Origin of the sequence: Rothia sp. HMSC058E10, assembly GCF_001809415.1 — a bacterium.
Taxonomy (GTDB): domain Bacteria; phylum Actinomycetota; class Actinomycetes; order Actinomycetales; family Micrococcaceae; genus Rothia; species Rothia dentocariosa.
On the sequence record NZ_KV797632.1, the window covers coordinates 117,021 to 174,691 of the forward strand.

A 57,671-nucleotide genomic window follows, 5' to 3' on the forward strand; every position below is an offset into this window, starting at 1 on the left:
AACCTTGTCGGTGGAAACCTCAACCAGGGGTGCGTCAACCTCAATGGTGTCGCCGACCTCAACGAGCCAGCGGGTAACGGTACCCTCGGTCACGGACTCGCCCAGTGCGGGCAGTACTACGGTGTGGGACATAATCTTTCCCGTTCTCCTTGTGAATGCTTGAACTAGAAAAATGTGAGCGGCGACCCGGATGCGCGCCGTATGCGTCGAAGCACATCGACGCGCATCCGGATAGGGGCGTTGTTCAGCGGATACGCCCGGCAGCCGCTAACGACCAACGGTCGTCAATACTAAGCTGACGCGCTAACGCCAGTCAGCAAAACTTACGCGCTGTGCAGCGGGGTGCCGTTCAGGACCATTGCAGCCTCACCCAGAGACTCATTTTGAGTCGGATGAGCGTGGATAAACTTAGCAACATCCTCGGGGAATGCTTCCCAATCAACCCACATCTGAGCTTCGCCGATCTGCTCGCCCATACGCTTACCGATAGCATGAACGCCTACGATCGGACCGTCCTTTTCACGCACGACCTTGACGATGCCGGAAGCGCCCAAAATTGAGGACTTGCCATTACCAGCTAGGTTGTATTCGGCAACTTCAACATTGTCCTCACCGAATTTCTCCTTCGCTTTCGGCTCGGAGTAACCCACGGAAGCAATCTCAGGATCGCAGAAAGTCACCTTCGGAATATTAACATCGGGAACAACGGTGGGGTTCAAACCAGCAATTTCTTCGGCAACAAAGATGCCCTGCTGGTAACCACGGTGTGCAAGCTGAACGCCAGGAACAATGTCACCCACAGCATAGATATTTCCAACACCGGTGTGCAGGCGCTCGTTAGCAAGCACGAAGCCACGATCCATGGGGATACCTTGCTCTTCGTAACCCATATTTGCAGTGTTGGGGCCACGGCCAACAGCAACGAGCACGATGTCGGCCTCAAATACCTTACCGTCTGCCAGGGTTACCTTTGCACCGTTAGCGTCCTGCTCAACCTTCTCAAAGAAAGTACCAGTATTGAACTTGATGCCGCGCTTCTTAAAGGCACGCTCAAGAACCTTGATGATGGCGGGATCTTCGTTCGGAACGAGGTTGGGTAAACCCTCGATAATAGTGACGTCTACGCCCATAGCTTTCCACATGGAGGCAAACTCACAGCCAATGACGCCGCCTCCGAGAACGATAGCGCTCTTCGGCAGGTAGTCCATTTCAAGAGCCTCGGTGGAGGTCAGAACTCGACCTTCAATAGGCAGGCCAAAAGTCTTAGAGATAGAGCCGGAAGCAAGAATAATATTCTTGCCCTTGTAATCCGTACCGTTGACAGTCACGGTATCTTGAGCGGTCAGCTTGCCTTCACCAGCGATAACCTCTACGCCCTTCATCTTCAAAAGACCGGAGAGACCCTTGAATTTACCCGCGACAATACCATCTTTGTAATCGCGTACCTTACCCATTTCGATGGACTCTAGGGTGGCGTTTACGCCTACTTTAGAGGCTTCACGAGCGTCCTCCGCCAATTCTGCGGCGTGTAGGTACGCCTTCGTCGGAATACAACCGGTGTGCAGGCAGGTGCCGCCTACTTTTTCCTTTTCAACGAGGCCAACGGTAAAACCCAGCTGGCGCGCGCGCAGAGCGGCAGAGTAACCAGCGGAACCGCCGCCAAGGATGAGGATGTCGAATTCTTGAGCCACGATGTTGCTCCCTTGCATAGATTGTGGGGCTGTAACCCCGGTGCAATGCGTTCTTTATCTATATTGCTTTTCTGTCAAACAGCAGACCCGCACCTTCCGGTTTGCGTGAGGGCACGCATCTATGAGAGAGCAGAAAAACACTCACTACAACAATACCCCTGTTTTAGACCCTTTAAGTTCACCTGACGCTAATTTGGGGCAATAATCGCACAAACTGTGCAAATTTTTTGAAGAGCGTAACCATACTGGAATTTATGATGTGAGATTTTGCACGTAGAAGAAGAGCAGTATCGGGGCCCTGAGACCGTCAGTCTAGGGACCCCGATATAAGGCGGATGTTTCCTTTACTGTGCGTACGATTCGATGAAATTCACCAGGGTCGCGGTGCCAAAACCGGTACCTTCCTTAGGGGTGAACCCATAAGCACCTTCTTCGTTAAAGGCAGGACCAGCAATATCGAGATGTGCCCAGGGAATGCCTTCACCCACAAACTCTTGAAGGAACAACCCTGCGATCATCATGGAACCGTAGCGCGAACCCATATTTTTAATATCTGCCACTGGGGAATTCATAGAGGCACGCAAGTAGGACTCAAGCGGGATTTGCCAGTAGGCCTCACCGGATTTTGCCCCTGCCTGTTGTACACGGTCGCGAATATCCTCATCACCCATAAGTGCGGCGGTACGCAATCCCAGCGCCGCCATGGCTGCGCCGGTGAGCGTCGCAATATCAAGGATTACGGTAGGGTTTGATTCGGAGGCAAGAGCAATACCATCCGCCATGACTAGGCGACCTTCAGCGTCTGTATTGAGAACTTCAACCGTGCGACCGTCACGAATCGTGATAATGTCTTCGGGGCGCAGGGAGGCGCCACCGGGCATATTCTCGGCAAGGCAAAGGTATCCGGTGACCTCAACCGGAATTTCCAGCTCGGACGCCGCAAGAACTGCGTGCAGAACCGATGCTGCACCGGCCATGTCGCATTTCATCGTCATCATAGATGCCGCAGGTTTTAGGGAGTTTCCGCCGGTATCAAAAGTAATCCCTTTGCCAACGAGAGCCACATGTGCAGAAGGACTCTCGGGGGTGTACTTAACAACGGCGAGTGCGGGCTTCCGCGGGGAGCCTTGACCGACTCCTGCGATGCCTCCAAAACCTTCCTTGAGCAAACGGTCATAGGGGTAGACTTCAATGCTGACATCTGAATAATCTTTGACAAGCTCTGCGGCGAGATTTGCAAAAGATTCCGGGTACAGGTGTGAAGGGGGCATATTGACGAGGCGGCGCGCATCTTTGGCAGCTTCGCCCAGAATAACTGCGCGAACGAGGGCGGGCTCGGCTTCGCTGGCATCGGCTTTTGCCACAATGGTGATGGACTCCGCTTCGTCTCGAACGGAATCTGCAGTTTTGCTGCGTACTCCTTCTTCGGAGAATGATCCGAGGACGGCACCGTGAGCTACAGCTTCAATTTCGTCGCGTGAGGTAATACCGAAGTCGAGCGCGATATGTGCAGTTCCTAAAAGCTGACGGGTTGCCGAGCCAGCAGCGAAGCGAAGGGCATCTAGGCGCTCCTGGTCAATTGTGGTGTCTGAGCCTAAACCGATGAGAGCGATGATGTCGGACGATGCCCCTTCTACGCCGGGGAGGCGAAGTATTTGGTCGAGAGCACCTGTGGCACCTAGAGACTCCAGAAGTTTATTGATGCTCTGCGCCGAATCATCAGGAAGTGAATTTGAGGCTAGGTAAGGTCCGTCTTCTCCCGAAAAGACGCCGAGAACAAGTACCTCAGCATTCAGCGATTGCAGGTCGTTGGTGTGAAGAGAAAGTGCTGTCGACATGGTTCCTCCGCGAATGGGTTGGAATATTGATATTGGGTAATGTGTTTCTACTGTACACTGCGGGTATCGGAAATCTTGACGAACAGGTACGGTGAAAAGACCCTTCTAACGCTTTTACGAGTGTTCGCCTCGCGCGAGAGACTAGGAAATAGTACTGTTGCGGTTAGACACATACATTAAAATAAAAAGTTCAGAGACTAAACCTGGCGAGGGAAAGGAGTGAAGATGTTAAACCCTGAAGATTTATATTTGGCGAATAATAAAATTCTTCATGATGCACGGTTGAAAAATCTCACTCTGGTTATTGCTCTCTCAAGCCCACAGGATGCAGGATCCACAGCGGGGCAGCTGGGGCATTTTCTTCTCAAGGAACTTAAGAATATTGAGGTTGTGGAGTTTGATACGGATCAGCTTCATGATTACCGTAGCCGCAGACCACATATTTTCTTCAATAAAGACCATTTTGAGCAGCCAATTATGCCTGCTCTGAAGCTTTATGCGGTCGAAGATACCCTTGATAAGCCTTTCTTGCTTTTGACCGGTTCAGAACCTGATTATCAATGGCAGCGTTTTCAGCAGGCGTTGTTGTCTATTGTGCGGACGCTGGATCCTTCACTTGTGGTGCTGGTGTCGGCGTTTCCGATGCCTGTGCCGCATACACGTCCTATGCCGGTGACGGCGCATGGCTCTCGGAAAGATCTCATTGAAGGTATTTCGCCGTGGCGTCCTAAGGCTGATTTGCATGCTAATATGACGAATCTTTTAGAGGTTCTTTTCACCGAGAATGGCTTTGACACCGTAGGATTCGGCATTAATATTCCCCAGTATGTTTCTGATGCTGATTTACCGCAGGGAACGCTAACTGCGCTTGAACATGTGAGTATGGCAACTCGATTGGCTTTTCCGAGTGATGAGCTTAGGGAGGCTGCGAGGGCTGTTCATGGGCAAATTAATGAGCAGGTCAAGGAGAACCCAGAGATTGGGCGTATGATTTCGACGATGGAAGCGAATTACGATGAAAACTTCCGTACCTCAAACGTCGCTATTCCGCTCTCGCAGCGCGACGCCCATAAGATTCCTGGACGTGATGAAATCGGTGCCATGTTTGAGCGATTCCTTGAGGAGCATGAAGAATAAGTAAGGCTCAAAAGATCCCATGGTTTAACTCAGGGGTGCACGCAACATAGAAAATTCAAGCTATGGTGGGTGCATCCCTAAACTTTTAGGGGTCACATATGCCTTGTGCTGTTCGTGTGAGTATGGATCGTAATATTTGGATAGAAAACAGCTAATTCTTATCCACAGAAGCGAAATATGTGTCCTAACGAAGTGAATGCACCTGGGTTATCCACAGGTTAGTTGGTCTGCGAACTTTTAAGGTGAGCAATCTTGCCATAGTAAAGATATGACAACAACGAGTAACCTAACGACAACCTATAGCTTACATACCGAAGAAGACTTGATAGCTCTCGTGCTGCATCAGTTTGGATACTGGCCGCAAGAATCGCTGGTGCTTTTAAGCGTGACGAAGCATGCCGTAGGGCCGTGTATACGCGTTAATCTTCCTGATGAGCAACAAGATCTAGAACAATATTTTGATACGTTAGCGAATCTGGTACCCGCCACCGTTGACGGGTTCGAGCCCATTACTGGGGTCTTTGCTTTGATCTTTAGCGGCAATGCGGCAACTCGAGAGCGGCAACTTTCACCTGCTACACGCACTGTCTTACACAATACGGATTTGTATATCGATAATCGCGCCGGAATCTCATTCAACCAGTGGCTGCCCACACTCTACGCAGCTTGCAACAATGTTCATCTTGATCTTTACGATGTGCTGTACTGCGGGTCCGTATCCCGATGGTCACTTGATCAAAACCAGCTTGCGCTCACTTACCGTGGCCCTATTGAAGACATTATGCATAGCTCGTACTATCTCGATCGGGTGTATGAGGGACGCCGAGTATCCGCAGAACCCCTGTCTGCATATACGCAATGCCTCTGGGATACTGCAACCAGTGCCTCCACGAATGAGGTGACAGAATGGGAACAAGCAAGTCTGTTGTGGATGCATACCTTTGAAGAAGAACTTAACCAAGCTACGGGTCGGCATACTGTTTTAGAACATCCTGGTTACTACCGTCAGAAAAGTATTGAACTCTGCTACTGGGAAAGCGCCCTTGAGGCTGTACGCTGGGTAATGCGTACCTATCCTCCTGAAAACGCCGAAGAGCACGATAACGCCATAAGTTTTGGGGATCGTTTACGTTCGCTGATATCGCCCGAAATAGCCGGCTATCTGCTGTGCAGCATGAATACCCAGGCAACCCCAGAATTTATACTGTACCAAGCAGCTAAAGACCTGCCGGAAGCATTGGGGGTACTAGACGGATATGACTGTATGCATGCCGCATGCGGTGAAGGATCATACGAACCGGTGGAGCCGCTATGTTACGGCAAACCAACAACTCGTCGGCGCACGACGCTGCCGGAGACCTTTTATCAAACTCTTCGGGGCGAAAGCCCCCGTATCGGAGGTATCGGGCACGGTCGCGTGAGCTGGCACGACTGGATACGGCGTACGCATCGTATACTTCAACAGCAGATTTTAGACGACACATACGACTCGTCTGAGACCAGACCGGAAGAACACATAACGAAGATAGACCGGATGGTGGAACTTCTGAGCGGTCTAACAAAGGACTATAAACCGGCCTGGAGCCGTCTTAACGCTCTCGAAGTTCTCTGTAATCTGTTGGTGCATGCGGTTCAATCGGGTGAACAGTATGGTCGACTGAGGCTTCTTCAAGCCTGGATAAATTGGCTACGTGGCGGAAACACCTATGCAGGTATTCTCGCCGATATCGCCAGGCTTCACTGCGATGAAGATATGCCTCTTTTTCAGGCCCTATCAGAATCTGTATTTCCGCTCTGGATTACGGATCCCGTGCGGTGTTGGCGCGGTGACCTTTACTTCAGTACTCTATTGCCTCACGAGGCAGCCGACGCCAAGGTAGAGACGATTGAGCCAAAGGCAGGGTAGCGAACGTTGTGTTTGCAGGGAATAAAACAGGGTTGTCTAGGCGAGCCTTATTTGAAAGAAAATAAGATTCTGCCATACTTGATGATGACCCCGTAAAGTCTGTGCTTTTGCGCGCGCCTTCATGAGGTGAAAACGCAGGGAATAATCCCCAGTATCTAGCGGTTATATTTATTCCGCTAACCCTGTTTTCACCAATAATGTGAGGAGCAAGACTTGACAGGGTCTTAGGTGTTTTGCAGACAAAGCACCCCAACACGAGTTAGAAAGGGTTCTTGTGGCACCTGCAACCAGCAAGAAGACCGCGACCGGTGAAACCTCTGAAGAGACTGTAGCCGAAACCCCCAAAAAGACAACCCGCACTAAAAAAACTGCAGCCACATCCAAACCTGCAAAAAAAGCGCCTGCTAAGAAACGCGCAGCAGCCAAAACTCAAGAAGACGCAAAATCTGATGCAGAGGACTCGGTCGAAACTACTGCCGAGGCCGTGCCTGAAGAGAAGTCTAAGCGCGCGCGTAAAACAACCACTAAACGTAAAACCGGTGGACGTAAGAAGAAGACCGACGAGGACGAGTTTGATCTTGACCTTGACGACGAACTAGATCCCGAGAACGTTGACGGCGAAGAGCACGAAGACGCTGACGAAGATGAAGAAGCCGTCGCCAAAAAAGAAGAGAAGAAAGCTGCCGAAGAAGTGGCGGCTAAAGGCTCTGGCTTCGTGCTGACCGCCAGCGATGATGACGATGCACCTGCCCAACGCGTCGTTACCCCCGGAGCAACAGCTGACCCCGTGAAAGACTACCTGAAGCAGATCGGTAAAGTCTCGCTCCTGAACGCGCAGCAGGAAGTCGATCTTGCGATGCGCATTGAAGCTGGCTTGTATGCGGAGCACAAACTCGCCGACAACCCCGACATGGATCCGAAGCTCAAGAAGGAACTGCGCTGGGTGATCCATGACGGTAAGCGTGCGAAGAACCACCTGCTGGAAGCGAACCTGCGCCTCGTGGTCTCACTCGCTAAACGCTATACGGGCCGCGGAATGCTATTCCTTGACCTTATTCAGGAAGGTAACCTTGGTCTGATTCGCGCGGTCGAGAAGTTCGACTACTCGAAGGGCTTTAAATTCTCCACCTACGCCACCTGGTGGATTCGCCAGGCGATTACCCGTGCAATGGCGGACCAGGCGCGTACTATTCGTATTCCTGTGCACATGGTTGAGGTCATTAATAAGCTCGCCCGTGTGCAGCGTCAGATGCTTCAGGATTTGGGGCGTGAACCCACCCCCGAGGAGCTCGGTAAAGAGCTGGACATGGCTCCCGAAAAGGTTATTGAGGTGCAGAAGTACGGGCGCGAACCTATTTCTCTGCACACGCCGCTGGGTGAGGACGGCGATTCCGAGTTCGGCGACCTGATTGAGGATTCGGAGGCTGTCGTTCCGGCTGACGCGGTGTCATTCACTCTTCTCCAAGAGCAGCTGCACTCGGTGCTCGATACGCTCTCCGAACGTGAAGCGGGCGTGGTTGCTATGCGATTCGGCATGACCGACGGGCAGCCGAAGACTTTAGACGAAATTGGCAAGGTATATGGCGTGACGCGTGAGCGCATTCGTCAGATCGAATCAAAGACCATGTCGAAACTGCGTCACCCCTCGCGTTCGCAGGTTTTACGTGACTATCTAGACTAGAGACAATACCCCTAGTCGTAACGTGTTGAGTGCGCCCATCAGACCTTTCTGATGGGCGCACTTACGTATAACACTTAATACAATTAAGCAGTATGCGAATAGAAAACACCCCTACTGAAATCTATCTTGAGGGTGAAAGAGCGTAACTCGCAGCCTTGAATACCGCGCTGTTGCGGCTTGGGAGGGCCCGCTAACAAGGCGGTGGTAAACAACGCAAATCTAAGGCATGTTCGTGCGTATAAAGTCGACCCTGCAAGTACACGACACGGAACGCAAGGTATGGCATAGCGTGTTTATCTGTGATTACCTAGAAGTAGTGGTTACCACAAGATAACGAACCCGCATTTTTCCGGAAATGCAGCTAACAACCGCATCCCACATCCACATCACCGATAGGGGACGATACTGTGAGTATTCTTGAAAAGACCGCTCTTGAACAACAAGCCCTGAACGTTATTGACCGCATCAATGCACAGCAGATATCGCCTGTTATTTTCTTTGACACTCAGCAGACATCAGAACCTCTGCCAGTGACCACCTCTAAAGTTGGAGGCGTTCCCTACGTTCCGGTTGGTACTGCGGCGCCGACCAACGGCAGTGGACAGAATTTGGGGCTTATTGCCCAGATTAATTGTTCTGAGCTTCCCACAAACGATATTTACCCCGAAACCGGAATCCTACAGTTCTGGCTTGATCCACACGAAGACTTGTGGGGGCTAAACTTAGACGATCCCACCAGCCAACAAAAAACTCGAGTTGTCTATTATCCGACTCTGGATGCGCCAGACTCCGGGGTCGGTACCGCCGTAACGGAACTTATAGTTAATAATCCTCATGATGACTTATATTGGCCGGTCAGCGGACGTCATGGGTATGGTCTTATCGCTAAAACCCAGAGTAATGAAGAATGGATTTTTGACGGACGCCCACATTCGGAATTCACTCGAATCTGGAACGATATGTACCCCGAGCAGCTTATAGCGAGTATTTGGGACCTTCGAAAGTTCGACGGCGGTGCTGATACCATCAAGACTTTACGCGATATGACGGGCACCCCCGAAAGCTATACCCATCACAAAATTGGTGGTTACCCCCTCTTCGAGCAACGCGATCCGCGTGATGGTGATGCGGCTCTTACTCGGTACACTGTGAATCTGCTGACGCTTATATCACGGGTGGAGTCAGGGAGCCATGAGGGCATTATGTGGGGCGATATGGGAACCGCAAACTGGATGGTGACCTCGCACCAGCTTAAGAACCGAGACTTCTCGAAGGTTCTCTTCGAATGGTCATAAGGTCCAATACTTAGGTTCAGCTGGCTGTACGCATAAATTTCTCTGGCGTGTATCTTCTCCGACTGGGTATAAAGTTAATGCTTCATGCTAAGGTGTGAGTCATCTTTATATAACATTGGGCATCCAACTCCACGAGGAGAACGCGTGACGGATAAGCAGACAGAAATACTAGAACGGGCTCGCACTTTACTGGCTGAGATGAACGTGGGACATCAAGTTCCCACGATGCGTATCAACACACGATTCGCTAAGTACAAGACGCTGCCAGTCACCGCCTCCAAAATCGGGGGAATACCGTACCTACCCAAGGGACAGGATGGTCCCGTAGATGTTAACGGTGAACCTTTGCACATGATTGCGCAGATTAACTGCGCCGACCTGCCGCCGAATAGTATTTACCCGGCGGAGGGGCTGCTGCAGTTCTGGATTAGCCCGACCGAGACCGATACGGAAGATTACACCTCATCACAATATGATCGCGTGATCTACTATCCCAAGCTGGGAAAAGCGAACAGGAAGGCTCATAAACTAGTCATTACCGAGGATAATGGCTTTATATGGCCTCTTTTGGGCGGAGAATACGCCCTAAGCTTCGAGCCTGAAAATCTAGAGTCCGGGCTAAAACTCAAACAATACAGTACCGGGCAGTTATTTACGCGGTTGTGGAATGAACGCTACCCGCAGGAGCAGATTGAAAGTCCTTGGGATCTTGATGAACTTGCAGGGCTTGAAGGCGATGACCTTGCGAGCACCTTTTATGAAGATCTTGATCACCACCAGCTGGGCGGTGTTCCCGAGTATATCGACTGGGACCCCCGCGATGACAAGGAGGAATGGAAAGACTACACGATTAATCTGCTCACTCTTGTCTCTGCGGATGAAGGTGACACCATAACCATCATGTGGGGCGATGCCGGAGCGGCAAACTGGCTGATTACCCCAGAGCAGCTGGAGAATTTAGATTTCTCGAAGGTCTTTTATTCGTGGGATAGCTGCTAAAGAAAATACACCATGAGCACTATTTTTGAGCGGGTCAAGCACCTTAATCATCTGCTGAGCCAGCAGGATCGTAAACCCACTGTGCGCATCATTCCTCGCGCAGTTCAGGGAACTGTGCCGGTGACCGCCTCTAAATTTGGGGGAGTGCCGTACCTGCCCGCCGGGGCTCAGGCCCCCACTAACCAGAACGGTAGGCCGCTGGGTATGGTCGTGCAGATTAACTGTGCTGAGTTACCCCAAAATGAGCTTTACCCCAAGATCGGTATACTTCAGTTCTGGCTGGATCCGTATGATGAGCTGGGACTGGGCATCGACCTGAAGAACCCGGTGTCGCAGGTCAATGCTCGCGTGATCTATTATCCTAATCTTGAGGAAACAAACCCATGTGCCCACACTCTTGTTATGCCAGATCAAGAGAAACAAACCGAGGTGGAATTTATGGCCTGGCCAGTACACATGGATCAGGGATGGGAAATCGGACTCAGCTTTGAAGAAACCTCAGAAGGAATAACCCCACAGAATTGGTGGGTCTACCAGAGCCGGTTTGTAGAGTTGTGGAATGAACTATACCCCCAGCAGCCTATCGGCGATTTCGCGGGTATTGATGCATACGCGCCCGCAGATGAGGAACGCCCGAGCGTGATGTTCTACCGCGACATAGATCAGGGAAGTTACCACAAACTTGGCGGGCACCCAGAGTTTACCCAGCAGGACCCGCGTCAAGAGCATGATGGGTTCGATAACTACACAATCACCCTGCTCACCATGTTCTCTGAGGACGCCGAAAAATTTGTTACTGTTTGGGGAGATCAGGGCACTGCAAACTGGCTAATAACCCCGGAACAGCTGAAGAACCGAGACTTCTCGAAAGTCCTTTTTGAATGGTCCTGCGGTTAGCTGCAACTATCAATAAGACTGGTGAAAACGAAAGTCAGGTATTGGGAGGAAAATATTATGGGCCGTACAGTAGCTAAAGAGGCACGGAAAATCGCGGCAGAAATCACTGCCGCCACACGGCAGCCAGTTATCCGTATTAAAACAGCCGGTACCAAGGCACCGCTGCCAGTGACTGCCTCGAAGTTTGGCGGCGCCCCGTACCTGCCTGCCGGAGCTCAGGCACCCACCAATGAGAGCGGGAAGCCCTTAGGGATGATCGCGCAGATTAACTGTGCTGAGTTACCTAAAAATGAGCTTTATCCCAAGACCGGGATACTTCAGTTCTGGATTGATTCCGGGGAAGAAGAAGGCGATGAAAACTGGGGCTTCAACGCCAATGATATAGCCAACCAGGCGAATATTCGGGTTATTTACTACCCCCAGGTGGGTGAAGCCGCCCCTGCGGGGCACCCCGCAGTCACCGCAGCACGGAGCGAAGATTGGCCTATCTACCCGCCAGAGGCTGAGCTTGCGCTCACTTTCAAGAAAAAACATGAGAGCCTGAGCGACACAAGCCGTGAATTTGAGGCCCGGTTCGTACACCGGTGGAACGAGAAACACCCAGAGCAGACTATTAACGAGGTCTACGAGATAGACCGCCTGCACGATGGGGAGAATATTGCCTACGACCTGACCGATAGCACTGAGTACCATAAGCTTGGCGGGTACCCCAGCTTTGTGCAGAGCGACCCGCGCGAGAACAACCCAGAACTGCAAGAATATACGGTTAACCTGCTTACCATCGCCTCCGAGGAAGCAAAAAATGATGGTGACGGTGACATTATGTGGGGTGATATGGGTACCGCAAACTGGCTGATTACTCCGCAACAATTAGCAGACCGCGACTTCTCACAAGTCCTTTTTGAATGGTCCTGTGGCTAGCTGCTTCGCGCCGATTGTTTGCGTGAAATATAGTCTATAGTCCAAGTTGAGCAAGAAACCGCTCAGCAACGGCCTGCACTTCATCAAGACCCCGAACACGTTTTATCTGCAGTCTCGCCAAGTCGCCGAACTGAAAACAGAGCGCTACGAGAGAACCCATCACAGACCCGATGGAATCCGAATCGGAATCTACCGATATGGCCTGCGTGTAAGCATCGAGCAAAATATGCCGGGTTAGACCGGAGGATGCGCGGGCGCGCGACTCCGCGTAAAGCGCCACCCACACGGCGATCCCCAACACCGTCGTAGCCATCCAATCAGTGCCGAACTCTTGTGCTACTGTCTTCGCAGAGGGCTCTACAGGATATTCCCCACCCCCGAGACGAAGCGCCTGCTCTAGAACATCGCGGGTAAGCGAACCGTCACCGGGAAACACACCATCTGCATTTACCGTGCCGCACCACTCGATAATTGTCTTTACTGATGCGGCGAGTATGCCTGAAGATCGTGAAGGTTGGTCGGAAGTTACCCGACCCAGAGCATCACGAACCAGCAGAGCATATGCTGCTGCAGAAACTAGCGCCTCCGGATGCCCATGCGTGAGCGCAGCACCACGTACCGCCAACGATACGACTGTACGTTCCTGCTCCACCGGTAAAAACCCGAATGCAACCGACCGTACAAGAGCACCAGAACCTAGCCCCTCAGGATTAATGTTCTGCGTAGCGGTCTGCATCTCTCCGCTTGCTAAAGCACGCAGAGTTGCTTTCCCTGGACCTTCCTTCCGGGTCATATACGTACCATGATCGATGGTACGAGGCAGAGCATAAGGAGCGTTCTCGGGTAAAACGAAACCCATACTTCGGTACCAGCGCAGATAGGCGAGCCACAGACATGCCGCTTCATCGGCAGCTGCCCCCTGGTTGTTCCATTCCAAAACCTCGGTTAGGGCATCAACGGTATAGCAGGTCAGCTGGGTATCATCGCTAAAGATCAGCGGGGTATTTTCCGTTACGATGTTCTGCGAGCGTTCCGCGATCTCGGTGGCGCTCAGAAGCTCTAAAGGATACCCGAGCGCATCGCCTAGTGTACCCGCAATCAGTGCAGACCGAAGGCGTTCGACATACATTGGAGAGGAAATATGAGGCACCCGAGTAAAATCACCCATAACGCACATTATCCCATACCCCCATAACGCCAAAGCACGGGCGTAAGTTACGTACATGATGAAATCAGGGTGCATGTTCCAGCACCCAATGTAATACTAAAAACTATGAAGATTCTGCACACCTCCGACTGGCATTTAGGGCGTACCTTCCACCGGCACAGCCTGCACGAATGGCATCAACGGTTCATCGATGAACTTATCGACTATGCGACTGCCGAAAAGATTGATGTGCTCCTTATCAGCGGAGACGTGTATGATAGCGCCCACCCCAGCGCCGAAACCACCGAGCTTCTTGGCAAGACTTTAGACCGTCTGGCGCTCGCGGGAATTCAGGTAGTTCTGAGTGCGGGCAATCATGATTCCGCTCGTAGGTTAGGGTATGGGGCAGGTACTTTAGCGCGGCAGGGTATATACCCTGTGACGACTTTGAAGGAAACATTTGAACCGGTAGAACTTATCCGAGACGATATACGAGTGCGTATTTACGCCATACCTTACCTAAACCCACGTTATTATGGGCGTCAGCTTGATGTTGAGCCCACCCATGCAGCCGTGCTGGGAGAGGTCTGCACACGAATTCGAGAAGACAATGAGAAACGGAACGCAGGGGAGAACCCCGCAGATTTCACCATTGTCATGGCCCATGCCACCGTGAGCGAGCACGGTGACTTCAATGAATCTGTGCGTTCCTCTTCGGAACGAAATATCAGCGTAGGCGGTGTGGACTGGGTGCCAGCTGCGCTCTTCGAGGGATTCGATTACATGGCATTAGGACATATTCACCGCCGCTACCCGGTGACGGATCGTGTACGATACAGCGGCTCGCCGCTACCTTTTTCTTTCAGCGAAGAAGCTAATAAGAACGGAGCCTATTTGCTGAACCTCACAGCACGCGAAGGGTGCGTGAAGGTGCAGATTGAATCCCATGAATGGCGCACTCGGCTGCCCCTCAAGACCCTGACGGGAACTTTCGATGAACTGATGGAAAGCGACGAATTCTCGCCCTACGAAACCGAGTATTTTTGCCGTATTATCCTGCGCGATGATAAGCAGCCGGTAGGTACTCTTGACGAGCTCCGTAAACGATATGAGAATATTGCCTCATTCGTTTTTGAGCCTCTGCATCAACAACCGCGCGCGAACGCCCGCCCGCGCATCACCGAAACCACTAACCCGGCGCATGTGTGCGAGGAATTCTACGCTACTGTGCGGGCGCATCCGCTGGAGGCGGCAGAAACCCGAGCCCTTGAACATATTGTTGATGAGGTTATCAGCAGCGGGAGGTCAGCATGATTTTTCATCGCCTAGAATTTGAAGCATTCATGGCCTACCCCAAGCGAGAGGTCATAGACTTTGATGCCCTCAACGAAGCCGGTATTTTTCTTCTTAATGGTCCCACCGGGTCGGGAAAAACGACCGTACTCGACGCTATCTGTTATGCGCTGTATGGAATGCCCTCTTCCGAGCGTGATATAGGCTCTTTGTACTCTACCCATGTGCCCCCTGGAGAAATAAAACCCCATATTTTTCTGGAGTTGAGCATACAGAATCGTCGTCTGAGGATCGACCGAACCCCAGCGTATCGTCGGCTCATCACACGCGGGAAAAATAAAGGAACACCCACCCTCGAAAATCCGCAGGCATTAGTTTCTGAACTTATCCCGGGCAGAGACCCGCAGGATGAACAATCCTGGCGTAAAGCCGCGGAGGGCATGGCAGACTCGGCGGACTACCTGACAAAACTTATAGGACTCAACCGAGAACAGTTTTTGAAAGTTATGCTCTTACCGCAGGGGCAATTCGCCGATTTTCTTAAAGCTCGCAGTAAAGACCGAATTCCGTTGCTTAAACAGCTTTTTCCGGTTGATACCTATGAACAGGTAATGAATAGGCTTCGAGAGGAAGAACAGATTAGTGAGCGTGCTGTACAGGATATTAAACATGCTTTAGACAGGACTCTTGAGCAGACCGTCACGACGTACACAAAACTATGTGAACGACTTTCGCGTAGCGGCACAGACCTTGACGACAACAAAAATATCGTTGATGCGCAGGAGCGTGAAGTTTCTGAAGCATATACCAAACTTGACCTAGCGACCGATCTTGAGACTGCACGGCATGATTTCGAGGGGTGGTTCACGGAGCATCTTCACGCTGTACGCCGGCAAGAACAGCAGGATGAGCACGCCCTGACCGACCTCAAAGATAAACGTGAAAAACTTGCCGCGCAACAGCAGGACATAGCCCAGCGAATACAGGATTGGGCGGAATATAAGAAACTGCAGTCGGCATGGGTGCGACACGAATCCCAGGAAGAGGAACATAAGAAACAGTGCCGAACGCTCAGTAACTCTCGGGCAGCAGCCCCTGTGGAGGCTGAACTGGAACGTTCTCGTCGTGATGAGGAACGCCGGATGCACGCCGCCGAGCACGCACAGGATACGCTGAACATGGCTCGGAGCAGCGCCTCACAAGCTCTAGAAGCCCTAGGGGACTGTACCGAGCACCTTGAGGCTTCACTGTACCGGATAGACACGGCGCAGGATCTTCAACGGGTTCTCAATCAAGCTCCAAGCGTGATGGCGCAGCTTCGGGTATACCAGTACGATGAACAAGCTTTAGAAGAGGCAAAAGCAGCCCTTACAGCGCTCAAGCGGGACTCCGAGAAAGCGCAACGGACGGTGGAAGGAATTGCGAAACGCGAGCTCCAGAGCCAGCAAAAACTCAGTGATATTAGCAAGCGGCTAAGCTCCCTGCACGATGTTGAACAGAACTACGCTCGGGCCCAACTTGCCCTAGAAACTGCGAAAAAGACCCAGCAAGAAGTCGCTGCCCATGCAGAAAAATTAGAGCAGGCGCAAACTGCTCACGACCAGGCCGTGCAGGCGTATGAGCTAATTCAGCGAGTATCTATCACCGCTTCAGAAGAGTACACGAGGCTTCAAAAACGGCGCTTAGAACAGGTTGCTTTCACTCTTGCAGAGGAGTTGGACGAGGGGCAGCCCTGCATGGTGTGCGGCTCTCGGGAGCATCCGCAACCGGCCCAGCCTAGTGTCAACGGCATTACCTTAGTGGAACAATCTGAGATTGATGCCGCCGAGAAGCGTGCCCACCGGGAGCAGCAGAAAGCATCGGCAGCAGCTACTTCCGTGGCGCAAACCCAGACCGTTTTGGACCAACTTAACGAGTCTCACATGCCTGATTCTCAAGAAGCGCAGCGTCAAGTTGCAGAGGCACAAAACGTCTATAACCAAACTCAAGAAAGCCTAGAGAACAAGCGTGAAGCGCAGCATCAACAGGAAAAAGAGACGCTTGAACTTCAGAAAATTTTGGAAGAGCAGACCCGTGCACGTACATCTTTAACCCAACTGCAGACTCAGCAGGCGAGTGAGCAGCAAACCCTGACAAAGCTTGAGAAAAAACTTTGTCAGGTGGCGGCTACCATAAGTTTTGCCGACCGGGTATGCAAGCTTGAAAGCTACGTGGAGCAGGCGCATCGTGCCGTTGATGCAAGCCGTCGTCTTGACGATGCCACAATTAGCGCCGCAGAGAGCGCCCATCAGGCACAGCAAAGTCTGGAACGGTCGGTTTTCGAGACTTTCGAGGCGGTTCAGCAGGCGGTTCTCACGGAGGTACAGCAACAGCATCTTGAGCAGGCTATTTCGGCTTATCGAGAAGAACATGCCACTCTTCAAGCCTCTCTTGACCGACCATCCATGCGTACCGTTGCCACGCTTATTGAGCATGGACAGAAGGCTCCTTCCCAGGAAGAACTTACCCGCATACGTCAAGAACGCGATAATGTTGAGCAACAGTATGAAACTTTGATGACACGCGAGGGTATTCGTACAAATGGTATTGAAACTTTAGAAGCTCTATTTCAGGACTACCAAGAACGGCAAGGGGAATCAGCCCACGCCGTGGAGCAGGCCAATCTTTACGCTGGACTGGCGCGCATCGCTCGGGGTGACAATCCTGATAAAAACCATCAGATAGATCTTGTGAGCTATGTGCTCGGCGGTGAATTTGAGCAAGTCTTGCAAGTGGCTTCTGAGCATCTGCAGCGTATGAGCGATAATCGTTACCGTTTGGTACTCAGCGACAAGCGAGAGAAACGAGCGCGTATTGGCGGTGGTCTGAGTATTAGCGTTGAGGATAACTGGAATAACGACCAGCGTGAGGTGAATTCTCTTTCCGGCGGCGAGTCTTTCCTCGCATCGCTTTCATTAGCCTTGGGTCTTGCCGAAGTTGTTCAAGCATGTAACGGCGGTATAGAGATTGAAACACTTTTCATTGATGAAGGTTTTGGAACTCTCGATGCGCAGACTCTGGAGCTTGTAATGGAAACGCTGGAGAATATTCGAGAGAACGGTCGTGTTATTGGACTTATATCACACGTTGAAGATATGAAAGAGCGTATTTCTGCCCAAGTCAGTATAGAAAAGCGACAAAATGGCTCGACTCTTCGAGTTAACGTTTAGGTTTGGACGAATGCGGGGGTAAACTATCCAAAGAGATATCACTTAGACGGTTGAGAAGACCGGCCTCAAACACCCCCAAGGAGAACAGGATGCGCCCCACCACATCCGGAAGAGACGGCGGTGAGAGAACCTCACCTACACCGTTAGGTTCTGGTGCGTCTGGTACGCGCATTACTAACAAGCCCTCGCAACAGCGGCATAGCTCTTTAGGGACCGGGGTACCCCGCTGGAGCTCTGGGCTTCAGACAAACACCGTGGTTCCCTATGAAGAATACGATCTGCGAGAAGCGACCCGTGCACACGGTCGCAGCTTCTTGGGAATGTTGAGGCTTCGCTTAGGATACCTTATCCGCACACGGCGTGAAGAAGGATTTCTTTACAGCGCATTTGACGTTATGATGCATATGCCTGTTGCTCTGATCGGTATGACCCTTTTTCTGGTAATTGCGCGAAATCTGCATACAGTGCATGATGGCGGCTACGCTGTAGGGGCTCTTGCCTTTGCCTATACCCTCAAGATATCGACAACCCCGATTTTGGAGCGTTACTGCGGGCTTAGACTCGTATTAGGAGGCAGTGCGGTTCTGCATATTCCTGCGGTACTGTACCTCATGCATCTGTCAAATATGCTGGCTACGGAGGCCGCAGCCTCAGTCACGACTTTTGAGTATGCGGCGGCATGTATGCTGGCAGGCTACACCCTTCCGCCATGGCCTGTGATTGTGCATGAAGCTCGGTATAATCCCACAAAAACTTCTGATCCTGAGTGGCTTTTTGCCATGGTTGCATGGACGAATGTCGAAAAGCTGGCGCTGTATCCTCTGGCTGCATTTGTCTTGGTGCTTCTGAACAGCCTTATGGGTATTAACGCTGGGTTCTGGGCGGCTATTTTATTGGCTGGTTTGTTAATATTTGTTGTCGTTCTTATCCCCAACGTACTTCCTAGAACTCCAAAGTCGCTCCCCTCAGATTCAGATGTGGCGCGAGCAGATGGAACCGCACAACTGCATGTACAGGAGACACCCTCAGATTCTATAAGTATGGTTCTGATCTTGGGACTCATGGTTATCAGCGGATGCATCGGATCTGTCGGTTCAGCTCTGCTGGGATTCGCTCTCAATCACAATGCATTATCGCTCTACCCCTTGATGATTACAATATGCTTGGGGACAGCTGTTATCACTATGCTTCCGGTGCTTTTAGGCGCAGATAAAATTGTTCCTTGGCACGGTTGGCTTTCGAGCGGCGTTGTGCTCACACTGTCTGCCCTTTTACTGCCTACTGTCGATCGAATATCAATGATGATGGTAGGCCTAGCAATCTACGGCGTGGCGTTAGGAATTGTTGTTGGGGGCCATAAATTAGCTTTGGCGCATGTGCTGGTACGCACTCCTGATACCCAGATGAGCTTCTATATTAGTGGTGCTATGGCACTAGGGCTTACCTTTGGTGCTACCTGGGGAGGGTACCTGGGAAGTGGACCCTACTACCGTAACGCCTTTATCGTTCCGATCGTTGCCGCTTGCCTGTACTTCTGCATGGGGCATCTTTACGGGTATCTCTGGCGCCGCCGCTACGAGGAACAACTGGCGCCATTAGACGGCTGATCAGCAAGTAGGACTTACCCATATGAATAATAATGAGGTGGTACAGGTCTTCGAGAGGAAGACCTGTACCACCTCATATATGAGCAAAAGAGTCGTGAGGTTCTTAGTGCCCGCGTTTCTTCCAAGCGTCTAGATCGGGTGCCTCTACACCGATGCCTGTGGAGTCTCCGTGACCCGTGAGAACCGCAGTGGATTCGGGCAGGGTGAGCAGCTTCGACTCGATGGAGTCGATAATAGTGTCGAAGTCGCTGTAGGAACGCCCAGTCGCTCCGGGACCGCCCTTGAAGAGCGTATCGCCCGAAAAGAGTACGCCTTCGCTGTTCTCCCAGCTGAGTTCGGGCGCGTAGAAACAGACCGACCCGGGAGAGTGTCCGGGGGTAGCGATCACATGTAGCTCGGTATTACCAGCACTGATTTTCTGCCCGTCATGCAGGGGCTCGTCGAAGTCCCAAGATGGGTACACCATTTCCCAGAGCACCCGATCCTCAGGGTTTAGGTAGACAGATGCTTTAAAACGCTCGGAGGCTTCTTGCGCAGAGCGAATATGATCATCGTGAGCGTGGGTAAGTAGAATCCTCTCGACCGTGCGCCCGGCAACCTTTTTTGCGATTTTATCGACGTCATGCGCGGGGTCAATGATTGTTACACGCTGGTCATTCCCAATAATCCACACGTTGTTATCGACTTCCCAGGTGCCGCCGTCGAGCGAGAACGTTCCGTGAGTAACAACCCGTTCAATAATTTCAGTCATATGAGAGTTCCTTTCCCGGTTTTAAAGCTCCACCACGGAACGCAGCACGCGACCGGTTTTCATGGTTTCAAAGGCATCATTGACGTCTTCCAGCTTAATACGCTCGGAGACAAAGCCGTCTAGATCGAGGCGGCCGAGCAGGTACTGGTCCACGAACTCGGGGAAGTCGCGTGAAGGTAGCGTATCACCATACCAGGCGCTCTTAATAGAGCCGCCGCGCCCGAAGACCTCATCCAGGGGAATATCCCAGGTGGTGCCAGGCTCAGGAACTCCCACAAGTACCACGCGCCCGGCAAGATCGCGTGCCTCGAAAGCCTGCTTGAAGGTGGGGGCGATACCTACCGCATCTATTACCAGATCCGCACCAAACCCGCCGGTCAGTTCCCGAATAGCCTCGACCGGGTCTACCTTGGCGGAGTTCACGGTGTGTGTTGCACCTTGCTGACGTGCGCGTTCGAGCTTATCGTCATCAACGTCAACGGCGATAATGGTAGTTGCTCCGCCCAGCTGCGCGCCAGCGATTGCTGCGGTGCCTACACCGCCGCATCCAATAACGGCCACGGATTCTCCGCGTTTGAGCGCACCCGTATTGAGAACGGCACCCAGGCCTGCGGTCACACCGCACCCGAGCAGTCCAATAGCGGCGTACTGCTCGGGCGAAATATCGGCGGTAATCTTCGTGCACTGACCCGCTGCGACAAGGGATTTCTCAGCAAAAGAGCCAATGCCTAAAGCAGGAGTGAGCTCGGTGCCATCCTCTAGAGTCATTTTCTGGGTAGCGTTATGGGTAGCAAAGCAATACTGTGACTCGCCCTTACGACATGCACGGCATTCACCGCAGACCGCACGCCAGTTGAGGATCACAAGATCTCCGGGGACAATATCGGTCACGTCATCGCCAACTGCCTCCACTACGGCTGCTGATTCGTGCCCCAACAGGTAGGGGAAATCATCGCCCACACCGCCTGCAACATAGTGGTGATCTGTCTGGCAAACACCGCAGGTAAGAACCTTCACGAGAGCCTCGCCCGGACCGGGATCGGGTACGTGAATAGTCGTTACGGTAACGGGCTCGTTCTTAGCGAGCGCTACAACAGCTTTAACCTTGTGCATACTTTGGTTTATTCCCTTCGGGATCGTTGAAGAAGTTTTCGGGACCTCGTGCGGCTTTACCCGTCGCATAGAGCATGTATGACCACATGTTCTGACGCATCAAGATTTCTTGATACGTCTTTCCATTCTAGGGCTATCACTAGGGTCTGTACATATGAATAGCTATAAGCTAAGCGTGTTGGTGCGCAGAAAGTTTATACTGCTTGCCGGTTACTTCCCTGAGAATCGCGCGCAAAGGCTAAAGCGTTGCGCCTAAAAACGCCTGAGGTTAAGGCACTCACATGATCCCGCCCCGGAATATCAAGAAATTTTAGATACGGATGTACCCTCTGGAGCAGGGGATATAGCCTACGCCCGTCGGCAGCGATGGAGTCTTCGGAACCGATTGCGATCAGCAGAGGAACACGAGGGTACGGGAAAGGCGGGTTAGCAGCGTGAATAACGGGAATGCGCGTAGAGTCTGCAAGTGCAGACGGCAGTGAGAAGAACTCGCCGAAGGGTATATGCACAAAATCAAGAAGAGCATTGGCGCGTAGCGGTGACGATTCAATAATGCTGGTAAAGGCTTCTTCTGTCGCAGGATCTTGGGTAATGGCATTATCAGCACACGAGGCAGAAAGCATAGAGCGCAGGGCTTCGAGGTGATTGTGCAGGGGCATACCGCCCAGAATAAGCGATGCAACGCGAGATGGGTGCCTCAGAGCGAGCTCCCACCCTACCCTAGATCCGAAGGAAAAACCCACACCATGTACTTGCTGGATAGCAAGTTCGTCAAGGAGAGCAGAAAGCGTATCAGCGAAAAGAGCCATGCCGTTCTGCGGTGAACCATCTTCTGACACTGTGGTCTGGACGACCGGAAAAATACCGTGTTCTTCGATTGTTCCCACCGGGAGTTTGGCATGTACTGTAAAGTTGGAGTCTTTGAGGTATTTTCGCCCGTGAAAAGGTAAATCGACGGTTAGCACGGGTATACCCGCCCGAATGTACTGGCGAATCCAGCCGGTACCGCCCCAGAGCTGGTCGCTACGGGTTGCAAAGCCGTGTAGAAACAGAACGGGAGTTGTACCTTTTTCCGCGTCTGCAGGTGTGTAGCGGGTATATTCAAAAGGCGGTATGGGAGTCTCACACATATGTATATTTTTGCATCTGCGCGCGCTGATTGTGTAGACGAAAATATATATGACGTGTGGGGCGAAAAATCACGTTTATGACAAACACAATCGTGGTGGGTGCGGTATATTTCCGCCAACTACCACAGGTCTATCCGGTAGTGTATGTGCCGCTCATGCTGCACTTAAAAAAGCGTGTCTCGCGAAGAGTCTTGACGTTTGGAGCTGCCGTTTTGAGGATTATCGCTGTGTGGCATGGAATCGCGGGTATGTTTTTGAGAGGACTCCGAAGCCTTCTCCTTCACGTCCCCAGAATCCTCAGAGGATTGTGCCTCCGTCGCCCCTGCACGGGTATCGGAAACAGCTTGTCGAAGCATCTCAGTGTTGGTAGAAACAGCAGTCTGCACCCGTTCGAGGATTGAGGGCTCGGGCGGTTTGGGCAGCGTCTGCTGACCGCTTGCAAGGTCTTGGATCTCTTGGGCACTTGAGCTTAGGGCCTCTAACTTTTCCTGGTACTTGGTAATGGCTCGGGTGTCGCGGGGTTCCACACGCAGTTTTCCGTCGATATCCTCACCCGCTACAATTTGGCGCATCCGTTCAAATTCAGCATCGACATGAGCGCCAAAGACCAGCATATTGTTCATGATCCAGAGGAACACCAGCATGACGATGACACCACCGATAAGTCCGTAGGTAGCGTTATATTTGCTGAAATTATTGGTGTAGATGGTAAAGCCTAGTCCGCCTAACCCCATGCCAAACAAGGCGATAACGGCTCCTGGCGAGGTCCACCGAATTTTAAGACGCCGCACATTGGGTGTTGCAGTGTAGAGCATCGCAATGAGAAATACCGCAAGAATGAGAATTAAAACCCAACGTCCATTGAGCCACAGGACCTTGATGAGTTCTATATCTACTCCAGGCATATAGGGCGCAACCCAATCGAGAACTGATGCTCCCAAGAGGAACATCAGCATCATGAGAACCACAAGCACTATCACCCCGGTAGTGATGAGTACGTTATAGGGTTTGAGGAACCACCCGGGTCGTCCTTCGCGTACTCCGTATACGTTATTGAGCGCACGCCCGAAAGAACCTACATATCCGGAGGCAGACCAGAGCGCACTGAGAATACCAATGATTAATGCAAACCCGGCGCCTTGTCCATTGGTTAGCTGATGAATAGGTCCTTCCAGAATCGAGTACATTTGCTGAGGTGCACGCTCTTGGAGGAACCCTAAGATTACCTTGGCGCTATCTTCTCCCTGCCCAAAAATTCCTAGGAGTGACAGGATCGCGAGCAGAGCAGGAAAAGCAGAGAGCACAGTGAAATAGGTGAGCGCTGCGGCTAGATCTGTTCCCCCGTGCGCTCCAAAGGAAAAACCCGCGCGTCGAAAAATATAGGCGATACTGCCCTGAGGAAATTCGCGTATTTTTACATATTCTGAATGAGGAAGTGATTTTTTGCGGCGTCGTGCCATAGGAGCGTTCCTTGTCTTGGTGTTTGCGTGCGGCGCTTAGAAGTACCAAATACTTGTGGCAATAATACAGGAAATAGTTTTTCTCATGAGGAGGAACGATAGAGCGCGGCACGTATGAGTTCTCTCCACTGAAGAGTTTTACTATTACTTAACAGCGAAAACCTCCATCCAAAAACCTGTGTATGGCAGGGAACAGGATGAAGGTTTTCGAGTCAGCACCTCAAGTGTATCTTAGTTGGCGATATCTAATGTATGTGCAGTGTGAGCCATAATTTCGTCAGCGAGATCCGGATTATCGTTGAGTTTAACCCCACACCCCGGAACCAGAGCACGGATACGCGACTCCCAACCCGCGAACTGAGAGGGAAAGCACCTCTTGAGTAGGTTCAGCATAATGGGTGCTGCGGTTGAAGCCCCCGGTGATGCGCCAAGCAGAGCCGCGATAGAACCATCGGCCGAAGAAACAACCTCGGTGCCAAACTGCAGAATTCCGCCTTTCTTCGCATCCTTCTTCATAATTTGCACACGCTGACCCGCTTCAATGAGTTCCCACTCGTCGCCGTTAGCCTCAGGGTAGTAGCGGTGCAGGGACTCCAGACGCGCATTCTTATCTTTAACCAACTCGGTGAGCAGATATTTGACGAGCGACAGGTTATCGAGACCCGCACGAGTCATGGGATAGATATTGTGCAGACGAAGTGAGAGGGGCAGGTCAAGGAGAGACCCTTGCTTCAGGAAATTGGTCTTGAACCCAGCATAAGGCCCGAAAAGCAGAGAGCGCTTGCCGTTAACATACCGAGTATCCAAATGTGGAACAGACATGGGAGGAGCGCCTACGGACGCCTGACCATACACCTTTGCATTGTGCTTAGCGGCGGTAATTTCATTGGTGTTGCGCAGGAACAGACCCGAAACCGGGAAGCCGCCGTATCCCTTACCTTCCTCAATCCCAGACTTTTGGAGCAGATGCAAAGCACCGCCTCCAGCGCCGAGAAAAACAAATTTAGCGTGGATTTTCAGGGGCTCTTCGGTATTAATGCGGTTAATGGCAGAGACAGTCCACGTACCGTCAGATTCACGATCAAGGTTCTTAACCTCGTAGCCGTAGCGTACTTCGACTCCCTGAGATTGTAAATAATCGATCATGCCAGTGGTAAGCGCACCAAAATCAACGTCTGTACCTTCTGGAGCCCAAGTAGCTGCAACCGATTCTCCTTCGGAGCGTCCCTTGATTGCCAAAGGCGCCCATTGAGCGATCTGGTCGCGTTCCTTGGAGAACTGCATTCGCTCAAAGAGCTTCTGCTGGCGGAAGGAATCGTAACGTGCCGCAAGGTACTTGGAATGATCTTCGCCGAATACAAGGGACATATGGGGTACAGGGTGGATGAAATCGTTATTGGGCAGAATACCTTCATTCACGAGGGAAGCCCAGAACTGACGTGAAATCTGGAACTGCTCATTAATACCTAAGGCTTTATCGGCACTTACTTTTCCGTCGGGACCAGCGGGGGCGTAATTCAACTCGCACAGTGCAGAGTGACCGGTGCCAGCGTTATTCCACGGGTTCGAGGACTCCTGTGCGGGCTTATCAAGGCGTTCCAGAAGAGTAATATTCCAGGTGGGTTCCAATTCCTTCAAAAAGACACCAAGCGTTGCGCTCATAATACCGCCGCCCACAAGGACGACATCGGTCTGTTCAGTACGTGCTACCACTGATACTCCCAGGGGTTTGGTGCCCAGCTTTGGGCACGGTCATATGACAGTTATATGACTCTAGCGTACTCCCTGAGGGTCTGTAGGTACACATTCCACTGAGAAAAATCCAGAATCAGTAATGTAGTTCACAAAAGAGTGAGGAAATTCTGCAAAATACATTAAATTCCACAACAGAAGCCTTAGGAAATTCGCACTTTAGCAAAGAGCTCGATAGCGCTTTGTTCGGTTTCGTAGCCAATAATACGTCGATTAATGCCTATGTTAGACGTAACGTTCAAAAGTGGGACCGCAGGCATAAATGCCGCTAAATCCTGGTTGATGGAACGATATTTTTCACGTTGTTCGTCTAAAGAAGTGGCGCTGTCGGCTTCGCGGATCTTACTCATAATCTGTTCCAGCGTAGGCGCAGGTTCTACCTTTGCAGGAGTAATGCTGGGAGACGGGGTAGGCGATGTCTCGGCTTCGGAACTGTCCTTCGGGGCAGCGCTTGCTGACGGTGATGGAATCGGAGAATCGGCGGGATGAGCCTTCGCCTCGGGGGTATCGTGCGATACGGGGTTTAATCCCATAGCATCGATCCACTGCGCCACCAGAAGAGGTGCAAGAACCGGCCCAAGAAAAGCGTAAGGATCACGATAGGTTCCGTAGAAACCACCGAGGAGAATGCCGCGAGTAGTATTTATTTCCGTAGCGCGGGCATGATAATCGGACCAGTTCAGTGGAATAGGTTTAATATTGAGCCCAATATCGAGAAGAGCTCCGATCATCTCAGAATAGACTTTTTGGGGTGACATAATCCACGGAAGCGAAACATCAATAGGGTAGTAGCATTCGATAGTTTCGCCTGTGTAACCTGAGGCTGCGAGCAACGATTTTGCTTGGTCAACATCTCGCTTATACAGACGTTCCAGAGAGTCATCCGAGGTACGAAAAAGCCTAGGCATAAGGTGCAGTGCTTCAGAAGTTCCAGAAAGGTAATATCGGATGAGGGCACCGCGATCGACAGCTCGCGCGATAGCTCGGCGCACCGAAATATCTTTGAGAACCGGATGCGCAAGGTTGAACCCCAGATAAAGAAGCGAGAAGGGATCACGCAGCGGGTACAGGAACCCTTCACGCCCTAGAGGCCCTAAGTCATTGCCGCTTACTTGATCGCAGGCATCAACTTTATTGTCTACGAGAGCATAGTAACGCTTGTCGGAAGAATTGAGAGTCGAGAAATGTATTTCGTCGAGTTCAATCTTTTCCTGCTTGATACTCACAAATTTATCGTTGCGTATGAGAACGATATCGGTATTTTGCGAAGCGGGCGTTGAGATTTTAAAGGGCCCAGTACCGATGGGCATCTCTTTGATACGGTGGTTCTCGGTAAGTGCCTCGGGTGAAACGACGCCGAAAGCCGGTTGGGTCAGAATCCGCAAGAACGCTTGTGAAGGACGTACAAGCGTAAACACAAGTTTGGAGTCGGTGACGCGTACATCGGAAACGAGGGGAGCATAACGTAAAGGTATCTGCTCGGTGTGTTCATCAGTCTTTGGTGTATCGGCCTTGGGTGTATCTGTGTCTTCCTGAGCCGAAGGGGTTTGCGTTGCGGCGGCAGACGGTGAAGAGCTTGCCTCCTGTGATGCTTTACCTGCGTGTGGCGAGTTAGAGTGCACAATATTACCAAAACCCCAGCCGTAGAGTGGCTGAAAGGGAACGCAGCGTGCCGCCGTTTCTGGGGATGTTGCTAACGCCTGCCACCGCTGTACATTACGCAGTACGGCTTCTGCCGTAAGGGGAGTGCCATCGCTAAATGAGACCCCTTCCCGGAGCGTAAACGTATAGGTCAGACCATCTGGGCTAATCGTCCACGAGGAGGCAAGCGCCTCCTGCGGAACGCCCGTGTAATGGTCGGCACTCACGAGAGTTTCAAGAATCTGTGCTGTTACACGGTACGTCGGAGAGACCGGGTCAAAGGCGGGATCAAGAGAGTAAGGTGCCGCGCCTTGAGCAAATCTAAAGATCCTGCGGGTCTCTCCTGAACCGTTGTCGGGCGCCGAATCACCGCAGGCCGTCAAAGTATAACCCGCTGCCAGAAGAGACCCTAACCGCAGCGCAGTGCGGCGGCTGATACCGCTGTAGCTGATACCGGGGGCATCGGTTGGGGAGAGATGATTCACGGACAAGCCCTTTCATGGTGATTACTGAACCGTGATAGGTAATGCGTGGTTGATAAGGCGTTTATGTCTGGGCGAAAACACTATTCTTTTAGAATACAACGTCACGATTTAATGTCGCGATACTCAAAGAGGGTTTTAGGCACGACTCACAGCGAATTATAGGCTTAGGGATATAGCGCCAGGGTACTCTGCTGTGCGGTATATAACAAAAAGCCCGCAACTTCTTCGATAAGAAGACGTTGCGGACCCAAGGTTGGTGCGCGAGGGGGGACTTGAACCCCCACGCCGTAAGGCACAGGAACCTAAATCCTGCGTGTCTGCCAATTTCACCACTCGCGCGGGGAGCAAAGCTACCTAGGAAAGTCTACACGAGGATATAAGACTATACAAACGGAAAAATCCGACTATTTGGGGTCAATGCCAAGGTCACGGCGCAGCTTAGCAACATGGCCGGTGGCGCGTACGTTATATTGCGCCAGCTCTATGATGCCCTGCTCATTGATGACGAATGTGGAGCGGATAAGTCCTTCGTAGACTTTGCCGTAGTTTTTCTTTTCGCCCCATGCACCGTAGGCGAGTGCGACAGCGTGATCGGCATCGGAGAGAAGGGGGAAGGTGAGAGACTCTTTGGTGGTGAACTTCTCTAGGGCTGCGGGTTTGTCGGGAGAAACGCCTAAGACAACGTATCCGAGCGATTTCAAAGAGGCAAGGTTATCTCGAAAGTCGCAAGCTTCTTTGGTGCATCCGGGTGTTGATGCTTTGGGATAGAAGTAGAGAATGACCTTATGCCCCGCGTAATCCGCTAGGGAATATTGCTGACCGGTGTAATCTTCCAGGGTAAAACTTGGGGCTTTTGTGCCGGGCTCTAGTCGGGTGCTCATGGTTTCTCCTTAAAAGTAGATGTTCTCGGTATTGCATGTGTTGCCGTAAACGTTCTATTTAGTGTACGGGGTTTATAGGATCTCTGGGAGGTTTTTTCGCGAGGGTGTGCCATGAGATGAGGTACTGCGGTGCCATCGAGAGCATGAGCGAAAGCAGAAAATGAGAGTTTGTGTGAAGCGTCACTTATATGTAACTTGCGTGAAATATTAATTATCCGTATAGTATTTATCTGTTGTCGTACGAATGCGATACATCACCCCAAGTAAGCGCCTCTAGCTCAATTGGCAGAGCAATTGACTCTTAATCAATGGGTTCTGGGTTCGAGTCCCAGGGGGCGCACAGAATAAACCCCGTCAGTTATGGCGGGGTTTTGTTGTATACCATGGTGATTTGCAGTCGTGATGCTGGACGTCGATGTTCGCCAAAATCGCTGACTACAGCCGTGTTCGTAAGTTGCAAAACGCGCTTGATGCTCGTATAGTGTTTATCTGTTGCCGTTTCGAAGCTGCAATATTTGTTACCTAAGCGCCTTTAGCTCAATTGGCAGAGCAATTGACTCTTAATCAATGGGTTCTGGGTTCGAGTCCCAGAGGGCGCACAGAATAAACCCCGTCACTATCTGTGACGGGGTTTGCTTTTTTATACAGTCCGGCTGGATTAGTGTATATGCATTATCCGTGACAGCCCTGTATGGTACAGGCCGTTTAAGAGTCTAGAGAACAGGCCAGCGTGAGGTTACAAACTCGCGGAAAGCAGAGACGTCGCGACTCTGGTTGAGAACACCGGTCCCGTGAATGGTGGTAATCTCAGGCGCATCCTCAAAAATAAGCAGGAAAGAGCTGCCGTTCACCGATTCAATAGCCACCGAATGTTCACCTACCCGGTATGCGTGCAGCGCATTTGTGTTATCAATGGTGGATGCAGTACCAGCAGGCGTAACATCTGGCATGCGGATAGGGGCGATAATAACCTCGTCAGGAACCTCTTGGTAGCCCACCAAAAAATGCTCCTGCATAGGTTCTTGATGTTGGTCGATATCGGGGTTGCGGTAGATGGCGCTTCCGGTAGCGTAGACCAAGTTGTAGGCCCCATAGTTAATAATCTGCTCATCGAATGCAGGGTGGAGCACCTTGATGAGCTGTTCTCCCGTAAGAGCCTCGGCGCTCTGTGGTTGGTTAGACTGCTCCGGTGTAGGGGAGGGTGAAGCAGCCAGGTTTTGCGAGTCGGTCATGTACTCATCTTACCGGCGAAGGCGTTCTACGTCACTGCATCACGTCACATATTTACCTGGGGGATTCCTGGAGCTCGCAGATTACCGTGAGAGTCTAGGATACGAGACTCTTGCCTGCGCCGCACTGAATACTTTACAGCTATCTCGAACGCAGGGACCCCAACACGGTATCCAAAGCGTTGAGTAAGCGCTCGAAAATATATCGAAAGTACACGCAATGCGAAGAAATTAGAGAAACTCTCATAAAAACGGCGTGGAAATTTGACTCATGACATCAAGAGCGAGACTATATAAAGGTGCAAACACGCAAGACGCAGCGAATTCTTAGCCTTGTCGTCGTCGCCTAGGGCGCTTCACAAGGTAGATTTTCTGTGAATAGAATGTGCGCCCTTCGCAACACCATAGCGGAGGGTATTTTTATAGCTAAAGGCGCCCGACCGGAGCCTACAGCGAGCGAAACAGTGCGTAAGATACCCGAACAGGCGGGCTTCACGCGCATCTGTCGAGAACTAGAAAACAATACAAACGAGGCATCATTATTATGACCACGGGATTTTCGATTAACTCCGCGGGTAGTGGGCAGGCTGAAGAAAAAGCCCCTGCTGCCGAACGCATGACCGGCTCGCAAGCGATTATTCGTACACTCGAACTTTTGGGTGTTACCGATGTCTTCGGTCTGCCAGGTGGCGCAATTCTGCCCACCTACGACCCCTTGATGGATTCTTCCAAAATTAACCACATCCTCGTTCGTCATGAGCAGGGGGCAGGGCATGCGGCTCAAGGGTATGCAACTTCCACCGGCAAAGTCGGCGTGTGTATTGCAACATCAGGGCCGGGCGCCACAAACCTGATCACCGCGATCGCGGACGCCAATATGGACTCCGTTCCGCTGGTAGCTATCACCGGTCAGGTTTCCACCAAACTTCTGGGCACCGACGCCTTCCAAGAAGCGGATGTGGTGGGCATGACCATGCCGATTACCAAGCACTCCTTCATGATTTCTGATCCACAGGATATTCCGCGTGCGCTCTCTGCCGCGTTCCATATCGCCTCCACCGGACGCCCCGGCCCCGTGCTCGTGGACATCACCAAGGATGCGCAGGTCGGTATGATGGAGTTCAACTGGCCTCCCAAGGTTGAGGTGCGTGGGTATACTCCCGTAACCCGTGGTCACTCCAAGCAGATTCGTGAAGCGGCCAAGCTCATCAGTGAATCCAAACGTCCCGTGCTGTACGTTGGCGGCGGTATTATCCGCTCCGGTGCATCCGAGGAGCTGGCAAAGCTCGCCGAAATTACTGGGGCTCCCGTGGTGACCACGTTGAACGCCCGTGGTGCTTTCCCAGACTCCAATCCGCAAAACCTGGGCATGCCTGGTATGCACGGCACCGTTCCCGCCGTGTTCGCTATGCAGAAATCCGATCTGCTGATTACTCTAGGGGCTCGTTTTGACGACCGCGTGACCGGTAAACTCGACTCTTTCGCCCCCGAAGCCAAGGTCATCCACATTGACGTAGACCCGGCAGAAATCTCCAAGATTCGCTTCGCAGACGTGCCGATCGTGGGTGATTTGCGCTATGTGCTCCCCGAACTCAATGAACTGCTCTCCACCGAGTTCGCCAATAAGTTGCCGGATTTGGGGCAGTGGTGGGTTGAACTTGATACCATCAAGAACGACTACCCCCTTGGGTACACCAAGACCGATGATGGTTTGGGATCCCCCCAGCACGTATTGGAGCGCCTGAGCGCCCTCACCGGCCCCGATGCTTTCTACGTGACCGGCGTGGGACAGCATCAAATGTGGGGCGCACATTTCATCGGCCAAGAGAAACCACGGCATTTCCTCAGCTCAGCAGGACTCGGCACTATGGGATACTGCGTTCCCGCCGCTATGGGCGTGAAAGTTGCCAACCCAGACTCAATTGTGTGGGCTATTGATGGTGACGGTTGTTTTCAGATGACCAACCAGGAACTTGCCACCTGCGCACAGAACAACATTCCCATCAAGGTTGCCGTGGTCAATAACTCCTCGCTGGGTATGGTGCGTCAGTGGCAGGCACTCTTCTACGATGGTCGATACTCCAACACCCACCTGCGCACCGGGCACGGAACCGACCGCATCCCTGACTTTGTGAAGCTTGGCGACGCCTATGGATGCGCCACTTTCCGCTGCGAGAGGGACGAAGATGTGGACGAGGTTATCAAACAAGCACTCGCTATCAACGACCGTCCCGTGGTGATTGACTTTACCGTGAGCCCCGATGCCATGGTGTGGCCGATGGTGCCCGCCGGCGTATCAAACGACCTCATCCAAATCGCTAAAAACACGTCACCCGATTTCGGTCGAGAAGAGGGAGAAAACTAATGAGCCTGCACACCCTATCCGTTTTAGTTGAAGACAAACCCGGTGTGCTCTCACGCGTGACCGGTTTGTTCTCTCGCCGCATGTTCAATATTCAGTCTTTGGCGGTGGGACCCACCGAGGTTCCCGACGTTTCGCGCATCACAATTGTTGCTGATGGTGAGCCTGAGACTTTGGAACAGCTCACTAAGCAGCTCAACAAGCTGATCCATGTGCTTAAGGTGGTGGAGCTAGCCCCAGAGACTTCAACACAGCGTGATCACATCATGGTTAAGGTCAAGGCGGATGCTGCTGCTCGCCTGCAGGTTGTGCAGGCCGCTGACCTTTTCCGTGCTTCGGTTATTGATGTCTCTACCGAGTCCGTGGTGATTGAGGCAACCGGTTCTCCCGAAAAGCTCAACGCCTTGCTTGATGTTCTCGAACCCTACGGAGTGCGAGAGATCGTGCGTGCTGGAACCATCGCGCTCTCTCGTGGTCCGCGTTCCATGAGTGAACGTATCTAAGCACCAAAACCCTGTCAGGATGCGGGAAACGTTGCCCGCGGTTTGATACTTCCCGCATCCTGAGATTTATCACAGAACGCCCATGAGCGGCGCCACGTCTAGTAAACTTAACGCCTGAGCCTGAGTTCGGGCTAAACCTATTATTTTGAGGAGACAAAATGGCAGCAACCATTTTCTACAACGACGATGCAGACCTCGCCCCAGTCCAGGGACGTACCGTTGCGATTATCGGTTATGGTTCTCAGGGACATGCACACGCTCTGAACCTGCGTGATTCTGGAGTCAAGGTTATTGTTGGTCTGGCTGAGGGCTCCAAATCCCGCGCTAAGGCTGAAGCAGAAGGTCTGCGTGTAGCTACCGTTGCTGAAGCTGCAGCTGAAGCGGACCTCATCATGATTCTGACCCCGGACCAGGTACAGGCTCAGGTCTACAAAGAGAGCATTGAACCTAACCTGAAGCCCGGCGATGCTCTGTTCTTCGCACATGGCTTCAACATCCACTTCGGGTACATCACCGTTCCTGAAGGCGTGGATGTAGCTATGGTTGCGCCGAAGGGGCCCGGCCATACCGTGCGTCGTGAATATGAAGCAGGTCGTGGTGTGCCCGCTCTCGTTGCCGTTGAGAAGGATCCGTCCGGTAAAGCTCTGGAACTTGCTCTGTCCTACGCTAAGGCACTCGGTGCAACCCGTGCAGGTGTTATTAAGACCACTTTCACCGAAGAGACCGAGTCTGACCTCTTTGGTGAGCAGGCGGTGCTGTGTGGTTCGCTTTCGCAGCTGGTTCAGTACGGTTTCGAGGTTCTTACCGAGGCAGGATACCAGCCTGAAATTGCATACTTCGAGGTTCTGCACGAACTCAAGCTCATTGTGGATCTGATGATTGAGGGCGGTATTGCTAAGCAGCGTTGGTCCATTTCCGACACCGCCGAGTACGGCGACTACGTCTCCGGTCCTCGCGTGATTTCTCCTCAGGTCAAGGAGAACATGAAGGAAGTTCTCGCCGATATCCAGAACGGTGCCTTCGCAAAGCGCTTCATGGACGATCAGGCCGCAGGCGCACCCGAGTTTAAGGAACTGCGTGCTAAGGGCGAGTCTCACCCGATTGAAGCTACCGGTCGCAAACTGCGCGAGCTGTTCTCGTGGAACACTGTTGACGATGACTATACCGAAGGTTCGGTGGCTCGCTAAGCACTAAGCTACTAGCGTTTCTGGGGGGTGTCTATCATGATGGTAGGCACCCCTTCGTGTGTGCTTGGTCTTTGAGATATTTACGGCGACTAATAGCAATGCTCTGGAATTTCTTTCCTATCGTATATACCACCTACCTGAGCGGCTGGAGCTATATGGTGCTGTTCATGTTACTGGACAAAACAGGTAATGACGAAATCGGTCGTGTGTTGGCTCGGGAAGGTGCTCTCATTAAACCAGGGCGCAGGTGGAAACACCTGCACAACCCAGCAATGACCATAGATAGAACCGTTGAAGGAGAGTTCCCCGTGAGCGATATTGTTGAGAAAGCTACTGCCCTTGTTGAAGAGCTCTATGCTGAAAACCCATTACCCACTATTAGGATTAAGCCCTCTGAGGCTGCTGAGCCGCTGCCGGTGACCGTCTCGAAGTTCGGGGGAGTGCCGTATCTGCCCGCTGGGGTGGAGGCGCCCACCGACTCGGACGGGGTGCCGATGGGCATGGTTGCGCAAATCAACTGTACTGAACTACCTGAGAATCCCATTTATCCGCCTACCGGCATGGTGCAGTTCTGGGTGAGCACAAACGTATGTTGGGGGATAGATAAGGAAGAGAATCACCGTGTGATCTACTATCCTCAGCTGGGTGAAGCGAATCCGGATGCGGTAGCGACTTGGGAGGATCATGAGCGAGACTTCTGGTGGCCTATCAAAAGTGAGTGTGCACTCGAATTTACGACGCCTGGGCGGGAAATATTTGCCCCGAACGATTCGATAAATCACCCGCTGCTTGAGAAGTGGAACCAGGCATACCCGGAACAGGCTATTACGAGTCTTGATGACTTTGATGTATATGTGGAAGAAATTGAGGATTTTACTGGTTCAGGGAACTACTCAAGGCTTGGTGGGTTACCGGACTTTATACAGGGTGATCCACGCCGAGAAGAGCCTGAAAACTCTGATATCCGCAGGCGTACCGTGAACCTGTTAACGATAAACTCGAACATAGGCGTGCTCTGGGGTGATTGTGGTACAGCGAACTGGGTGATCGCCCCGGACCGGTTGGCAGCACGTGACTTCTCACAGGTCTTCTATGAGTGGTCATGCAGCTAGCGGGCCCGGCGTACAGCGTACTGTTGTAAACGCAGGCAGCCCCTTCGCACATTCTGCCTGCGGAGGGGGCCTGCTACTGCAGCTGTGGTTGTGTGTGGGTACATGACGGCGGCTTGTCGCATTACTCTTTCACCGCGTCTATACTGAAAAACTGCGGTAAGATTAATAATTATGAGTGCTACCCCCTTCTACATCACGACTGCGATTTCTTACCCCAACGGAAACCCCCACATCGGTCATGCCTATGAGACCATTGCCGCCGATGTGCTGGCACGTTTCAAGCGACTCGACGGTTTTGACGTGCGCTTTATGACGGGCACCGACGAACATGGGCAGAAGATGCAGACTACCGCTGAGAAACAGGGGAAAACCGCCAAAGAACTCGCCGATGAGAACTCTGCCCGTTTTAAAGCGATGAACGATGCTCTCGGTATTAGCTACGATCGCTTTATTCGCACTACGGATCCGGATCATTATGAGGCATCCCAAGCAATCTGGAAGCGTATGGAAGAGAACGGGGATATCTACCTCGATAAATATGCCGGATGGTACTCCGTGCGAGATGAGGCCTATTACGCCGAGGATGAGACCGAAGAACGCGACGGGCAGCGCTACGCCATTTCTACCGGAACGGAAGTCGAATGGACTGAGGAAGAATCTTATTTCTTCCGCCTCTCAAAGTATGCCGATAAACTTCTGGATCTCTATAAGAATGAAGGGTATGTTTTCCCTGAATCACGTCGCAATGAGCTGATCTCATTCGTCAAGGGTGGTTTGAACGACCTTTCGATTTCACGCACCACCTTCGATTGGGGCGTTCCTGTGCCTGGCAACGATAAACATGTCATGTACGTGTGGGTGGATGCGCTGACTAACTATCTAACCGGGCTTGGCTACCCCAATACGGACGGGGAACTGTTCACGAAATATTGGCCCGCTGATCTGCACCTGATCGGTAAGGATATTACTCGATTCCACTCTATCTATTGGCCTGCGTTCCTCTGGTCTGCCGGTCTTGAGCTGCCCAAACGCGTATTTGGGCACGGGTTCCTGCTGGTTAATGGTGAGAAAATGTCGAAGTCGGTGGGCAACGTGGTGGACCCCGCGGATCTTGTGGCAGCGTTCGGGCTGGATCAGGTCCGATTCTTCCTGATGCGCGAGGTCTCTTTCGGACAAGACGGCTCGTACTCCGAAGAATCCATTATCAACCGCATCAATTCTGATCTTGCGAATAACTTGGGTAATCTGGCGCAGCGTTCGCTCTCAATGGTTGCCAAGAACTGCGACGGTAGGGTACCGGTCCCTGGAGAATTTACTGAGGCTGACCGCAAGATTCTGGTCGGTGCTTCCGCACTTTATGAACCGGTGCGGGCAGACTATGATGAGCAGGCGTTCCACCGTGCCCTAGAGCGCATCTGGACTGTGCTTGCCGATACGAATGCTTACTTTGCGGAACAGGAACCGTGGACTCTGCGCAAAAACGGCGAATTTGAGCGCATGAATACCGTACTCTACGTGACTCTTGAGGTGGTCCGCCAGGTTGCCATTCTGATGCAGCCGGTGATGCCCAGTTCGATGGAGAAACTTCTTGACCTGCTGGGGGTAGCAGAAGGGGAGGAACGCCTTTTCGCTGCGCTCCCTAAGAACCTGACAGCTGGGAAGGAGCTTCCTGCACCGACACCGGTTTTCCCGCGATACGAAGCGCCAAAAGAGGCATAGAATCACACTATAAAGTACAGAATATCCCGGAACCTTTTTGGAGGTTCCGGGATATTTTTGATAGTGAGGGCTCCCGGTATTGTCTAAAACACCGGGAGCCCTCACCCGTTGCAGGATCTAGCCTACCTGATTAGTGGGAACTCAGCCCTTCTACCGGGGACTGTCGCGCCGACCGGAAGGCTGGGATAGCTGATGCCGCGAACGCAGCGATGATACCCACGATGAGCACGAGAACCAGACCGCTGACAGGTAGAACTACTGCCATAGCCATGGACTCGCGAGTAGCGTGTACCAGTACTTGAGAAAGTACAAGGCCTATACCCACACCCGAAACGATACCCATCGCCAACGCGCCGAGAGTAATCATGACGGCCTCGGTCGAAACCATACGCCGCAGCTGCTTGCGGGACAGGCCCAGCGAGCGGAGCATCGCATTCTCCCTGCGACGTTCGTTCACCGATAGGGTCATAGTATTCGCCACACCGATAATGGCGATCACAATAGCCAGTGCCAGCAGGATCAAGGCACCACTGAGCATAATAGTCAGCATTTGGTCATTATTCTTGCGAATCTGAAGACCACCTTGAAAATCGGTTCCGTTGTTTGCCTTGGCAAGCTCCCCTTGAAGCTCGGTATTATCGCTTGATGACAGTGGAGTGCTTGCCCGCACCAGAACCATGGTTGCTGTACCGCGTGCTGCGAAACTACGCGCCAAGGCGGGGTTTTCCTGAGCCGCTTTCATGAGCGCTTCTTGGGCGGCGGGATCGTCTGGCAATGCCTGATTACTAGCGGCCTGCGGATCAGATGCATTCTGTACCTGGGCACCGGTTTCCGGTGATACCACGAAGAATGGTTCCTTAGTGTTTGCCTTGACGGGTTTGAGCTCAATCTCGCCAAGAGGGCCGCTGACCTTAAGACGAGTGTTGTTATCGAACTTACCCAGATCCCAAATATCCTGGGGGACGAGTACCTCATCATTCTTTAAATTGGTACCTGATTCTCCGGTTGCTACCTTGTGCAGATCATCGTTGCTAAGCGCGATTACATTGTCTTTGAGATTGGCGGAGTCTGCGTTATCGGGCTTTGCTGTGTATTCGATAACGCCCGCAGCCGAACCGACGCTGACAGCCTCAACATTCTTCGTGCCCCTGATCTTATCAGCAACTTCGTGAGCCTTTGTCACGCTTGCGCTGCCGTTAGTTGTGGTAGATTCACCGAAAGGAGCGTATGCCGAAATCGGCGATATCCTATCAATCTCTTGGGCAATGGAGGCGCTCATCACTGAGTGGCTGGTGAGAACAGCGGAAATAACCAAGGTTCCTACCAGCACGGCTCGCCCAGTGGAAACCGTGCGTTTGGGTGAGCGCAAGGAATTTGCTAACGCCAGTTTACCCGTTTGCCCGCGCAGAGCTACGCCGAAAAAACGAACCAGAGGGATGAGAACCCACGGGGTGAGAAGAAAGACTGCTATGCCGAGGAAGAGGCATGCCAGCAGTACGGAAGAGATAGCGGATCCGCCGTCTTTATTCCCTATAGCCGCGATAGCGATAATAACGCCTGCAAGAGCGGAGAGAACACCGAAGATTCCTCCTAAAACGCTAGGTTTCTTGACCGCCTGGCTTGTGCTTGCGCTCATGGCACTAATAGGGGAAATACTCAGTGCGGTGCGCGCCGGTATAAGTGAAGCGAGTACGGTCACAGCGGTGCACATGAGTACGCCTGCAATAAACGCCGTGGGGGAGAAATTGACGATGAACGAGCTGAACATCGCGTTTAGAATGCCACCGACCGCGTATACCAGTCCTGAACCGATGACTGAGAAGAAGACCCCAATTATTAGTGATTCTATGAGGAGCATCCGCACCAGCGAACCACCGCGGGCACCGAGAGTACGCAGCAGGGCGAGTTCGCGTACACGCTGCCCCACCAGCACCGCGAAGGTGTTCGAAATGACGAACGAAGAAACCAACAGAGCCAGAATTGCGAAGGCGATAAGAATGGTATTCAGCGAGTTGAAGAGCGTTGAGAACTGTTTCTTAAGGTGATCTATCATCTGCGTGTTAGAGAGCACCTTGGGGGTGGTGTTTTTATCACCGGTGTTCAGTTCTTTCTGCAGAGCGTCACGCGAGTCCTGGGTATTGTTCTTGAGCTTAATGAACGCCTGAGGCGCCATGGGTTTAGCGGGGTCTGAGACGATCCCGCCCTCTTCCTCTGCAAGCTGACGCGCGGTATCCGCAAGACCGGTGCCACCAATAAAAACGTTGTCGCTCATCTGTGAATCTGAGATACCGGTGTTAAAGGTAGCTGTGAGGGTGTACTCGGTGTCTTTCGCGTTATCCTTATCGGTGGCTGAGGTGACGATATTGGGCATGGTCACCTTATCGCCAATTTTCAGGTTGTGTTTCTCGGCGAAACTCTTAGCGACCAGGAGTTCGGTGTCTGTGGACGGGAGATTCCCCTCAATATCAAAGGGCGAAAGGTCCTTTGACGGTGGCGCAGAACCGTATGCTACCTTCTCCTTATCGGCTCCGTAGGTGCCGGAAAAAGTGTATAGAATCCAGGATGAGCTAACCTCAGGAGATTCCTGAATCTTCTTAACCGTGTCATTGGACATCGGGAACTTAGCGGTTGAGTTCTGATTATCCTGGTCCATGACACCCGCAGAGACTACCATGTTCTCGGAGTTAGCGTAGACATCACCGATAGTCGCATCCATCGTGGCCTGAAGCGATGCGGTAAGCATCAGCACTGCTGAGATGAAGAACGATGAAATGGCGATACCAATACCCGTGAGAATGTATTTCTTCTTGGAGGAGCGGATATTTGCCCGCGCCACCGTATTAAGCGTTGCAGCCATGTTATTCACCTTCCAACTGGCCCATAGCCTGAAGCACCGCGTCGTGGGTGGGATTAAGCATTTCGCCAGCAATCATGCCGTCTTTGAGGAAGACCACGCGGTCTGCGTAGGATGCTGCGTGTGCATCGTGGGTCACCATGAGGATGGTCTGTTGGTGCTCGGTTGCTGCATCCCGGAGAAGCCGCAGGACCTCAGCTCCGGAGTTTGAATCGAGGTTGCCGGTGGGCTCGTCAGCGAAGACGACGTCCGGACGGGAGAGCAACGCACGCACAATAGCAACGCGTTGCTGCTGACCGCCGGAGAGTTGTTCGGGGCGGTGATCCAGACGTTTTTGCAGCCCGAGGGTTTGAACAAGGTAGTCGCGCCACACCGAATCGGGCTTTTTACCGGCCAAGCCGAGCGGCAAATCGATGTTCTGCCCGGCGGTGAGGGTTGGAACTAGGTTGAATGCCTGGAAAATGAACCCGACATGCTCACGGCGGAATTCGGTAAGCTGATTGTCTTTTTGTCCGTAGAGGTCGGTATCGCCGATGCGAATAATCGTCTCTGGATTACGATCTGGAGTATCTAGCGTGGCGAGAGTTTGCATCAGGGTTGATTTACCAGAACCGGAAGGCCCCATGATGGCGGTGAACTTGCCGTACTCGAAGTCGATGCTCACATTGTTAAGGGCATGAACGATGGCTTCGCCCGTGCCGTAGGTCTTGGACAGATTACGTGTTGCTACCGCAGGTTCGTATGCGGGAATTGTTGATGTGCTCATGATTTAATTGTTTCAAGATTGCAAAAATATATCCCCTGACATTTGTCATCCTTTGAGCTGAAATTCTTGAAGGCAAAATAAATGGCACTCATACTTTTGGATGAGAAATACTAGGGATTGAAAAAAGCAAGCCTCCTTAAGGATGAAAATACCCACGAAGAAGAAAAATAATTAAAATAAAAAATTTAGAGTCTATGCAATAATTATGGACGGTATTTTGATCCCTAGAAAGTAAGAATATATAGACTATTTAGATCTATAAAAGTGGGTTTTCTAAGTTTTATATCTGGGACTTCTACACGTAAAAATAATTCGGGAGCACGAACCACATAAAAAGGGCAAACTCCCTAATGTGGGGAGTTCGCCCTTTTCGATGCAGGTTATTTTGCCAATCGACTAGCCTCGCATGCCCTCCACAGGGGAGAGACGGGCCGATCGGGCCGCTGGTAATATCGAGGCAACGAACGCCGATACCAGACCTACCAGCAGAACAAAGAACAATCCAAGGTAAGGAAGATCAATGACGACTTCAGTAGAAGAACTGGTACCTGCAATCACAACTTTAGCGGCGGCAATACCAATTCCAACACCCGCGAGGATGCCTAGGATCACGGCTCCTAAGGTAATCAGAATTGCCTCGGCTGAAATCATGTGACGCAGCTGTTTGCGGGAGAGACCCAGTGAGCGAAGCATCGCATTCTCGCGGCGACGCTCGTTCACCGACAAAGTCATCGTATTGGCTACACCGATAATCGAGATGACTACGGCCAGGGCAAGAAGAACTAATGTGAAGATCAGCATGATCATCATAATCTGATCAAATTGCTGGCGTCCCTGCAAACCACCGGTGAATTCGTTACCGTCATTAGCCTTGGTGAGCTGTTCCTGAAGAGTCGAGTTTGCACTTGAGGAAAGCGGTGACTTGGCGTGAACGAGCACCATAGTCTGGGCACCGGTAGCCCCACTTGTCGATGATGCAGCAGAACTCTGCTCCCCAGCATCTGGGGCAGCTTCTGCAGGAACTTGAGTGTTTTCAGGAGCCTGTGATGAATCCAGCAGAGGCTTTGGATCTGAGGCGTTCTGCAGCTTGGCACCGGTCGTGGGATTCACAATATATAGCGACATATTGCTGCTGGTAGACTTGATGGGTTTTAACTCTACCGTCCCCAAGGGACCACGTGCTTTAAGGCGAGTGGAGTCATTGAAGTGGGCATTATCATAAAGGGCAGCCGAGACAAGCACGGTATCATCTTCGAGCTGATGTGACCCTTCAGTCGGAATGACCTTTGTGAGATCGTCGTGGCTGAGTGCTACCAGATTCTCGGTGCGATTCTGTGCTTCACCACCGTCTTTCGGAGGAACCGTGAAATCAACGGTACCCGCTGCAGAAGCCACAGCAACACTATCGACGTTTTCCAAACCGTGAACTTTATCAGCGACAGAGCGCGCCTTATTGACGCTCTCAGATCCTGCTGTAGGTCCGGTACCGTAGGTGGCTGCCGCAGAGATCGGGTATAGCTTATCCATCGCGTTCGCCACGGTGGATGTCATGATGGAATATCCGGTCAGTACTGTAGTGACGACAAGTGCGCCTACCAGGACCGCACGCCCGGTCGAAACGGTACGTTTCGGGGAACGCAGTGCATTTGCTACCGCCAATTTTCCGGTCTGGTTGCGGAAGACTGAGCCCAGGACACGAACAAGGGGCAGAAGAAGCCACGGGGTCAGCATAAAGACCGCAATGCCCAGCAGAAGCGCGGCAATCATAACGAGAAGAACAGAGGTTCCTGCATTTGAGCTATCGTTATTCTGCGTGATGGTGTTGAACGCAACGATCATGAGTGCACCGCCGCCAGCACCGATAACAAGACCCGCAATAAGGCCTGCGATGTTCGGCTTCTTGACCGCCTGAGCCGTAGTTTCGCCCATCGCGCTGATGGGAGAAATCTTCAAAGCGGTACGTGCCGGAGCGAGCGAGGCAATAACCGTGACCAAGGTGCACAGTACAACACCGACAACAAAAGCCATCGGATCGTAAGAAACCATGAAACTATTATTGGATAGCGCACTCAGCAATGCCGCGATCGGATACACGAGAACCGCGCCGATAGTGGAGAAAATGACGCCCACAACAAGCGATTCAACCACAAGCATACGCACCAAGGATGAGCCCTGTGCTCCTAGAGTACGTAACAACGCCAGTTCGCGGATGCGCTGTCCCACGAGAACCGCAAAGGTATTCGAGATAACGAACGAAGAAACCAACAGTGCTAATGCGGCAAAGGCGCCTAAGATGACACCGAGGAACGTGAATATCGTGGAGAGCTGTTTCTTCACAACCTCCATGTACTCAGGACCGGACATAACAGAAGGCTCAGTTTTTTTGTCACCCGTGTTGAGTTTCTTCTGCAGCTCTGCGCGAGCAGCGGCGTCGTCCGTTCCTTTGAACTTGACGTATGCCATGCTGGCACCGGGAACGGCGTAGTTTGCAGAAGAAGCACCCCCAGCATTTTTGAGTGCCTTGTTAGCTGCCTCCCCATAGGAAGTTCCGCCAATAAACATAGCGTTATTCGTATCGGAGCCTGAGAATCCGACATCAAAAATACCGGTGATGGTGTACTCGCGCGTAGTTCCTGTATTTGGGTCAGAGATCGACGCGACTATATCAGGGGAACTGACCTTAGAATTAAGTTGAAGATTATGCTTTTGTGCAAAATCTTTCGAGACCATCAGCTCGGTGTCTGAGGTCGGCAATTTACCTTCAAAGTCGAAGGGAAAAAGATCTGCACTGTTAGGCGCTTGGGTATAAGAAACTTGAGTTTTATCGGGACCAAACTTACCCCGGCCCTGGTAGACAATCCACGACTGATCGACTGAATCATCATTCTGAATATTTTTGATGCTCTCTTCATCCAGATAGATATTTGCTTCAGTGTTAGAGTTATCGCGCGCATAGGAAGAGACAACAACGTTATCTGCTTTGGAAAGAATGCCATTTACCGATGCATTTAGAGTTCCCTGCAAAGAGCTGACTAATACAATAACGGCAGCAATAAAAAATGAAGAAATTGCGATACCGATTCCAGTAAGAATATATTTTCCTTTAGACGCGCGTAAATTAGCGCGTCCCACCGTATTAAGCGTTGTAGCCAATGTTATTCACCTTCCAACTGTCCCATGGCGTTTAGAACAGCATCGTGGGTAGGTTTGAGCATTTCTCCGGCTATTGCACCGTCTTTGAGGAAGACCACGCGATCCGCGTAGGAGGCGGCGTGTGCATCATGGGTCACCATGAGGATGGTCTGCTGGTGCTCGGTCGCTGCAGTTCGCAGGAGCTTGAGTACTTCGGTACCCGAGTTTGAATCAAGGTTGCCGGTGGGCTCGTCGGCGAAGACGACGTCCGGACGGGAGAGTAGTGCGCGTACGATGGCGACGCGTTGTTGCTGACCACCGGAGAGCTGTTCGAGGCGGTGGCTGAGCCGCTTTGTTAGACCCAAAGTTTCCACCAGATAATCGCGCCAAATAGGATCAGGCTTTTTGCCGGCCAAGCCGAGCGGCAAGTCAATATTCTGTCCGGCGGTGAGGGTTGGTACCAGGTTGAAAGCCTGGAAAATAAAGCCGATATGTTCGCGACGAAACTCGGTTAACTCTTTATCTCGCCGACCGTATAGCTCGGTATCGGCAATTTTGATGCTGGTTTTGGGGTTAACATCCGGGGTATCTAGGGTTGCCAAAGTCTGCATAAGGGTAGATTTACCGGAGCCGGAAGGCCCCATAATAGCGGTAAATTTACCCTGTTCGAAAGAAACTGTTACGTTATTGAGGGCATGTACCGTCGCCTCACCTGTGCCGTAAGTCTTGCTCAGGTTTTGGGCGGTAACAGCTGGTTTAACAGAAGTATCTAATGTAGTAGTCATAACACCAATTATCCCAAACTAGAATGAAAACCTGTGGGAGGTTTTATCATACTTTTGGGTGATTTCTGGAGTTCTGTCTCTAAAATAACCGTAACTATTTTCAAGGTAAAGTTAGTGAAAGTACAGGCAATATTATAAATAGAGTACTTTCTCAGGAATGTATGCGAGAATAATATATAAGTTAGGAATGTGTTCTATTAAATACTTGGTACAGGTAGTAATTTTTATATGCTGCATAGCATCTGCACAGACTTAATCGTCTCGAAGCGCCTGAACCGGTGAGACTTTTGAAGCGCGTACGGAGGGAACCCACGAAGCTAAGACAGCAATCCCTAAAGCGCCGAAGAAGGCTATACAGTATTCCGTCAGGGGAATTCGGTAGATGATCTCAATGTTCTGTGGCGTGATAGCGCGTGTCAGGATAAACCCGGCAAGCGTGCCGCCGATGAGAGCAACCAGCAGCGCTGAGAGCGTGATAAGAATAGCTTCCATCATGATGGCGGAACGTAATTGCTGACGCGAAAGCCCTAGAGTGCGGAGGAGCGCATTTTCGCGGCTTCGTTCATGAGCTGAGAGCATCAAGGTATTACTTACCCCTAACACCGAAATCAGCACCATAAGAGCAATAATAGCCAGGATGGTATACATGATAACGATAAGGGAAATTTCGACAACAGCACGCGTCTCTAGAATGCCCGCGAGATATAATCCGTGTGTTGTACGGGCAATATCCGTTAGATCATTCCGTAATTCTGTACTTTCATCAGAACTCAGCCCCTGTTTGGCGCGCACTACCACATAGGACTCTCCAGCAGAAGAAGTACCTTCAAGAAGCTGGGGATGATCAAGATCCTGTACCTTGGCGGCGGTCTCACGTGAGATATAGGGGGTATGGTCATCAGTTTGCGAGTACACCGCAGTAAGCCGTAGGTCTCCACGTGGACCGTGAAGTGTAAAACTAGGTGGCTTATGCCCTTGCAAGGCATGTTGTGCTGAGCGAGGCAGAACCACCACATCACCCTGCAATATCGTTTCGGAGGTACCAGGCAATACTACGTCAATATCCTGAGGCAAAACCGCATAGGCAGCAGGAAGATCAGTATGGTCAGGAGCGCCAGCTGCAGCGCTGGGATTACTGCCTGCTTCATTCACCGGCCCATCTGAAGTTGTGAGAGTATGAGAATCATCATCGCAGGTGAGGTTTCCCGCATATTGTACAAACGCTTCAGACTGTACGGATGGCAGTTCTTGGATCCTGCGTTGCGCATCCTGTGCCTGGTGCATATACCGTTCTGCAGTGGATTCAGAATTCTGGGAATTGTGTGCAGTAGAGGAGCTATCCTCCGTATCCTTGGAGTCATTAAACGTTAGAACCGCTGCCGGACGTTCTGTCTGCTGTATAAAGCCTGTGACAGATGCCTTAAGGGTCACATAACCTGTAAGCACCATAGCTATAAGCATCATTCCTACCAGGAGGGCTCGCCCGGTCGATACCATACGTGCCGGAGAACGCAATGCATTTTTACACGCGATAGACCCCGTTAGGGTACGCGCTATCAGAGAGGACCAGAACTTCACGAGCGGTGAAAGTATTTTATGGGCTGCCGTCAAAATAGCAAAGCATAAGAGAGCAGCAGCAATAATACCCACAACAAGCACTTGAACGCTATGGGTTCCCTCCATGCCATCAGACACGTGCTCAGAGGATTTACTCATGAAGACTGCATACGCCACAATACCCGCCACAAGCAATAACAGGGCGATAACCCCCTGACGCTTACCGTAGGTAGAAACCTGCTGTACTACGCCATCACGAAGCCCTTGCACAGGCGATACTTTTGATGCTGCATAGGCGGGTTTAAGAGCGGCGATCCAGGTGACGGCAACACACACTGGCAGAGTAACTCCCAAAGGGACCAGAGAAAAAGTGAAAACTAATGTATGAGCGGCCCACGACGTGATAACCGCCCAAAGAGCGTAGGCAAGTGTAATACCTAAAGAAGCTGCGAGAACTCCCAAAACTGTAGATTCTGCCAGCACTATAGTGAGAAGATTGGGGCGGCTGGCTCCTAAAGTACGCAGCAGAGCGAGTTCGCGGGTGCGCTGAGAAAGCAACACGCTGAATGTATTGGTGATAACAAAAGCAGAGACCATGAGGGCTAGCGCTGCCAGACCTAAAAGGGCTGCGGTGAGCAGATCATTGGCAAAACCTATGTCTGGCTCTACGTTGTGGGTGTATTCATACGCTGGCACTACATGCCCATGATCGCTGTGGTGCGCGGTAAATTCCCGCTTAAAATCTTCAACCGAAACACCCTCACGAAGCTTCACCGCAACTATATGCGCATCATGAACAATATTTGTTTTATGCTCGCGATGAGCAATTTTAGATGTCGTTGTCAGCATAGTGCCACCGGCAAAAACTGTTATTGAATCTTCAGATCCCAGGGGTGGAGAATGGAAAGTACCAGTGATCGTATATTCCTTGGTGGGCAAGGAATCTTCTAAAGATAGTGTGCCGCCCTCAAAATTTGTAATGGATGTGGGAGTGGGCAGCTTCATCGTTGCGACCGGGTCAATGCCGTGAAATTTATCGCCTATATTGAGATGCAAAGACTCACGAAGCGACTCTGGGAGCAGAATTTCATGATCATTCTGTGGCATTCGCCCCTGTATCTGATAAGGAAACAAATCCGGGTCAGTGGGAGCTTGAGAAATCGCATAGGGCACAGGGTCGCCCGGCGCGTCATGATACATAGCTGAAACTACCGAGTCTTCCCGGATACCAGCCACCTGGGGGCTATTACGGATATCTTCAACTCCCTCAACCGAGAGAACGCCTGACGAGTTCTCCTTGGCTTGCCCCGAGATGTTAGTAGCAACAACCGCATCGCTGTTACGTACCTGATTGCCGTAGTGTGCCACATATGTGGCAGAAATGATTGTATTGAGAAGAAGCACGGCACTCAGGAAAAAAGCTGCAACCGCAATGCCCAGTCCCGTCAAAATATATTTATGCCAGGACGCACGAAGATTTGCGTATATCAACGAGAGCAGAGAGGAGATCATGTAAAAAATCCTGTGGCGTACTACATCATAAATATCGGTCTACTGTATAACCGTAAATGTTGGCTTGACGGATATTCATCATTCTCAAGAATGATTTTCAGCCTTTTCACAGGTTCTGTCCTCAACGGTAGATGTAGACAAGGAGCCTACGAAACGATCCCAGCCTCATACGCCATAATCACGGCCTGAACCCTATCGCGGGCATCAAGTTTTGACAGAACATGCGAGACATGGGTCTTAATCGTGGCCTCTGACAGCACGAGCGCACGGCTGATCTCCACATTGGAAAGACCCTGCGCAATCAGACGAAGTACCTCATGCTCACGCGGCGAAAGAGTCTGCATGAGTTCCTTATGCAGAAGCTGCGGCTCCTCCTGAGGAGTGGGGGCAATACTGGCAGAATCCTGTTCCGAATGAACCTCCAACACCGGAATCATATGTTCCAGCAGGCGGCGTGTAGCGGAAGGGGCGATCACCGCATCACCGCGATGTATTGTTCGAATAGCCCCCAGAAGTTCTTCGGGAGGCGCATCTTTCAGCAAAAAACCGCTTGCCCCGGCACGTACCGCAGCATAGACATATTCGTCGACGTCGAAGGTCGTCAGCATAATAACCCTGGAATCAGGAACGTTGAGCTCTAGAATGCTTTTTGCAGCCTCCAGCCCGTCCATAATAGGCATACGAACATCCATAAGAACCACCTGAGGGGCAGTACCTTCTTCAGCCATACGAGCATAGCTATCAACCGCCGCTGCGCCGTCATCAGCTTCGAGAACAACCTGCAGATCGGGCTGAGAATTGATAAGCATCTTCAAACCGCCGCGTACAAGCTGCTGGTCATCAACCAGCATCACGGTAATCTGTTCGTTCATAGGATTTCCTTCAAAATGTTCTGTCATTTTTTACAATACTGGGTTTCCGTTACGTTTCGCGGTACGGCAGCCAAGCCTTCACGCTAAAACCACCCTGCAGATCCGGGCCGTAATGCAGGGTTCCGTCATACATTGTGATGCGCTCGCGCATGCCCAAGAGACCGTTACCGCTGCCCGGCACAAAGGAATATGGAGCATCCGAGCTGTTGTGATGCGCCGGAGCGCTGTTGTACACGTCCAAATACAGGCCATCTCGTTTCCACGTAGCCGAGAGAGTAACGATCTCAGCATCGCGGGCGTGTTTAACGATATTGGTGAGCGCTTCCTGGATTACACGATATGCCGCTAGATCAGCTCCCTGAGGGAGGGCGCCGTTTATGGTACCGGTAATGCCAGCAAAGTCGATATTAACTCCCGACCTGCGAGCCTGCGCAACCAGAGCGGGAATTTCGTGAATTGTAGGCGCTGGGGCGTACATGGTGTCTTCATCGGTACGAAGAACCCCCAGGAGGGAACGCATCTGCGTGAGAGAATCGCGTGCGGTGACCGCAATAGTTTCAAGCGTCTGCTCCGCGATAGAGGCGTCATGCTCCTGAAGGTTAGTCGCTTCGGCGGGCTGAGTCGTCGTGGTCCGTATCGCGGCTGCGGCATACCTGGCACCGTCAGCCTGCGTGATGATGCTGGAAAGTGAATGCGCCACAATATCGTGCATTTCGCGGGCGATGCGGGTGCGTTCATCCTGTGCCGCAAGACGCCGTTCCTGTTCCTGCTCAAATTCGAGGCGCATCGCTCGCTCTCGAAGCTCATCCTGGCGAATAATGCGGGTACGCCTTGAATCACCGATAAACCAGAGCACGGAATAAATCGCACCGCATAAGGTTGTAATGATAATCGAGCTTATAATAGCGGCAAATTGTTCGACCCGCGGAAGCAGCATGATGAAAAGCTGGGTCCCTACCGCAAAGGCACCAATCCAGCCCGCAATAAACATGCGGACCCGCAGCTTCTTCTTCCAGTGCCTGCCGATATGATAAGCCGCTACGCCTACCGGAAAATACAGATGAACGGGCAAAACATCCGGAATAAATAGAGTGAGAGCGGTGGAGACGAGAACAAACCAGATTGACCCATAAGGATGCCGGTACCGAAAATAAAGGGCGGTCGTATTGATGCATGCAATGAAAAAAGTAATGCCGCTATCCTTATAGGACATTGCAAGAGCTATGAGTAGAACAAACATCTGCATGAAAGCAACTACCGTGATATTAAACCAGCGGTAGTTCCTATCTATGTAGTTGTTGATTCGGCTCGTTAGATCCATGGGTTAAGTGTAACGTTCGCCCTCAAAACAGGTAATCACCCAGAAGGATGAATTCTGCGCGTATTTGTGTAAGTCATGAGGCTGTAAAATCTGGAATAAGACCTCTCAAAACTGCGAGATTATGCGGGAATATATATGCCCATACTCTGAGAATCATGGCCTAAAATCTGCGCAATTGTTCGTGCCAGCAGTAGGGTAGAGGTATGACTACTGAACGTTCTATCAACCTTGCCGTGATCGCTGGCGACGGCATCGGGCCTGAAATTATTACCGAGGCGCAGCGTGTGCTTCAACGCGCCTGCGAGCTTGATTCTATTCGCGTAGATTCCACCGACTATAAACTTGGCGCCGAGCACTGGCTTAAAACCGGCGAGACCCTGCCCGAGAGTACGATGGAGTCTCTCAAACAGCACGATGCGATTCTTTTCGGCGCTATTGGTGCCGATCCGCGCAGCGGCAAGATCCCCTCAGGGCTGATCGAACGTGAAATGCTTTTGAAGCTGCGCTTCTCATTTGACCATTACATTAACCTGCGTCCCGCACGGCTGTACCCAGGGGCAGTGTCGCCGCTGAGGAACCCCGGAGAGATCGACTTCGTGGTGGTACGCGAAGGTACCGAAGGACCCTACGTGGGTAATGGAGGAACTATTCGCGGCGGTACCGATGCCGAAATCGCAACCGAAGTATCCATCAATACCGCGCACGGTGTTCGTCGGCTAATCCGGTACGCCTTCAAATTGGCACAGTCCCGCCGTAAGAAGCTGACCCTCATCCACAAAACAAATGTGCTCGTACACGCTGGTCGTTTGTACACCCGTCTTTTCGAAGAGATCGGGCGCGAATTTCCCGAAGTGCAAACCGATTACCTGCATGTTGATGCGGCAACAATTTTCATGACCACCGATCCCTCACGTTTCGACGTGATCGTAACCGATAACCTGTTTGGCGACATCCTGACCGATCAGGCGGGTGCAGTGACCGGAGGTATTGGCTACGCGGCCTCAGGCAATATCAACGCGGTAGGGGAGTTCCCTTCAATGTTTGAGCCCGTGCATGGTTCAGCCCCCGACATCGCGGGGCAGAACAAAGCGAACCCGACCGCCGCAATCCTCGCGGGAGCAATGCTTCTGCGGCACCTAGGCTATGAGTCGACGGCGGTCCGTATTGAGGATGCGGTCGAGGCTGATATGCGTGCCAACGGCGCCCGCACCCGAGGCACCGACGAAGTTGGTAACGATGTCTTGGGGTTCCTAAGCTAGTTAAGGCTGAGGTAGCTTACGCCCTGCCTTCGATTTTCACGATATGGGCGGCGGTGGGTTGCGTGTGCGTTGTGCCTATTCATCAGGTACTCTAAAACATGTGCAACGGGCACATCCGCCCCGTCGTCCGCTGGCGTGGTCACAAGCCGCACTGATGAGCTTCGTAAGCGATGCCGCTTCTGCCTCCCACCTTGAGGTTTGCGCCGCCGATGCTATTGGCAGAGAGAATTGACAGAATAGGATTACACCATGGCACTTGAATTTAGCCGTGAAAAGAACCCCGCCCCCGCGAGTGACGAACGTCGAGCCGAGATTCTTGCCGACCCCGGGTTTGGCGACTATTTTACGGATCATATGGTCAGCATCGACTGGAACGGTGATTATAAAACCGGCGGTGAATGGTCGAACGCGCGGGTGCATGCCTACGGTCCGCTCAGCTTAGATCCCGCCGCTGCGGTTTTTCACTATGGTCAGGAAATCTTCGAGGGTATTAAAGGCTACCGTCATTCGGATGGGTCGGTGTGGACATTCCGACCCGAGAAGAACGCGGCGCGCCTGAACCGCTCGGCGTATCGTATGGCACTGCCTCAGCTGCCCGAAGAGACCTTCATCGAATCCCTAAAACAGCTGGTGCAGGTAGATGAAAAATGGGTTCCCAGCGGTGAGGGAGAAGCGTTCTATTTCCGTCCGTTTATGATTGCGACCGAGGCATATCTGGGGGTTCGCCCTGCTCGTCACGTGGAGTATCACGTGATTGGGTCGCCTGCTGGCAACTACTTCGGCACCCCCGAGCCGGTGGATATCTGGCTGTCCACGAAGTATGCTCGCGCTGGTGAAGGCGGTACTGGCACCGCAAAATGCGGCGGTAATTATGCTGCCGCCATGATCGCCCAGCTTGAAGGTGAAGAAAACGGCTGTAAACAGGTGATTTTCAAAGACCCGCACCGCAACGATGCTCTTGAAGAGCTGGGCGGCATGAACGTATTCTTCATCTACGGTAAAGAGAATAAGTTGGTAACCCCCGAACTTACCGGAACTATTCTAGAGGGCGTTACCCGTTCCTCAATTTTGCAGCTGGCGAAGGATCGCGGAATAACCGTTGAGGAACGCCCCATCACCCTCAGCGAGTGGCGTGACAGTGTGGCATCCGGCGATATTACAGAGGTGTGTGCCTGCGGTACCGCAGCGGTCATTGCCCCTATTGGAAAGCTCAAGGCTGCTGATTTTGAGATTCCTGCGGCTTCCGAAGGATTTGGCGAGATTTCCAAGAGCCTGCGTGAAGAGCTCGTGGGCATTCAGACCGGTACGGTAGAGGACCGTCATGGCTGGCTGACCCGCCTCGTCTAATAACCCCCGGTTACTGCGCCGGGCGCATCCATGAAACGTGCAAAGAGTGACTTTCCGACGATAAGCTCTACTTTTCAATCGGAAAGTCACTTTTTGCGTATCGAGAGGGGTATGAATGACTGGTACTCTAGAAGGTATGCGTATTGCACGATTTACCGTAGATAACGATCTTCATTATGGTGTGGTTGAAGGAGAGGACGGCAGCGAAGTTTTGCATGTTCTCGCGGGCGATCCGTTTTACTCCGGTGTTGAAACCACCTCGAAGACTTATCAGCTTGAGGACGTTCGCCTGCTTGCCCCCATCATTCCACGCTCCAAGGTGATTGGTGCTCTTGCTAATTGGGCGGGTACCCCGGCTCCTGCTGCCCCACAGTTTTTCATCAAGCCAAATACGACGGTAGTCGGCCCTGGTGATCCAGTGACTCTCCCCGAGTATTCTGAGGCGGTCAGCGTTGAAGGCGAGCTGGCGGTTATTATCGGTCGTATTGCAAAGTCGGTGCCGCTGGAACGTGTGCATGAGGTCGTTTTTGGATACACCGTAGCCAACGATCTGACGGCACGTGACGTTATGGAGGCGGACACGCAGTGGACTCGTGCGAAAAGCTTTGACGGCTCAACCCCACTGGGGCCCTGGATCGAAACGGAGCTTGATACCGACTCGCTGAATATCACGAGCTGGGTTGATGGTGACGTGGTGCAGGAAGGCAATACCTCTGATATGCACTACTCGGTGGCGGAGCTCGTGTCCGCCGCATCCGAGATCTTTACGCTTCTTCCCGGAGACATTATCTTGACCGGAACCCCGGCGGGTATCAGCGTCCTTCGTGATGGTCATGAGGTCGAGGTTGAGGTCGAAGGCATTGGGGCCCTGGTAACCCGCATCCGCAGTTAGAGCCCAGTTTAGGCTGAGAGTGCTAAACATAGATTCCTCAGCGCTATAGAACGCACAGCAGCATGATTTTGAGATACACAAGTTCAGGAGAAAACTTACTATGACCGAATATCCCGGTCCTAATCTGCACGATCCACGCGAAACTCGCGTACGCTTTTGCCCTTCACCGACCGGAACCCCGCACGTGGGCATGGTACGTACAGCCCTGTTTAACTGGGCTTATGCGCGCCATACCGGCGGGAAGCTCATTTTCCGTATTGAGGATACCGATGCGGCACGCGATTCGGAAGAATCGTTCAACCAAGTGCTCGACAGTCTGCACTGGCTGGGCATTAACTGGGATGAAGGCGTGGGCGTAGGCGGCCCCCATGAACCGTATCGTCAGTCTGAACGTAAACGTGAGGACATTTACCAGAAGGTTTTCGAGAAGCTCATTGAGGGCGGGTATGTCTATGAGGATTTCTCGACCCCCGATGAGGTGCGGGAACGCCGTAAAGCAGCGGGGCAGGATCCTCAGCTCGGCTACGATAACTACGATCGTCACCTGAGCGACGAGCAGAAAGACGCTTTCCGTGCCGAAGGTCGTAAGCCCGTATGGCGTTTACGTATGCCCGATGAGGATATTACGTTCAACGACCTTGTACGTGGTGAGATTACCTTCAAAGCGGGGTCTGTCCCGGACTACGTTGTGGTGCGTTCTAGCGGTGACCCCCTGTATACTTTCGTGAACCCTGTGGATGATGCTTTGATGGGCGTAACTCACGTGCTTCGCGGCGAAGATCTATTGTCTTCAACTCCGCGCCAAATTGCACTGTACCGGGCACTGATTGATACGGGCGTTACCACATTTATCCCCGAGTTTGGGCATCTTCCCTATGTGATGGGGCAGGGTAATAAGAAACTGTCGAAGCGCGATCCCGAATCGAATCTCTTCCTGCTGCGCGATGCCGGTTTTATCAAGGAAGGTCTGCTGAACTACCTGTCTTTGCTGGGCTGGTCACTATCCGCAGATCAGGACGTTTTCTCAGTCGATGACCTAGTGGCTCACTTCGACATTCACGATGTGGTAGGCAACCCGGCACGTTTTGACGTCAAGAAGGCAGAGGCTATTAACGGCGATCATATTCGTCGTTTGGAGGCGGACGATTTCCGAAACCGCCTGGTGCCCTATCTGCAGGCCGCTGGTGTTGTTGGTGAGGAACTTTCAGCACGTGAAGAGCAGATTCTGACGGAAGCTGCTCCCTTGGTACAGGAACGTATGCAGCTCTTGGGCGAAGCCCCGAAGCTTCTGGCATTCCTCTTCAAAGCTGATGAAGAGATTACAATTGCCGATGACGCTCGTAAACAGCTTAAAGAATCTGCGCCTCAGGTTCTTGCTGCCGCTTTAGAGGCACTTGAACCCCTCGAAGTCTGGGATGCAGCAAGTATCGAATCTGCCCTGCGCTCCGCTATCGTGGAGGGGCTTGAGATCAAACCGCGTTTGGCATTCGGACCGGTACGTATCGCCGTTTCAGGTGAGCGTATTTCGCCCCCGCTCTTTGAATCTATGGAGATTCTGGGGAAGGAATCTTCTCTCAACCGTGTGCGGGCTTTGGCTGCTGAGCTCGGGGGGTAGCCCGAACGCATAGCTGCATCTTTTCTGAGGGTAACCCGGTGGTTCACGAGTTTGCGTGAGCCACCGGGTTTTTCTGCGCGCAAGAGTTGGATGCAGATATAAGCCTACACATTGTGCGCTAGAGGAATGTATGGCTCTCGGCTTATGCTGGTTATATGGTTGTGCATCGTGGGAGGTGAAGGTGAACCATAACAAATACATTGTGCGTGCTTTGCGCAAAGGAACCGTGATGGCATTTGCGAATGCATCAATTGTATTGCTTATTGCCACTATTGCGGATGCAGTGAGATCTATCTGGACCATTGTGATAATTGTGTTAGCCAGTGCCTTAGCGTATTTCGCGGCGTATCATGAAGCTAAGTTTGATGATGAACAGATTGCACGTGAACGCGAAGTAGGCGGCCACCAGCCGGGAGGCGAAGCCCTGGTGGGGGATATCCCCCTAGAAAACGCCCAAGAGCGGCTTGAAATTGGTGAGGAGGATAAAGCATGACTCGACGCGATGTAACATTTGCCGCCATCATGTCTGCCGTAGCATTGGCAGTTTACGTAGGCGTAAAGGTTTGGTTGGGCGGTCACTGGGACTGGGTAACCTTCGTCATTTGGGTTCTGGCCGCGCTTCTCTTTGGGTTTGGCATTATTTATGCGAAGTCGTTCTTGATCCGCATGGTAGATGAGATGACTGAGGATGGAGTAACGCCCAGCGAAGGGGAGCGCCGCACTGGGGTCGGTACGGGTTCCGAACGTAATTCGCATGCGGAATCCATCGCGGATGCAGCCGTTGACTCTTCTGCTGAGCATGCGCATCACCTGGGACATCAGCATCATCGCCGGCAGGAATCCTCGAACTTGTAACATCCTGTAGCGTATTGGCGTGCTCTAAACGCCTGTAAAAGGCATCATATAGAAAATATACGTGCTTGCTATCATGCCTATAAGCCCTAGTCAGTGCACTGTAGACATGGGGAAAATAGTGAGCTGGAGAATGTCAAGAAAAGATTTATGCGTGTAAGAGTTGCGGGCCATCAAACGGTACAGTATAGTATTTACTTGTGAGCGCGTCGGAATGAAAGATTCCGGCTCGTTATTTTGTGAAAACAGAATATTGCGGTTGTAGCTCAGTTGGTAGAGCACCACCTTGCCAAGGTGGATGTCGCGAGTTCAAGTCTCGTCAACCGCTCTGCGAAAGCCCTGAAGTAATCTTCAGGGCTTTTTGTGTGTATGTCGTAAGGAACCGTAAATGTTGGTTTATCTTCCGTAAAAATTCGGAGATTCTGCCGTGTTCCAAGATTTTGATGACGATAAGTCTCTAAGAAAATAAACGTCATAGATGATATTTCTATTGCTTTTTGGGAGGAAAGGCGTGAATATAGGGGGTACACCTTCTTAGGTACTCCTACCCTAAGTTTTAACTATAGGGTAACTAATTTTTAGTGTCCGTCATTCTCTCAGGGAGTTTATATGGTTCTTTTGCTCACTAAAACTCAGCGTAAGCCTTTCAAAGCAGCTACCGTTGGGGCACTTTCGATGTCGCTCATGGGGGCACCTTTTGCAGTGCCCGCGTCCTTTGCGGTAGAGTCTCCTGCCCCGCGGCAGATTACTGCTGCTCAGGCTCAACAGGTGCAGGGGATTCCAGGGCAGTATCAGATTCGCCATTCAAAGGACGGCAAAATCTTCATTGCTGGCTCTAACCGCGATATGTCCGTATCGACTATTGCGCGTCTGGATGAGAAGACTCTCCAGATAGAAGCAATAGCCACCTTACCTATCACCCGAGCCGGTACCGGATACAACGCTGGGTATAAGAATTTGGGTGCTTTTGGTATTGATGTTGACGATGAGAATGGCACCATTTGGGTTACGAATACTCGTGATAACGCTGTGTCTGTGTACGACCAAAATAATCTCAATCTCTTGTGGACCAACTACGGCGCTCAAGAGGGAGATGAAAGTTGGATCGAGCATCCGCGCGAGGTAAAGGTGGATGCTGCCTCCGGCAAAGCATTTGTGACGGGTCGTTACTTCGTATCTGCAATTGATCTGAAGACCCATAAGGTTGAGAAGATCAAGGTGGGTGGAGATGAAGAAGGTAAGCGCTATATCAGTATGAATACCACCATTCATGATGGTAAACTCTACGTTCCCGAGCGCACCACCGGCAAAATCTATGTGATTGACACGAGCACTTTTAAGGTTTTGCAGGAAATCCAGACCCACGCCGATGTCGAAGGCGTCGAGGTTCTTCCCTCCGATATTGCCATTGATGTTTCTGAGCAGGAAATCTACGTTTCCGCGCAGGGAAGTTATGACCGTCAGAGCGGTGAGTCTAAGGGTAATTCCGGGGTAACCGTGTATGACCTCAAAACCGGAGAGTACAAGAAATCCATTCCGTTCGGTAAGCAGGCACTTGCACTTGTCAACGATGAAGATCGTGACCTCGTATACGTTACGGATTTTGCTACCGGTAAGGTCGGCGTGATTGATGGTCGCGCAGATCGTCTTATCGGCGAAGTGCAGTCAGCCTCCAAAGGGGCCAACGATATTACCTTGGGTGCTGATGGTGAGGTCTATATTGCCAATAAGGATGATTTTGCCCCCGATACGACCATTCCCTTCGGTATGGATTACGCCCAGGGAACGCTAACTTCCAAAGAAGAAACTGCTGATTCTATTACCAAGGTGAAGGTTACCCCGGGGAACATGACAGCGGAAAACTCCGAGGTAGAGATCAATCAGATTACCCCGCAGCAGGAAACCTTTGCGGGTTACCCTGCCCCTTTGACGGGCGGCGATAACAGGACCCTGACCAACGT

41 protein-coding genes and 4 tRNA genes (1 of these 45 only partly in view) are annotated in these 57,671 nt (G+C 51.9%); 25 read left to right on the forward strand and 20 right to left on the reverse strand.

Features of this window, described 5'->3' with window-relative positions; all coding sequences use genetic code 11:
* From HMPREF2609_RS10645 to HMPREF2609_RS06845, 3 genes are all read right to left on the reverse strand, one after another.
* Positions 1-132 (reverse strand): biotin/lipoyl-containing protein (locus HMPREF2609_RS10645; protein WP_304009770.1); only part of this gene is annotated, 132 nt, incomplete at its 3' end.
* Positions 133-323: 191 nt separating this feature from the next.
* Positions 324-1,709: a dihydrolipoyl dehydrogenase gene (lpdA, locus tag HMPREF2609_RS06840; RefSeq protein WP_048752836.1), complete on the reverse strand. Its 1,386-nt coding sequence runs from the start codon at positions 1,707-1,709 to the stop codon at positions 324-326.
* 326 nt (positions 1,710-2,035) lie between these two features.
* Positions 2,036-3,529 (reverse strand): leucyl aminopeptidase, encoded by a 1,494-nt coding sequence (locus HMPREF2609_RS06845; protein ID WP_070535983.1) that lies wholly within the window; start codon positions 3,527-3,529, stop codon positions 2,036-2,038.
* Positions 3,530-3,754: 225 nt separating this feature from the next.
* On the opposite strand from HMPREF2609_RS06845, the gene HMPREF2609_RS06850 reads away from it, so the two are divergent.
* The 7 genes from HMPREF2609_RS06850 to HMPREF2609_RS06880 all read left to right on the forward strand — a co-directional run bounded on the left by HMPREF2609_RS06850 (position 3,755) and on the right by HMPREF2609_RS06880 (position 12,365).
* Positions 3,755-4,666: a PAC2 family protein gene (locus tag HMPREF2609_RS06850; protein ID WP_013397368.1), complete on the forward strand. Its 912-nt coding sequence runs from the start codon at positions 3,755-3,757 to the stop codon at positions 4,664-4,666.
* Positions 4,667-4,934: 268 nt separating this feature from the next.
* The gene (locus HMPREF2609_RS06855) at positions 4,935-6,572 is read left to right on the forward strand and encodes a DUF4192 family protein (protein ID WP_048752833.1); all 1,638 of its coding nucleotides are present in this window, start codon (positions 4,935-4,937) and stop codon (positions 6,570-6,572) included.
* 274 nt (positions 6,573-6,846) lie between these two features.
* A complete protein-coding gene (locus HMPREF2609_RS06860) occupies positions 6,847-8,253 on the forward strand; it encodes an RNA polymerase sigma factor (RefSeq protein ID WP_048752832.1) in 1,407 nt (468 codons plus the stop codon).
* A 407-nt stretch (positions 8,254-8,660) separates the two neighbouring features.
* On the forward strand, positions 8,661-9,548 hold the full coding sequence (locus tag HMPREF2609_RS06865; RefSeq protein ID WP_070535985.1) for a YwqG family protein: 888 nt from the start codon (positions 8,661-8,663) through the stop codon (positions 9,546-9,548).
* A gap of 144 nt (positions 9,549-9,692) precedes the next feature.
* Positions 9,693-10,547, forward strand: coding sequence for a YwqG family protein (locus HMPREF2609_RS06870; protein ID WP_070535988.1), 855 nt, complete (start codon positions 9,693-9,695; stop codon positions 10,545-10,547).
* A gap of 12 nt (positions 10,548-10,559) precedes the next feature.
* Positions 10,560-11,444, forward strand: coding sequence for a YwqG family protein (locus tag HMPREF2609_RS06875; protein ID WP_070535990.1), 885 nt, complete (start codon positions 10,560-10,562; stop codon positions 11,442-11,444).
* Positions 11,445-11,501: 57 nt separating this feature from the next.
* Complete coding sequence (locus tag HMPREF2609_RS06880; RefSeq protein WP_083296713.1) at positions 11,502-12,365, forward strand: YwqG family protein; 864 nt, start codon at positions 11,502-11,504, stop codon at positions 12,363-12,365.
* Positions 12,366-12,399: 34 nt separating this feature from the next.
* Here HMPREF2609_RS06880 and HMPREF2609_RS06885 read toward each other — a convergent pair whose 3' ends face one another.
* The gene (locus tag HMPREF2609_RS06885; protein ID WP_070535993.1) at positions 12,400-13,533 is read right to left on the reverse strand and encodes an ADP-ribosylglycohydrolase family protein; all 1,134 of its coding nucleotides are present in this window, start codon (positions 13,531-13,533) and stop codon (positions 12,400-12,402) included.
* A 105-nt stretch (positions 13,534-13,638) separates the two neighbouring features.
* On the opposite strand from HMPREF2609_RS06885, the gene HMPREF2609_RS06890 reads away from it, so the two are divergent.
* The 3 genes from HMPREF2609_RS06890 to HMPREF2609_RS06900 all read left to right on the forward strand — a co-directional run bounded on the left by HMPREF2609_RS06890 (position 13,639) and on the right by HMPREF2609_RS06900 (position 19,621).
* Complete coding sequence (locus HMPREF2609_RS06890) at positions 13,639-14,826, forward strand: metallophosphoesterase family protein (RefSeq protein ID WP_070535996.1); 1,188 nt, start codon at positions 13,639-13,641, stop codon at positions 14,824-14,826.
* On the forward strand, positions 14,823-18,014 hold the full coding sequence (locus HMPREF2609_RS06895) for an AAA family ATPase (protein WP_070535999.1): 3,192 nt from the start codon (positions 14,823-14,825) through the stop codon (positions 18,012-18,014). Before HMPREF2609_RS06890 ends, HMPREF2609_RS06895 begins: the two co-directional genes overlap by 4 nt.
* Before the next feature lie 89 nt (positions 18,015-18,103).
* Positions 18,104-19,621: an MFS transporter gene (locus HMPREF2609_RS06900; protein WP_048752824.1), complete on the forward strand. Its 1,518-nt coding sequence runs from the start codon at positions 18,104-18,106 to the stop codon at positions 19,619-19,621.
* Positions 19,622-19,724: 103 nt separating this feature from the next.
* Here HMPREF2609_RS06900 and HMPREF2609_RS06905 read toward each other — a convergent pair whose 3' ends face one another.
* The 8 genes from HMPREF2609_RS06905 to bcp all read right to left on the reverse strand — a co-directional run bounded on the left by HMPREF2609_RS06905 (position 19,725) and on the right by bcp (position 28,834).
* Complete coding sequence (locus tag HMPREF2609_RS06905; RefSeq protein WP_048752823.1) at positions 19,725-20,372, reverse strand: MBL fold metallo-hydrolase; 648 nt, start codon at positions 20,370-20,372, stop codon at positions 19,725-19,727.
* A 21-nt stretch (positions 20,373-20,393) separates the two neighbouring features.
* Complete coding sequence (locus tag HMPREF2609_RS06910) at positions 20,394-21,485, reverse strand: S-(hydroxymethyl)mycothiol dehydrogenase (protein WP_048752821.1); 1,092 nt, start codon at positions 21,483-21,485, stop codon at positions 20,394-20,396.
* A gap of 194 nt (positions 21,486-21,679) precedes the next feature.
* Positions 21,680-22,615: an alpha/beta hydrolase gene (locus HMPREF2609_RS06915; protein WP_048752820.1), complete on the reverse strand. Its 936-nt coding sequence runs from the start codon at positions 22,613-22,615 to the stop codon at positions 21,680-21,682.
* 164 nt (positions 22,616-22,779) lie between these two features.
* The gene (locus HMPREF2609_RS06920) at positions 22,780-24,075 is read right to left on the reverse strand and encodes a YihY/virulence factor BrkB family protein (protein ID WP_048752818.1); all 1,296 of its coding nucleotides are present in this window, start codon (positions 24,073-24,075) and stop codon (positions 22,780-22,782) included.
* A gap of 231 nt (positions 24,076-24,306) precedes the next feature.
* Complete coding sequence (locus HMPREF2609_RS06925) at positions 24,307-25,788, reverse strand: malate:quinone oxidoreductase (protein WP_070536001.1); 1,482 nt, start codon at positions 25,786-25,788, stop codon at positions 24,307-24,309.
* A gap of 182 nt (positions 25,789-25,970) precedes the next feature.
* Positions 25,971-27,953: an ABC transporter substrate-binding protein gene (locus HMPREF2609_RS06930; protein ID WP_070536004.1), complete on the reverse strand. Its 1,983-nt coding sequence runs from the start codon at positions 27,951-27,953 to the stop codon at positions 25,971-25,973.
* Between the two features lie 254 nt (positions 27,954-28,207).
* Positions 28,208-28,292 (reverse strand) — tRNA-Leu (locus tag HMPREF2609_RS06935).
* A 65-nt stretch (positions 28,293-28,357) separates the two neighbouring features.
* On the reverse strand, positions 28,358-28,834 hold the full coding sequence (gene bcp, locus HMPREF2609_RS06940) for a thioredoxin-dependent thiol peroxidase (protein WP_048752813.1): 477 nt from the start codon (positions 28,832-28,834) through the stop codon (positions 28,358-28,360).
* 267 nt (positions 28,835-29,101) lie between these two features.
* Between bcp and HMPREF2609_RS06945 the strand changes: the two genes are divergently transcribed.
* Positions 29,102-29,174, forward strand: a tRNA-Lys gene (locus tag HMPREF2609_RS06945).
* 186 nt (positions 29,175-29,360) lie between these two features.
* A tRNA-Lys gene (locus HMPREF2609_RS06950) sits at positions 29,361-29,433 on the forward strand.
* A gap of 114 nt (positions 29,434-29,547) precedes the next feature.
* On the opposite strand, the gene HMPREF2609_RS06955 is transcribed toward HMPREF2609_RS06950, so the two are convergent.
* A complete protein-coding gene (locus HMPREF2609_RS06955) occupies positions 29,548-30,066 on the reverse strand; it encodes a hypothetical protein (RefSeq protein WP_070448540.1) in 519 nt (172 codons plus the stop codon).
* A gap of 541 nt (positions 30,067-30,607) precedes the next feature.
* On the opposite strand from HMPREF2609_RS06955, the gene HMPREF2609_RS06960 reads away from it, so the two are divergent.
* The 5 genes from HMPREF2609_RS06960 to metG all read left to right on the forward strand — a co-directional run bounded on the left by HMPREF2609_RS06960 (position 30,608) and on the right by metG (position 36,946).
* On the forward strand, positions 30,608-32,428 hold the full coding sequence (locus HMPREF2609_RS06960) for an acetolactate synthase large subunit (RefSeq protein ID WP_048753200.1): 1,821 nt from the start codon (positions 30,608-30,610) through the stop codon (positions 32,426-32,428).
* Positions 32,428-32,928 carry an acetolactate synthase small subunit gene (ilvN, locus tag HMPREF2609_RS06965; RefSeq protein ID WP_004004952.1) on the forward strand — a complete coding sequence of 167 codons (501 nt, stop codon included), beginning with the start codon at positions 32,428-32,430 and terminating at the stop codon, positions 32,926-32,928. Before HMPREF2609_RS06960 ends, ilvN begins: the two co-directional genes overlap by 1 nt.
* 158 nt (positions 32,929-33,086) lie before the next feature.
* Positions 33,087-34,115 (forward strand): ketol-acid reductoisomerase, encoded by a 1,029-nt coding sequence (gene ilvC / locus HMPREF2609_RS06970; protein WP_013399303.1) that lies wholly within the window; start codon positions 33,087-33,089, stop codon positions 34,113-34,115.
* A 167-nt stretch (positions 34,116-34,282) separates the two neighbouring features.
* Positions 34,283-35,227 (forward strand): YwqG family protein, encoded by a 945-nt coding sequence (locus tag HMPREF2609_RS06975; protein ID WP_246825609.1) that lies wholly within the window; start codon positions 34,283-34,285, stop codon positions 35,225-35,227.
* Positions 35,228-35,398: 171 nt separating this feature from the next.
* Entirely contained in the window at positions 35,399-36,946 is a 1,548-nt protein-coding gene (gene metG, locus HMPREF2609_RS06980; protein ID WP_070448539.1) for a methionine--tRNA ligase, read from the forward strand.
* A 130-nt stretch (positions 36,947-37,076) separates the two neighbouring features.
* On the opposite strand, the gene HMPREF2609_RS06985 is transcribed toward metG, so the two are convergent.
* From HMPREF2609_RS06985 to HMPREF2609_RS07015, 7 genes are all read right to left on the reverse strand, one after another.
* Positions 37,077-39,803, reverse strand: coding sequence for an FtsX-like permease family protein (locus tag HMPREF2609_RS06985; protein ID WP_070448538.1), 2,727 nt, complete (start codon positions 39,801-39,803; stop codon positions 37,077-37,079).
* Between the two features lies 1 nt (position 39,804).
* Complete coding sequence (locus HMPREF2609_RS06990; protein ID WP_048755222.1) at positions 39,805-40,566, reverse strand: ABC transporter ATP-binding protein; 762 nt, start codon at positions 40,564-40,566, stop codon at positions 39,805-39,807.
* A 396-nt stretch (positions 40,567-40,962) separates the two neighbouring features.
* A complete protein-coding gene (locus HMPREF2609_RS06995) occupies positions 40,963-43,719 on the reverse strand; it encodes an ABC transporter permease (RefSeq protein ID WP_070448537.1) in 2,757 nt (918 codons plus the stop codon).
* Positions 43,720-43,721: 2 nt separating this feature from the next.
* Entirely contained in the window at positions 43,722-44,483 is a 762-nt protein-coding gene (locus HMPREF2609_RS07000; RefSeq protein ID WP_070536007.1) for an ABC transporter ATP-binding protein, read from the reverse strand.
* A 252-nt stretch (positions 44,484-44,735) separates the two neighbouring features.
* A complete protein-coding gene (locus HMPREF2609_RS07005) occupies positions 44,736-47,552 on the reverse strand; it encodes an ABC transporter permease (protein WP_070536010.1) in 2,817 nt (938 codons plus the stop codon).
* Positions 47,553-47,698: 146 nt separating this feature from the next.
* Entirely contained in the window at positions 47,699-48,424 is a 726-nt protein-coding gene (locus HMPREF2609_RS07010) for a response regulator (RefSeq protein ID WP_070536012.1), read from the reverse strand.
* Between the two features lie 49 nt (positions 48,425-48,473).
* Positions 48,474-49,745 carry a sensor histidine kinase gene (locus tag HMPREF2609_RS07015; RefSeq protein ID WP_070536015.1) on the reverse strand — a complete coding sequence of 424 codons (1,272 nt, stop codon included), beginning with the start codon at positions 49,743-49,745 and terminating at the stop codon, positions 48,474-48,476.
* Between the two features lie 203 nt (positions 49,746-49,948).
* On the opposite strand from HMPREF2609_RS07015, the gene HMPREF2609_RS07020 reads away from it, so the two are divergent.
* From HMPREF2609_RS07020 to HMPREF2609_RS07055, 8 genes are all read left to right on the forward strand, one after another.
* Positions 49,949-51,004: a 3-isopropylmalate dehydrogenase gene (locus HMPREF2609_RS07020; protein WP_070536017.1), complete on the forward strand. Its 1,056-nt coding sequence runs from the start codon at positions 49,949-49,951 to the stop codon at positions 51,002-51,004.
* 249 nt (positions 51,005-51,253) lie between these two features.
* Positions 51,254-52,351 (forward strand): branched-chain amino acid aminotransferase, encoded by a 1,098-nt coding sequence (locus tag HMPREF2609_RS07025; protein WP_070448533.1) that lies wholly within the window; start codon positions 51,254-51,256, stop codon positions 52,349-52,351.
* A 136-nt stretch (positions 52,352-52,487) separates the two neighbouring features.
* Complete coding sequence (locus HMPREF2609_RS07030) at positions 52,488-53,243, forward strand: fumarylacetoacetate hydrolase family protein (protein WP_070536133.1); 756 nt, start codon at positions 52,488-52,490, stop codon at positions 53,241-53,243.
* A 100-nt stretch (positions 53,244-53,343) separates the two neighbouring features.
* On the forward strand, positions 53,344-54,858 hold the full coding sequence (gene gltX, locus HMPREF2609_RS07035) for a glutamate--tRNA ligase (protein WP_070536020.1): 1,515 nt from the start codon (positions 53,344-53,346) through the stop codon (positions 54,856-54,858).
* Between the two features lie 181 nt (positions 54,859-55,039).
* Positions 55,040-55,351: a hypothetical protein gene (locus tag HMPREF2609_RS07040; RefSeq protein WP_141745269.1), complete on the forward strand. Its 312-nt coding sequence runs from the start codon at positions 55,040-55,042 to the stop codon at positions 55,349-55,351.
* Positions 55,348-55,713: a hypothetical protein gene (locus HMPREF2609_RS07045; protein ID WP_070536027.1), complete on the forward strand. Its 366-nt coding sequence runs from the start codon at positions 55,348-55,350 to the stop codon at positions 55,711-55,713. The genes HMPREF2609_RS07040 and HMPREF2609_RS07045 overlap by 4 nt, the downstream gene beginning before the upstream one ends.
* Positions 55,714-55,965: 252 nt before the next feature.
* Positions 55,966-56,038 (forward strand) — tRNA-Gly (locus HMPREF2609_RS07050).
* 281 nt (positions 56,039-56,319) lie between these two features.
* Positions 56,320-57,671 carry the 5' portion of an S-layer homology domain-containing protein gene (locus tag HMPREF2609_RS07055; protein WP_070536029.1) on the forward strand. Its footprint extends 562 nt past the window's final position, so the window shows 1,352 of its 1,914 coding nt (coding positions 1-1,352); it begins with the start codon at positions 56,320-56,322; its stop codon lies beyond the right edge, outside the window.

What these genes read in the sequence shown, in the direction of transcription:
- lpdA (WP_048752836.1), bottom strand. Translation starts at nt 1,709, where the DNA reads ATGCAAGGGAGCAACATCGTGGCTCAAGAATTCGACATCCTCATCCTT.
- HMPREF2609_RS06845 (WP_070535983.1), bottom strand. Translation starts at nt 3,529, where the DNA reads ATGTCGACAGCACTTTCTCTTCACACCAACGACCTGCAATCGCTGAAT.
- HMPREF2609_RS06850 (WP_013397368.1), top strand. Translation starts at nt 3,755, where the DNA reads ATGTTAAACCCTGAAGATTTATATTTGGCGAATAATAAAATTCTTCAT.
- HMPREF2609_RS06855 (WP_048752833.1), top strand. Translation starts at nt 4,935, where the DNA reads ATGACAACAACGAGTAACCTAACGACAACCTATAGCTTACATACCGAA.
- HMPREF2609_RS06875 (WP_070535990.1), top strand. Translation starts at nt 10,560, where the DNA reads ATGAGCACTATTTTTGAGCGGGTCAAGCACCTTAATCATCTGCTGAGC.
- HMPREF2609_RS06880 (WP_083296713.1), top strand. Translation starts at nt 11,502, where the DNA reads ATGGGCCGTACAGTAGCTAAAGAGGCACGGAAAATCGCGGCAGAAATC.
- HMPREF2609_RS06885 (WP_070535993.1), bottom strand. Translation starts at nt 13,533, where the DNA reads ATGGGTGATTTTACTCGGGTGCCTCATATTTCCTCTCCAATGTATGTC.
- HMPREF2609_RS06890 (WP_070535996.1), top strand. Translation starts at nt 13,639, where the DNA reads ATGAAGATTCTGCACACCTCCGACTGGCATTTAGGGCGTACCTTCCAC.
- HMPREF2609_RS06895 (WP_070535999.1), top strand. Translation starts at nt 14,823, where the DNA reads ATGATTTTTCATCGCCTAGAATTTGAAGCATTCATGGCCTACCCCAAG.
- HMPREF2609_RS06900 (WP_048752824.1), top strand. Translation starts at nt 18,104, where the DNA reads ATGCGCCCCACCACATCCGGAAGAGACGGCGGTGAGAGAACCTCACCT.
- HMPREF2609_RS06905 (WP_048752823.1), bottom strand. Translation starts at nt 20,372, where the DNA reads ATGACTGAAATTATTGAACGGGTTGTTACTCACGGAACGTTCTCGCTC.
- HMPREF2609_RS06910 (WP_048752821.1), bottom strand. Translation starts at nt 21,485, where the DNA reads ATGCACAAGGTTAAAGCTGTTGTAGCGCTCGCTAAGAACGAGCCCGTT.
- HMPREF2609_RS06915 (WP_048752820.1), bottom strand. Translation starts at nt 22,615, where the DNA reads ATGTGTGAGACTCCCATACCGCCTTTTGAATATACCCGCTACACACCT.
- HMPREF2609_RS06920 (WP_048752818.1), bottom strand. Translation starts at nt 24,075, where the DNA reads ATGGCACGACGCCGCAAAAAATCACTTCCTCATTCAGAATATGTAAAA.
- bcp (WP_048752813.1), bottom strand. Translation starts at nt 28,834, where the DNA reads ATGAGCACCCGACTAGAGCCCGGCACAAAAGCCCCAAGTTTTACCCTG.
- HMPREF2609_RS06955 (WP_070448540.1), bottom strand. Translation starts at nt 30,066, where the DNA reads ATGACCGACTCGCAAAACCTGGCTGCTTCACCCTCCCCTACACCGGAG.
- HMPREF2609_RS06960 (WP_048753200.1), top strand. Translation starts at nt 30,608, where the DNA reads ATGACCACGGGATTTTCGATTAACTCCGCGGGTAGTGGGCAGGCTGAA.
- ilvN (WP_004004952.1), top strand. Translation starts at nt 32,428, where the DNA reads ATGAGCCTGCACACCCTATCCGTTTTAGTTGAAGACAAACCCGGTGTG.
- ilvC (WP_013399303.1), top strand. Translation starts at nt 33,087, where the DNA reads ATGGCAGCAACCATTTTCTACAACGACGATGCAGACCTCGCCCCAGTC.
- HMPREF2609_RS06975 (WP_246825609.1), top strand. Translation starts at nt 34,283, where the DNA reads ATGTTACTGGACAAAACAGGTAATGACGAAATCGGTCGTGTGTTGGCT.
- metG (WP_070448539.1), top strand. Translation starts at nt 35,399, where the DNA reads ATGAGTGCTACCCCCTTCTACATCACGACTGCGATTTCTTACCCCAAC.
- HMPREF2609_RS06985 (WP_070448538.1), bottom strand. Translation starts at nt 39,803, where the DNA reads ATGGCTGCAACGCTTAATACGGTGGCGCGGGCAAATATCCGCTCCTCC.
- HMPREF2609_RS06990 (WP_048755222.1), bottom strand. Translation starts at nt 40,566, where the DNA reads ATGAGCACATCAACAATTCCCGCATACGAACCTGCGGTAGCAACACGT.
- HMPREF2609_RS07000 (WP_070536007.1), bottom strand. Translation starts at nt 44,483, where the DNA reads ATGACTACTACATTAGATACTTCTGTTAAACCAGCTGTTACCGCCCAA.
- HMPREF2609_RS07005 (WP_070536010.1), bottom strand. Translation starts at nt 47,552, where the DNA reads ATGATCTCCTCTCTGCTCTCGTTGATATACGCAAATCTTCGTGCGTCC.
- HMPREF2609_RS07010 (WP_070536012.1), bottom strand. Translation starts at nt 48,424, where the DNA reads ATGAACGAACAGATTACCGTGATGCTGGTTGATGACCAGCAGCTTGTA.
- HMPREF2609_RS07015 (WP_070536015.1), bottom strand. Translation starts at nt 49,745, where the DNA reads ATGGATCTAACGAGCCGAATCAACAACTACATAGATAGGAACTACCGC.
- HMPREF2609_RS07020 (WP_070536017.1), top strand. Translation starts at nt 49,949, where the DNA reads ATGACTACTGAACGTTCTATCAACCTTGCCGTGATCGCTGGCGACGGC.
- HMPREF2609_RS07025 (WP_070448533.1), top strand. Translation starts at nt 51,254, where the DNA reads ATGGCACTTGAATTTAGCCGTGAAAAGAACCCCGCCCCCGCGAGTGAC.
- HMPREF2609_RS07030 (WP_070536133.1), top strand. Translation starts at nt 52,488, where the DNA reads ATGCGTATTGCACGATTTACCGTAGATAACGATCTTCATTATGGTGTG.
- gltX (WP_070536020.1), top strand. Translation starts at nt 53,344, where the DNA reads ATGACCGAATATCCCGGTCCTAATCTGCACGATCCACGCGAAACTCGC.
- HMPREF2609_RS07045 (WP_070536027.1), top strand. Translation starts at nt 55,348, where the DNA reads ATGACTCGACGCGATGTAACATTTGCCGCCATCATGTCTGCCGTAGCA.